The following is a 49,544-nucleotide window of genomic DNA, read 5'->3' as shown; positions in this document are numbered from 1 at the left end:
CAGCAAAGTGCGTCGTCCACATTGAAGGCTCGTCCGCGGAGCTCCATCATGCGGCGACTGATGTCGACCGCGAAGACAACCATGCACCCGGCAGCGTCGTCTCGACGCAATTACATGCTTGACGTCCCAGCGGCGATTAGACAACCCCATCACTATCGGTGTCTCCGCCTCCGAGCGTTACTGGCGCCCGTTCTCGATCACCTTCCAGCCGACCCGCATAGCCCTGGTTGGAGACGTCCAACTGGACGCCAATTTTGCCTTCTCGCTCCATGCAAACAAACACCTCTGTCAGAATCGGAGGGTTCTTCGCACGATTAGGTCAGGCCGGTCAGGAGGGGCTAAGTCGCTTACAGGAGGTGCCGGCTCAGCTCGTTCGAACGTTTCTAGATGTGGATCTGCGTGAGAGCGGAGGCCGTTGCGGCGCGGCGATCAAGGTGAGATCCGTCTTCTCTTCCAGATCGCCGCGCTAAGGCCGTCTACCACATCAGGTCAAACTCCAAAAAGGAGGCCGCGCATAGAACCCCGCCCTTGGCTTCAGACAACAGCCTGCGCTGGTTTTCTAGTTTCAGCACAATGGTCAAACGGTCGCCAGCGGCGTAACCGGCGAGCCCACAGCGCCAGGGAGGCAGAGCGGTGCTGCAGTCAGGAGGAAATATCGTCGTTGCCTTTGCCGCATCCACTTGGCGAGCTCCGAAAGATACCAGAGCTCCCCCAATGCGATCCCGACCTTGAAAAGGCAGAATTCGTGGAGTGGCAATGAGGCATGTTTTTCACCATCGGCTTCCCGTGCGGGAAGTGCCTCTATCCCGAAATTGTCCGAGATGAGCGCGGAAAGCCCAGTTCCATCAATCCACTTGAGCAGGCGTTGGTCGCGTCCATCCAATTCGGGGCAGTGGGCAAGTTGTACGGCAGAGCGGTCGAGCGTGCCAGCAGATGAGACGATAAGGTCACCAAAACCTGAGTAAAAGCACACTAGATCTCCCGGCTCGACTTCAATACGATCCGCCTCGATTATTCGCATGATATCGTCATAACCAACGACGCGTCGGCTGCGGCCGAGATGGTGACATAGATCAATCATTAGGCCGCGTCCCTGCAGGCCTGCTCGCGCCATTGTCTCTACACCGAGACGAGATGTCCGCGCGCTGCCCGTCGCAGGATCTGGCGCAATCACATCAATGCCGGCGCGCCAACCGTTGTAGTAGACTGGCTCAGCGACTCCATCCGCATCGGCATCGAAACTCTGCCCCACATGGGCAAAAGTATCCCAATGCGTCGAGTATTGAGTCGCCAATGTTACGAAATCGTCACTGACGATATCGGTTGCCCCGACCTTTTCCTTAGCCAGCGGATAGTTGTAGTTGAGGGTACCTTCTTGATCGCGTGATAGAGCGAACAATCGGGGCGGATGTCTCAGACGATGCACAACATTGCCTCCCGGCAAATTCAGTGGAAGGCTCAGGCAGAATGTCAGTCCTTCCTCGACATAGCCGGCCGCGCGCTTGCGGGCGTCCGGCGTAAGAAAATTGAGCCGCCCCAATTCGTCATCGTCACCAAAATCGCCCCAGTTGGACCCGTCGGGTCTTCGTTTCCAGCGGCTAGGCATAGCAGGCTCCAGATTTTTCAATGGATCGTAAGGTTTGCCGCACGGTCTTGCCACAGCTCGATCGGCACCTTGGGTTCAGCCAACTAAACCACTAGCCACGTCGCCTGGACACCTACCAACCCAGATAGGGCTCAAGCGTGAAAGTCGGGGTGAACAACGAGCGAGTACTGAGTCGGCGAGAATCCAGCGCTCTACAATCCGCAGAGCCGCCTCGGCCTACGCCTTATATAGCTTTCAGCTCCAGCCCGTGCGGGGTCGACCTGGCTGACGGTCTGCGTTGCGCATCCATTCCGCCTCTGAAGGGCAAGACGTTGGAGGCGATCAGCCGCGGCCGGCATTGAGGCGAGGATCGAATTCTCTATCGGGCCGCGGAGGGAACTTTCCCAACATGCTGCGGTCATGATGGACATGGGCCAACCGATGCATCGCGGCCGGGCAGGCGGCATTCCGGAACGCCGACCTGGTGCAGTTGATGGCGCTGCTTGACCGCTTTCTGCGCATCTGGAAATGGACAATGATCGTGTCCCGCGGCGTGGTGTAGTTGGCGGCATTGGTCGCCGTGCTCTCCGGTCTGCGCCCGGCTGATCAGCGCGCCAGGGCTGGCAGGTTGATCACGGGATCATCGCTCATCGGCGCGGAACAGCTTGATCAATCGATGGAGGTGCTTAGCCGGGGCGACGCAGGAAATCGCCAATTGCATGCGCGCGGCGGGCGCGCTTCATCCCACTCACTGATCCACCTCGTCAAGGAAGGATCGCTTATTCGGCTCAAGGTACAGAAATCTATGCCGAGCGCCTTGAGGCCTTTGAGCGCCGTGCGGGTTCGGCCATATATTCTCCCGTTTCGCGGATTTCCAGCTCATTGCGCTGGATGCGCGCTAATGCATCTGCGCCCAGTCTTGAGACCGTGAGCGCGACAAGAATGTTCGCGATAACATAAGCGCCGGCGACGGAGTCCGGAAAGGCGTAGCTTCGCGCCGTCATGAGGAAAAGATGATCCGAAAACCGTGCTATTGGCGCTTTCTCACTGTCGGTGATGGCAATAACCGTCGCTCTTTGGGCCCTCGCATTTTTCGCCACGTCAAAGGTGACCCGGCTATAGGGGTAGGAAGTAAACCCGATGACCACGTCATCTTGCGTGAGGTCATCGAGTTCCAATCCTGATCCCCCACCGGTGTCGAGGAGGTGAGTGTTTGGTTTGGCCTTCCGCAACGAATAGGAAAACGAATAGGCGGGGGCAAAGAAGGGTCGGCGGCCGATCACATAGACCCGTGAGGCTTCGACCAATGCCTGTACCGCTGCTTCAAGCTGCTTCTCGCTCAGCGCAGTAACCGCTGCTCTTTGCACCTCGATTTCGCGCTCTGCGAACTGTGCAGCAAAACCAACTGCACCTTCCTTCAGGCCAAGGGAAACGAGCTCCGCAGCGCGGCCCCTGTTGCTGCCCTGACCGTTGATCAATTCAGCAATATGGACCTCGCGGAATTCATCGAAACCCTTGAAGCCAAGATTCTGCGCCAACCGCACCAGCGTTACCGAAGGCACCCGGGCGCGCTTAGCAAGCTCGCGCATGGAGCGGAAGGGTATCTCGTCGCGGTGGGCAATAAGGAACTGGATCGCGGCAGCCGCAGGCCCGCGAGCCTCCGGCATGAGTTGCCGCAACTTCGCGTCTATGTCGGACGGTTTGGGATTCATGAACCTACGATCCGCATTGGTGATCATACGCTGCCACGATTCTCACGAGGAAGCAATTGATCCATATTGACGGATATTGAACTGTATGATCCAATGATTCTGCCGCAGTCCGAGAGCGTCTTCGAACGGCAAGATGGAGCGCCTCAAGCGCGCGGAAGCTCGGCGGACGCAGGAAGAGCTGCGGGGAACGAGTCTGGCAAAACATCGTGGGAGCAAAACATCGTGAAGCGGAGAATGCTGGGCTGATATGGATGCTGCTGCCGATCTTTATCCTGGCCGACGGCGCCGCGGCGGAGCGGTTCAAGTGGTGTATTCAGGGGCGCAGGGATATGTCGTGCTAGAGCGGTTCGCCACGATTGTCGATGAGATGATGATCGTATCAATCGGCTTCTTTTCTGTGATTCCTGACATGGTCCTTCCTTTGCCGACGGCATTTTTGATGAACCTTAAAATAATGCAGGATGTGGGAAGAAACATCTCAGATTTGGCGGAGACTAGCGGAGCTCGCGTGTCACCATCGCTCGAAGAAATCCATAGGAGAAAAGGAAGTGGCGAAAGAAACTTGGCGAGTTGGGATTGATGTCGGCGGCACCTTCACCGATGTTGTTGCCGTCGGTTCCCGTTCCGGCATTCGCATTCATAAGACCGCATCGACGCCAGACGATCCTTCCGTGGGTGTACTTGCGGGGGTTTCCGCGCTGGCGGAGAGCCGGGGTCTTACGATCCGGGAGTTCCTGTCGGCATGCACCCATTTCGTCCATGGCACCACCGTCGCCACCAACACACTGCTCGAAGGAAAGGGTGCCAGGACCGGTATGCTCGTAACTCGAGGCTTCCGCGATGCAATCGAAATCCGCCGCGGCTTTCGCGAGAACGTCTGGGACTATCGGACGCCTTGGCCCGATGTGCTAGTGCCACGTTGGCTGCGCAGGCCGGTAACTGAACGGGTGCTGAAGGACGGACGCATTGAAGCTGAAGTCGATCGGGCAGATCTCGATGACGCCATCGCACGGTTCAAGGCGGCCGGCGTTCAGGCGGTGGCCGTCTGCTTCATCAACAGCTACCTTAATGACGCCAATGAAGAACTTTGCGTTCGTTACCTTCGCGAGGCAATGGCGGATTGCTTTGTGTGCGGATCGGCGAAGCTCGCGCCGGTCATGGGCGAGTACGAACGTTCCTCGACGGCTGTCGTCAACGCCTATATTGGCCCAAGGGTCGTTCCCTATCTCCGACAGCTTGACGAACGCCTTAGTGAACTTGGGATGTCAAATAGACTTCTTCTCGTTCAGAGCAACGGAGGCGCGGCCTTTATTGACGATATAGAACAGCGCCCGGTTGCTTTGCTCCTCTCAGGACCGGCCGCTGGTGTCGGCGCGCTTGACTATTTCTCTGGGAAAGATGGTCTTTCCGGTCTCATCACTATGGAGATTGGCGGAACGAGTTGCGATGTCATGCTCTATGACCGGGGAAAGGTTGGTGAGACCACCCGGCTTGACATCGCCGGGTACCCGGCGATCGCGGCGAGCGTTGAAATCAATACCGTCGGCACCGGCGGCGGCACGATCGCCTATGTCGATGCTGGCGGCATGCTCCAAGTCGGACCGCAGGGGGCCGGCTCGCGCCCGGGTCCGGCCTGCTACGGGCTTGGGGGAACGATGGCCACGGTCACCGATGCCCACGTGGTTTTGGGGCGGCTGCGGCCCGGCGCCTACGCGGACGGATCGGTCAACATCCGCTCGGAACTCGCGCATGAAGCGATCGCCGAGCGCGTGGCACAACCGCTGGGTCTGACGGTGGAGGGGGCAGCGATCGGCATCATACGCCTCGCCGAACAGAACATGCTGCACGCAATGGAGCGGATGTCTAGCGAGCGCGGCGTCAACCCTCAAGCCCTGACGCTCGTTGCTTGCGGAGGCGCCGGAGCGCTCCACGGTGTGGCAGTCGCTCGGCTACTGGGATGCCGGTCGGTCTTCGTGCCCCGGCTTGCCGGCGTCTTCTGCGCGTTCGGAATGTGCAATTCCAACATTCGTCACGACATCATTCAATCCTGCATGGTCGAGCTCTCGGATAACATTCTTGCGCGGATTTCTGAGCAGGTTGCAGAGCGTGAGGACGAACAGCGCGCCCGACTGCTTGAAAGCTTCTCCAATGAGGCAATCGTCCTCGATTGTTTTCTGGAGTTGCGATACCGGGGGCAGCAATGGACCGTGCGCGTGCCGTTCTTTGGTCGTACGGACACGGTGCAAACGCTGCGGCATCGGTTCGAGGAAGAATTCTCAAGCATCTACGGTTATGTGCAGGAACGCAACGAGGTACAGATCGTCGCCTTTCATCTTGTTGGCAAGGGCCGGTTTCCTGCGGTTGCGCTGGAGCGCGCCGAAGCACGTACTGAAAGCCCCGAGAGAAGCGGCTCGCGCAACGTTTGGATCAGTCCTAGCACCGGCTTCGTTGATGCGCCTGTATTTTCTCCCTCAAATCTACATCCAGGGTCAAAGATAATAGGACCTGCTGTTGTTGAGGAACTGACGACGACCATTCTTCTTGGAGTGGCAGACGTGCTGTTGGTGGATGAGGGTGGAAACTATTCTATTCAACTTTCTATCTCGGAGTGATTAGCATGGCCGTCGACCCTATCACGATGACGCTGGTGCAGAAGCGCTTGGATCATATCTCTCGCTATATGGGATGGGCGATGACGCGGACCGCGCAGAGTCCGATCTTCAGCGAGAGCCACGACTTCTCCTGCTTTCTGAGCAATGCCCGAGGCGAGGCGCTATCTGTCGCCGATGGTCTTCCGATTCATACGGGGGGAGGTGATTTTGCCGTTCGCGCAGTACTTCGCGACTATGGCAATGATCTTCACGACGGCGATGTCTTCATCCTGAGCGACCCATACGAGGCGGGAGGAAACCATCTGCCGGATTGGACGATAATTCGCCCGATCATCGTTGAGGGCAGGTTTCTTGGGTTCGCGAGCAATAGGGCACACCAATCCGACATCGGTGGGGGTGCGGCGGGAACCTACAATGCCGCGGCGACCGAAATTTTCCATGAAGGCATCCGGCTTCCGGTCCTCCGCCTCTTCGAGCGCGGCCGAGTGCGCGAAGACCTTTGGCGCCTCCTTCTGCTCAACAGCCGCACCTCGGATCTTCTTGACGGTGATCTTGCCGCGATGGTTGGCTCGACGCGCACCGGGCGCGACAGGGTTGCGGCGCTTGCTCGCGAGTATGGTCTCTCTGAAACCAAGGGGGTTTTCAGCGCCATCCTTGATCATGCGCAGATACTGATGAAGGAGATGATCCGTACAGTTCCCGAGGGGGTCTATTATGGCGAGGATGTTTCCGACACCGACTGCTTTGAGTCGGTGGACGTGCCCGTTCGCGTCACCCTTACCGTAAAGAATAAGCATCTGCATTTCGACTTCTCTGGCAGCGCGCCGCAAATCCGCGGCTTCAAGAACAGCTCGCTTGCCAATACGAGTTCGGCGGTCTTCCTCGCGGTGATGTCGTTCTTCAATGGGCGCGTACCGCAGAACCAGGGCGCCATGAGGCAGATGACGATCGAAGCACCGCCCGGCACTGTCGTAAACGCCCTTCCGCCGGCGCCGATGACGATGAACACCGTGCATCCGACGAGCGAGATTGTCCACGCCGTCTGGCGGGCCCTTGCGGCCGCCATGCCTTTGGAAAGCTATGCCGGCTGGGGAAAGACTTGCTACTGCATTTCGTCGGGACGCAAAGACGACGGTAGAACCTACGTGATGTATCACTGGAATGGGTCGTCCGGGGCAGGAGCCCTCCGGGGGCGGGATGGCTTCCCTGCGGCCGGACAGCTCTGCACCCTAGGCGGAATGAACCTCCCCAATGTCGAAACCTACGAGCAAGTCTATCCCGTAAAAATTCATCGCTCCGAGATGCGAAAGGACAGCGGGGGGGCAGGCGAGTTTCGCGGCGGAACCGGCCTTGAATACTCCGCCTCGACATATCAGCCCGCCGAGTACTCGTTCCGCAGTGAAGGCAGCCGCAAACCAACCGGCTATGGCATCGTAGGCGGCGAGCCCGGGGTGAAGGGCACAATCGCTGTGACGCTGTTGGACAGCGACGAAGCGATTGCCGTTCCACAATATGGAATCATGCAACTAGGGCCAGCAAGGGTGGACGTCAGCTCCCCAGGTGGTGGTGGCTTCGGAGATCCTCTCAGGCGGGATCCCCTCGCAGTTCAGCGCGACGTGGTAGACGAGATCGTGAGCCCTGAGATGGCCAGGGACGTCTACGGCGTCGTCCTCAGCTCCAGTTCGGTTGCAGTCGATCTTTTGGCCACCGAAGCGCGAAGGGAAGAGCTTTTGCAGGCACGCCGCCCCACGCCTTAAGCGCCGGCCACGCAGCTCTTAAAAGTCGCGTTGCTCGGCCGTTAGTTTCCCGGGCAGCAGGGTTAGTTCCGAACGTAACCTCGGGGAGCTGAGTAAGGGAAATGCGTGGATGGAAGGTGAAGCAGTTGATCCGCATTGACATTCATTGGATCATGTGATCCAGTCGGCATCTCAACAAAGGTAGTCAATGAGTTCGGATATGCAGCGCATTTCAAGGCTAGGCCACAACTTTGGAGAGGTCGTTGGGCCGAGATCTCGCGACGAGTTTCAACGAGCACTAAGGATCACGCCAGGCGGAAGCATGCGCGCTGCCCCCTTTTTCGCCCCCCAGCCGCCTTATGCCGCGTCAGCAGCCGGCTGCTGGATCACCGACGCAGACGGCAGGAAGGTCTTCGACAGCGCAAACAACTTCTTCTCGCTCGTTCACGGCCATGCCTTTCCGCCGGTGATTGAGGCGCTGCACAAGGTCCTGGACGACGGCACCGCATTCGGGCTTCCGACCACGAGCGAGACCAGCCTTGCGGAAGCGATCAGCGCGCGCTCACCGAGGCTTGAGCAGGTCCGCTTCACGAGCTCCGGCACCGAGGCTGTCATGTACGCCGTCAAGGCCGCGCGCGCGATTACAGGGCGCCCGATGATCGCGAAGTTTGAGGGCGCATATCACGGCGCTTACGACTATGTGGAAGTCAGCCTTGATTCTGCTCCAATGAACTGGGGCGATTCGTTGCCCAAGAGTGTGCTCTATGCCAAGGGAACTCCCGTCTCCACCGCCGCGGAGGTTCTGGTCCTCCCCTACAACGAGCCCGAGACGTGCAGAGAGCTCATCCGTGCACACCATGAGCGTCTCGCCGCGATCCTCGTCGATCCGCTCGCCTCTCGCGTCGGCATGGTTCCGATGGACGCGGATGTGCGGGAGGTCATCCAGGATTGCTGTAACCGCTACGGCATCCTGCTTGTGATAGACGAGGTCGTTTCATACCGCATCGGTTATCATGGCGCCCATGCCACGTTCGGCTTTGAGCCGGATCTGGTGGCTTTGGGAAAGATCATCGGCGGTGGCTTGCCTGTTGGGGCCGTCGCAGGGCCGGCGTCACACATGGCGGTCTTCGATCACACCAAGGGCAAGCCAGCCGTCTCCCACGGCGGCACGTTCAGCGCCAACCCGCTCAGCATGACAGCTGGGCTGGCGGCGCTGAAATCATACACTATGGATGCCGTGGCACGTCTTAACCGGATGGGCGATATGCTTCGTAGCGAAATCGCTGAGCAACTAAGAAGGCGCGAACTCCCCGCGCAAGTTACGGGGATGAGCTCCCTCTTTCGGCTCCATCTGAAGACTGAAGTTATCCGAAACTACCGGACTTCGTTCCCGAGCCCCGTGCAGAAGACTGCGCTGGCAAAGGTTCACCTTGCAATGCTGGAACGGGGTTTTCTGATGACGCCGAATTGCTCCGGCGCGCTCTCGACACCGATGAGCAAGCCCGATGTCCAAGATTTAGCCTCCGCCCTCGTGGATGCCATTCATGAAACTTGGAAACAATCTCCATGGGAGTGATCGAGCAAACGGTGGAAAGCGCAGTCGCATCAGCGCTCGCATCGGCGGCCTTGCAGATATGGCACGAGGTGCGAGGGGGATATCAATGACTACGCAATCAAACGCAGAAGTTCGGCACGAAACGCCGGCCTTGACCCACTCGGAGGAAGCGTTCGCACGCGCGATGTCGGTATTTCCCGACGGTACGAGCCGGGTAACGATCGAACGCGATCCAATTCCGAAGTACATGGAGCGAGGCGAGGGCGCTTATCTCTTCGATGTCGATGGAAACCGCTATCTTGATTTGAACGGGAATTTTACGACCCTCATCCACGGACATGCGTTCAAACCTATCGTCGAGGCGGTCTATCGGCAGCTGGCGAGCGGCAGCTGCTTTGCCAATCCGACGAAGATGGAAATCGAGCTGGCGACTATCCTTTGCGAGAGGATTCCGAATGTCGATCGCGTTCGATTTGTAAACACCGGCACTGAAGCCGTAATGTTCGCTATCAAGGCGGCACGAGCTTTTACCGACAAGGCAGGAATCGCCAAGTTCGAGGGAGCCTACCACGGCGCCTATGATTGGGTTGAAGTGAGCCAGTCGGCAAGCCCGGAGAACTGGGGACCTGCCGACGATCCGGTCTCGGTGCCGTTGTACAAGGGTATGCCGGAAAGCGTTCTCCAAGAGACGCTTGTGCTGCGCTTCAATGACACTGAGCTGCTCGAGAAGAAGCTCCAGGCCCATGCGCATTGGATCGCGGCGGTCGTAATCGATCCGATGCCGAGCCGCGCTGGCCTGATAGCGCCGAACCCTGGCTTCCTGGAGGCGCTGCATCGGCTCTGCCGCCATCACGGTGTGCTCATTATCGCTGACGAAGTGTTGAACCTGCGCCAAGGCTACCACGGCGCATCGGCGCGATACGGGCTGAAGCCCGACCTGATCACCATGGGCAAGATAATCGGCGGTGGGCTGCCCATCGGTGCTATCGGCGGACGCGCGGAGGTTATGCAGGTCTTCAGCGCCAAGTCCGGGCGCCCCCTCCTGCCACAGGGCGGAACGTTCTCGGCCAATCCACTATCGATTGTAGCCGGCATCGCCGCAATGCGCGCTTTGGACAAAGCAGCGTTCGCTCGCCTCGACGGGCTGGGCGACCGGCTGCGTGCCAACCTCACCGAGATCATTGCCCAACGCGACGCTCCGTTTGCAGTTACCGGAGCCGGCTCCCTGTTTCGAATTCATCCGACGCGGCGGAAACCGCGTGAGTTCAGGGACACGGCAACCAATCCAGCCCAGAACGTCATCCTAAGGACGCTCTCCCGCTTCTTTTCCCGGCACGGTGTCATTTTGCCGAATGGGGCTGCCGCGTGCCTGTCAACACCGATGGGAGAGGCCGAGGTCGATACAATATCCGACCTGTTTCGTCTCTTCCTCCAAGAACACGCAGCAGACATCAACAATATGGAGAAGCCGGAGTAATGTCCGTAGAAACTGTAGCCGAACGGATTGCAGCAGCACTGCAACGCAACAGCGTCGAGATGATTTTTGCCCAGAGCCTACCCTCGGCGGTGGTTCTGGCATGCGAAAAGATCGGTATCCGGCAAATCGCCTACCGCCAGGAAAATATGGGTGGGGCCATGGCTGATGGTTACTCCCGCATATCGGGCAAAGTCGGCGTCGTGTGTGCCCAAAATGGGCCTGCCGCAACGTTGCTCGTACCGCCGCTATCCGAAGCGCTTAAGGCTAGCATTCCGGTGGTGGCCTTGGTGCAGGAGGTCGAGCGCCACCAGCTCGACCGGAACGCATTCCAAGAACTGGATCACATCGCCCTTTTCTCGGCCTGCTCCAAATGGACGCGACGGGTGATAACGGCTGATCGGATCGAGGACTATGTCGACTCCGCGTTCATCGCTGCAGCCAGTGGCCGGCCTGGCCCAGCCGTTCTCATACTTCCCGCCGACCTGCTCCGCGAGAATGTCCCGGCTGGCGTACGTGGTCGGACAGGGAACTACGGTACGTGGCCCCTTGACCCCATCCGCCCGAGCAACGAGGCGCTCGAGGCGGTGGCCAAGTTGATCGCTTGCGCCAAGTCGCCCGTCGTTTTAGCCGGAGGCGGCGCGGTTTCGCCAGCCGCGAGCAAAGCGCTCGCGGAGCTGCAGAGCACGGCGCATTTGCCCGTGTTTACAACGAATATGGGCAAAGGCGCTGTCGATGAGCGCGCGCCTCTGACTTGCGGCGTAAGTGGGGGGCTGAACGGCCCAAGATCTCTCGGCTATCGCACGCGCGCCATTATGGATGAGGCAGATCTCGTCTTTCTCGTCGGCACTAGGACCAACCAGAACGGAACCGATAGCTGGCGTTCGATCCCTTCTACGGCGACGGTCGTACACCTCGACATCGATCCTTGCGAAATCGGCAGGAACTACGAGTCTGTCCGCCTCGTCGGAGACATAGCGACTACAATTCAAGCCCTGAGTGCCGCGCTACTGTCGGAGGATCTCTCCAATCGCTCAGCCAAGAAGGCGTCCCTTGAACATCGCATCGCCGAAGCCTGGGAGCAATTCGAGCAGGATCGCAGCATCTTCAGCGGCAGCAACCAGACGCCGTTGAGGCCAGAACGCATAATGCGCGATCTGCAATCGCGCATGACACCGGAAACCATCGTCGTGGCGGACGCGAGTTATTCTTCAATGTGGATCGTCGGCCAGCTCCGCACACTTCGGGCAGGGCAGCGGTTCATCGCTCCGCGCGGCTTGGCAGGTCTGGGATGGGGCTTGCCACTGGGCATGGGCGCCAAGCTGGCAAGACCCGACAGTCCTGTTGTCGTACTCGTCGGAGACGGCGGGTTTGCCCATAGCTGGGGAGAACTCGAAACGCTCGCGCGGTCTGAAATCAACCTTACGGTAATCGTGCTCAACAACGGCGTGCTCGGCTTCCAAAAAGATGCCGAGACCGTGAAATTCGGCGGCTATACGACAGCCTGTCATTTCGCTCCCGTCGACCATGCTGCTCTCGCCAAGGCCTGCGGCTGTGAAGCGGTAACAGTCAAAAATCCGGGCGACATTGGGCCTGCCCTCGACCGCGCTCTGTCCTCGAAGACGCCGGTGCTCATCGAAGTCATCAGCGATCCTGATGCGCACCCGCCGATCTCGCTTTTCACGGGCACCCTTGGCGAACCATCGGAACTGGTATGACGACGGCGCCTTCCACGAAGGTTGCCGTTGTCTCAGGAGGCTCGTCGGGAATTGGTTTGGCCTGTGTTCGCCAACTGCGCATCGCCGGTTGGGACGTGGCTTTTTCAGCCAGAACGCGGACACCTTGCGAGCCACTGAGCAGGCGGTTCGCAAGGAAATACCGTCCGGGGGCCGCCTGCTAGCCAGCCCCGCCGACCTCCGGGATCATGCGTCTGTTCATGCCCTTTTCCATGCAGATCCATTCGTTGGAGCGATTATCGAGGTGAACGGAGAGGAGTTCGCTCCCCACATGAGCCCAGTCACTATCACCCGACCAAGGTTGGAATCACATGATTATGCCTGACATTGAACTTGCGAAGCGCGCTGCTGGCGAAATCGCTGAACGCACCAAGACAACCAAGAGGTCCGAAATGCGAGAGCGCTGGCCGACGCAATGCCTGGTGGATGGCGAATGGGTGGGGGTGCCTGAATTGCCGGTGCTCAATCCCTCCACCAACGAAGAAATTGCGAAGGTTCCCGATTTCGGCGCGGCAGAGACTGCCAAGGCCATCGCAGCGGCCAAGCGCGCGTTCCCGGCTTGGGCAGGGCTCCTTGCCAAGGAGCGATCGACGACTATGCGCCGATGGCACGATCTCATGGTGAAATATGCCGACGAGTTGGCTCGGATACTAACCAGCGAACAGGGCAAGCCGTTGTCTGAAGCCAAGGCCGAGATCTTCTACGCGGCCTCCTTTTTGGAATTCTACGCCGAAGAAGCAAAGCGGATCTACGGCGAGACAATTCCAAGCCACATCCAGGACGGCCGCATTGTGGTGATCCGTCAACCAGCGGGCGTCGTTGCCGCAATCACGCCCTGGAACTTTCCGGCAGCGATGATAACCCGCAAAGTTGGCCCGGCCCTTGCGGCTGGCTGCACGGCCATCGTCAAACCTGCGCTGGAAACACCGCTCACGGCATTCGCCATTGCTGCCATCGGGCAGAAGGCGGGTCTGCCGCCCGGCGTCCTCAATGTTGTCACAGGAAACGCTCACGCGATCGGAAAGGCACTCTGCGACAGCCCGGATGTCCGCGTGCTGAGTTTCACTGGTTCCACGGCGGTCGGGAAGCTCCTGATGGCGCAGTGCGCGATAACCGTGAAGAAACTCGCGCTCGAATTGGGTGGCAACGCTCCCTTCATCGTCTTTGATGACGCCGACATCGATGCGGCTGTCGCTGGGGCCATGGCGTCGAAATTCCGCAACATGGGCCAGACCTGCGTGTGTGCGAACCGGATCTATGTTCAAGATTCCATCTACGATGCGTTTGCCGAAAAGCTTGCGACCGCAGTTGCGCGGCTCAAGGTCGGCGACGGCATGGCCGAAGGCATTGGCCAGGGACCATTGATAAGCGCGGCCGCGGTTGCGAAGGTGGAGCAGCATATTGCCGACGCAGTGGCGAAGGGTGCGCGCATACTTACAGGGGGCACTCGTCATGAGCTAGGTGGCACCTTCTACAAGCCGACGGTGCTCTCCGACGTCACCCAGTCGATGAAGGTTGCCCGAGAAGAGACGTTCGGACCGCTTGCCCCGCTGTTCCGATTCAGCGGGGACGAGGACGTGATCGCGATGGCGAACGACACCGAATTCGGCCTCGCCGCCTACTTTTATGCGCGCGATATCGGCCGCATATGGCGTGTCGCAGAGGCGCTTGAGTACGGCATGGTCGCAGTCAACAGCGGGCGTCTCTCAACAGAGCTTGCTCCCTTCGGAGGCATCAAGGAGTCGGGTATCGGTCGCGAAGGATCCCGCCACGGCATCGAAGAGTACACGGAACTGAAGCTCATGCTCATGGCCGGCATCTAGTCAAACACCGTCTCTGCTCCTGGACGGATCTGGCTGACGCCAAATCCTCTGCTCGCCGGCCACAGCGCCGCACGCGACTGCGCGCTGCAATCGCGGTGCAATCAGCGCTGTATGACCACCTTAGACGTTATGACCGTGGTCTGAGCGGCGGCCCGCCCTTAGTCTTTGCAGCTGTTAAGCAAACGGGGGTTGCTCGGGAGTGCCGAGCCGAGCCCCAAGCGAAGAAAGGACGGGCCATGGAGCAAGATAACGTTTTTTACGTCGGTGTCGATGTGTCGAAAGCCAAGCACGCAATTGCGGTTGCCGAGGGTGGCCGCAATGGGGAGGTCCGGTATTTCGGCGAGATCGAGGCGAGGCCGGCGGCGGTCGAGCGCTTCGTGCGCAAGCTGGAGAAAAAGCATCCCCGCCTGCATTTCTGCTACGAAGCCGGCCCGACCGGCTACGGGCTTTACCGGCAGATCGTCGAGCTCGGTCAGCGCTGCGATGTCGTTGCGCCGTCGCTGATCCCCAAGCGCCCGGGCGAGCGCGTCAAGACGAACCGGCGCGATGCGGTCAGTCTGGCGCGGCTGCTGCGGGCTGGAGAACTGAAGGGAATCTGGGTTCCAGATACGGTGCATGAAGCGGTGCGCGACATGGTGCGGGTGCGGTCCGCGGCGAGCGAGGATCTGCGCAAGAAGCGCCAGATGCTGCTTTCGTTCCTGCTGCGCCATGGCCGGGTCTTTACCGGTTGCAAGAACTGGACCCGGGCCCATGCCCGCTGGCTGGCGGCGCAAAAGTTCGACCATCCGGCCCAGCAGATCGTGTTCCAGGACCAGGTCGACGTGATCACCGATGCGCAGGACCGGCTGGAGCGGCTGGATGCGCAGTTGGCTGAGCTGGTGCCGAGCTGGTCGATGGCGCCGGTGGTGGCGGCCTATCAGGCGCTGCGTGGTGTGTCCTTCATCGTCGCCGTCACCTTTGTCAGCGAAGTCGGCGATGTCCGCCGCTTCGACAATCCGCGGCAGTTGATGGCCTTTCTCGGCCTGGTGCCCTCGGAGCGCTCGACCGGCGACACAGTAAAGCGTGGCGGCCTGACGCTGGCCGGCAACCGGCGGGCGCGTCGCGTCCTGGTGGAGGGCGCCTGGAGCTATCGCTATCCGGCCAGGGTGACGGAGACCATTCGGGTCCGGCTCGAGGGCCTGCCGAAGGCCGTGCGCGAGATCGCCTGGAAGGCGCAGACACGGCTTTGCGCCCGCTACCGGCGCATGACGGCTGCCGGCAAGAAGAAACCCATCGTGATTGCGGCGGTCGCGCGCGAGATGGCGGCGTTCCTGTGGGCCATCGGCCACCAGATCGAACCGGTCAACTGAAATGCAGCGCGCTTCTTCACCGAAGATCAGGATCCCGGCAAGCGTCCCCTTGGCGCGGGCGCCGCCGGATTGAGGGGCTCTGCCCGCGCCCGGATCTTCCGGCAAAAAACCGGGCAGCACGGCGACGGGATGTAGCCACGGTGGGGAACTCCCGTGCTAACTATGTGGCTGGGCATCAGCCCAACGCCCGATATTAGACAGGGATAGCCCAGGACGAATTACGGAAGTGCGGTAACCAACCCGCGGATAAGAGCTGGATCAACCGTCGTCTCAAGGCCCATCCCGTCTCCGTGCTGCCCCATCAACGAAGGGCAAACCTGTGGCAAAAGGCATAGGGCGAAAAAGTTCATCCATCATTCTTGACCACGGTCATAAGCCAGGACTCATTGATCCAGAAGATGAAGGCTGCAGCGAATGCGATCGCCGACAGGAAGGTGTGAGCACATCGGTCGTATCTGGTGTGGATGCGTCGCCAGTCTTTGAGGCGTGCGAACATGTTCTCGATCCTGTGGCGTTGTCGGTATAGGACAGGATCGTAGCTGTGCTGAACACGATGCTTGGCATGGGGTGGGATGCATGGCGTGATACCGCGCTCGACGAGCGCCTGGCGGAAGGCCGCTGAACTGTAGGCCCGATCGGCGAGCAGGGATTTGGCGGCGGGCAAATCCTCGATCACTGCCGCAGCAGTCTTGTGATCATTGGCCTACCCTTCGCTCAGATGCAGCAGCCGCGGACGTCCCTTGCCGTCACAGACCACTTGCAGCTTGGTGGTCAGTCCGCCTCGGCTGCGTCCGATACATCGGGATAGAGCCCCTTATTAAAAAGGCTGGCGGCAGTGCGATGCGCTTTGAGATGGGTGGCATCGATCATCAGATTGTCCGTTTCGCCGCCCTGCGCGGCCAGTTCCGCCAGGATGCGGTTGAACACACCCAGCCGACTCCAGCGGATGAAGCGGTTGTAGATGGTCTTGTGCGGACCGTAGTCGGAAGGGACATCTCGCCAGCGAAGACCATTGCGGATCACGAACAGGATGCCGCTCAGCACCCGGCGGTCATCTACACGCGGCACACCATGCGACAAAGGAAAATAGAGCTCGATCCGGCGCATCTGCTCCGGCGTTAACATCAGCAAATCACTCAAGGCGGCACCTCCTGCCACCTTGAATCACCCAACAGAGATCAATTCAACAAATTAATGGGTCCTGACCCTAGCTGGAATCTGCGCCTCGAGTGCCCGGCGCAAATCGGGAGCAAGCTTACGACAGTGCTGCGGAATTTCGGTTGCGACCTTCCGGGCCTGCCAGTGCCGGGATTACGCCCGCGTCGGCCTCCGGATCGACCGCTGTGGCCAGCGCTTTGTTCTGGAAATCAACTCCATGCCAGCGATCGGTATGCCCAGCACTTATGTTCTGGCCGCGACGGCCGCCGGACACAGCTTCTCGAGCGTTCTCAATCGCATCCTCGATATCGCCCACACGCGGTATTTTGGAATCGGCACCTGCAAGGCCGAACACACTTTCCGGTAAGGTCTGGCTGTTGACGCCAACCTATTTCGGAAGGACCACCGATGACCGGCGATGATGAACCTGCGCACCCTCGTGGAGAAGACCCGGGTACCGATCTCCCTGCTGGAGATGATGGAGATGGAGGTGAGCGCGGCCACCGGAGTCGGCTATGGCGAGAAGAACCCGCTGCGGCTCGCCAGCGCAATGGCTACCGCGACCGGGACTGGAGACGCGGGCCGGCACGGTCGAGCTGCGTATCCCGAAGCTCAGGAAGCGAAACTACTTCCCGGGTTTCCTCGAACCGCGCCGCATGGCGGAGAAGGCGGCGACCGCCGTCATCCACGAAGCCTATTTGCAAGGGATCCCGATCCGATCGGTTGACGAGCTAGTCAAGGCCATGGGCATGATCTCCATAACATAAAGACCATTCGTGTTGCTGGCGAAAAAAAGCTGCAACACCCAACATGCGGTGCTGTATGTGGAAGCGCCTGCCACATGTGAACCGCAGCTGGCGCTAAGGTTTTGATGTTGGCAGGCGCGTCGTGCGCGATGAGCAGATGCGTCAACTACCAGATGCCGTAGTTTCGGTGCTTGCCCGAAAGCTCTAGAAACGAGTTCGTGTAAACGCAGTCACCTGTGCAGCATACGAAACGCAGCCCCTGGAGCCGACACAACCAATTTCCGCCCGGACTGTTCTGATCTTCCATGTGAAACTGAAGAACACCGCCCGCCAAAGGCATTTAAGCGCTCTCTCGTTGAACGCGACGCCTACGTGCAGAGGACCTTAAAATGAATACCGACGCTTTCACGGCCTATGAGTCTAATGTTCGTCGCTATGGGCGATCGTTTCCCGCAGTTTTTACGAAGGCCCTTGGTGCGACAATTTGGGACGAGACCGGTAAGCCTCATATCGATTTCCTCGTAGGCTCCGGGGCACTTAATTATGGACACAACAACCCCAATATTATTGCACCCGCCATCGAATATCTCGCTGGCGAGAACATTCTTCTGTCGCTTGATATGTATACGGCGGCAAAACGTGAATTCATTGAGGCGTTTGTCGATTCGATCCTGAAGCCTAGAGGCCTTTCCTACAAGATACAGTTTCCTGGGCCGACCGGCACCAATGCTAACGAAGCGGCGCTGGCCCTGGCGCGAAAATATACCGGCCGCTCGAGTGTCATGGCCTTCACCAATGCGTTTCACGGCATGTCGCTCGGCTCTCTAGCAGTGTCGGGTTCAGCGTCAACCAGGGAACTGGGCGGCGTTGCTCGCCACGATGTGATCCGTGTCCCCTATGACGGCTATCCGAACCAAGCTTTCGATTCCGCGAGTTACATCGACTGCGCTTTGGGCGACCCAGGGAGCGGCATAGAAAAGCCTGCTGCAATCATTCTGGAGACGGTTCAGGCAGAAGGAGGCATGAACACCGCATCTGCAGCTTGGCTCACAGAAATTCAGCGCATTTGCCGTAAGCACGGCATTGTTTTGATCGTCGACGACATTCAGGCAGGTTCGGGGCGAACGGGCGATTTCTTCTCATTCGAGTTCGCGAAAATCGAACCCGATATCGTGTGCCTTTCAAAATCCCTAAGCGGTTCAGGTAGTCCGTTCTCCATCGTTCTTATTCGCCCGGACATAGATGTATGGAATCCCGGAGAACATAGCGGGACTTTCCGAGGCAACAATTTCGCCTTCGTGACTGCGGGGGCCATGTGCAAAATGTGGTCCGACAGGGAGTTTACTGCGGGCGTCGACCGGACAGCCATCAAGCTGCAAGGACACCTTGACTGCCTCCTTGCGAAATTTCCCAGGTGCATTGAACAAAAGCGCGGCCGCGGTCTGATGGCTGGCCTCAAATGCCGTTCACAGGCCGTTGTCGGCCGTGTGCATGATGTTGCGTTCGAAAATGGCCTGCTGATCGAATCCTCAGGGCCAAATCGCGACGTTATCAAAGTCCTGCCGCCGATAACCATCACCGATGTCGAACTTGATCATGGCATCGCCATCCTTGATCACGCACTACAGGAGCAAGCCAATGCCTAACACGGTATCTCAAGCGCCAGCCATCTCGCCTGTTGCGATGAGAGAGCGAACCGGCTCGATCAGCACTGCAGAGATCATCTCAGTCCTAAAAGGTGAGATCACCGCTCTGCACATCAGGCAGGCTTTCAGCACCGAAATAGCCGAGGAGATCACCGCGAACTTCAGTGGCAGTCCCGGTCTCAAGGAGCGTAAGGATGGCGTCCCCGGACAATATGTCGGCGCATCCCACTACAGGAAGGATGCAGCCACCTATTTCGCAGAGGCGGAAACTGCGCGACCGTACGTCGACGCCCTTTTTGAGGATCTGGTTGATCCGGTCCGAGCATTGTTCGACGCGTTGAAGCGCGAGCTTCGCAAACAGGGCATTGAATTGCGGCTGGCCCGTTCGGAGCACGGTCAGGCTAATGTTTGTCGCGCTCTCAGTTGGTCTGGCAGCGGCACATTCTCCTTGGACCCCCACGACGACGTCGCTCAAGTGTTATGTGCTGGGAACGATTACGAGCTTTCTGCGGTGGCGCACAACACCGTCGCAGCACTCAACTTCTATCCCAGCATGCCCGAGGAAGGTGGCAATCTGCGACTCTGGAGCCACAAGCCGACAGTCACCGACCGAAAGTCTCAAGGTGTGGAGACTACGGGATATCCCTATTCGGCAGCCTATCTCGAGGGCGTTCCTTGTCGCGACTTCCAGCTCAGGGCGGGGGATATCGGCCTGATCGATGGCGGTTTCGTTCACGGGGTCACCGGTCAATCAGGCAACGGAAAGCGTCGCCTAGTGCTGAACAGCTTTTTTGGGTTTGCCCGGCCGGATCTTGTTCTCTGGTGGACCTAATGTTGGGTGGCCGAAAGTTTGATGCTTGTGCAACGGAATGTCACATTCAGTGAGGCTTGCGGCTCTTCGTGCCGCCCAATGATTAAGCAAAACGACCTGCGACCGCAATCAACAGAGTGGAACCTGCAAATGTCAAATGAACTCACAAGGTTGGATAAGCACGGCGACGTGAGCCTCTCCACTGCCACGCAAGCCAGCCGGCCGGAGGGGCGGAAAAAGGGCGCACCCGGTCGGATCTCCGTCGCGCTACCTCGCAGCGGGAGACCGAAGCTCACGCGTTTTGAGTTTTGGAGCGCATGGCGCAAGGACACGACCGCTCAGTCCTGGTTGATTACGCGCCGCTCAGTCGGTGAAAACGACCGTCTTCTTTCCGTTGAGCACCACGCGATTGTCAAGGTGATAGTGGACCGCCCGCGCAAGGACACGCCTTTCGATGTCGCGGCCTTTTCGCACAAGGTCGTCCGGTGTGTCGCGATGCGAGATGCGTTCGATATCCTGCTCGATGATCGGCCCCTCGTCGAGGTCGGAGGTAACGTAATGCGCGGTCGCCCCGATGACCTTGACGCCCCTCTCATGGGCTTGGTGATAGGGCTTGGCGCCCTTGAAGCCCGGCAGGAATGAGTGGTGAATGTTGATGCAGCGCCCTGACAGCTTGCTCGACAAATCGGTCGACAGGATTTGCATATAACGCGCGAGGACAACTAGGTCCGTTTTGGTTTCCTGCACCAGTTTCCAGATGCCCGCTTCCTGCTCCGTCTTCCTGTCTTTGGTGACAGGCAAGTGAAAAAATGGCAACTTGCCCAGATCGGTTGACGCCAGGCGCTCGCGACTGTGATTGGAAACCACCGCAGTTACCACCATGGGCAATTCGCCGGTGCGCCAGCGATAGAGCAGGTCCGTCAGACAATGGTCGAACTTCGAGACCAGTAGCATCACCCGTTTCACCGCGGAACTTGGCCGCAAGACGAACCTCATGGCAAGGCGCACAGACTGCTCTTGGATTAGGGAGACAATTGCCTCCTCGGATTTGGCTTGGGCAAGGCGGAGAAAGACAACCCGCATGAAGAATTGGCCCGTCTCCGTGTCATCGAATTGCTGAGCGTCGAGGATGTTACATCCAGCATGGTAAAGGAGCCCCGACACAGTCGACACAATGCCGGGCTGATCGGGACAGGATAGGGTGAGGACCATGGAGCGGTCGCCGTTGGCAGTCATTACTTGGGCCTCAGCAGCGTCAGGACTTGAAATGGTGTTAAAGGTCACGCTTTCGACATCGCAGCGCGCAGTTCAGGATGGATCAGATCTTCCGTCTTCAGCCATTCGCCCTTCACGCGAGTCCGTTTTGCATCGAACAGGGGGCGTAGCGTTGCCATCGCAGCGTGCCGTTCACCGGCAATTTCGATCTCAAAATCTCCTTTCGACAGCCATTCGGCACTCACTCCGGTATCTGAGTGGAGGTATCCCATGCCGACACCGCAACCGACGGTATGCCCGAAGCCCGCAGAGCGCAGGTAACCTACGAGTGCCCCGTTCCGCCAGACGGGCTCCGTGCCGAATATCAGCGGTGCAGATTGGGGAGCAGCCAGGTGGACAAGACGCCGACGCGGCGTTTGCCCCCGCTGGGCCTCCAAGGCCGATCGCCCGATGAAGTCCGACCCCTTGTCCCAGGCAATCGTGAAACCCAGGCCCGACTGGAGGGGCGTATCTTCGTCTCCGACGTCCGAGCCCCAGTCACGATAACCGGCTTCAAGTCGCAATGAGTTCAGTGCGACATAGCCCGCGTGACGCACACCGAGATCCTGCCCCGCCGCGACGAGCGCATCATAAATCCCGAGAGCCTGCTCGACCGGAATATGCAGCTCCCAACCAAGTTCCCCCACAAAGGTCATGCGGAAACCCATCGCCAGGCCATAGCCTATCTCGATTTCGCGGGATGTTGCGAACCGGAACGCGTCGTCGGAAAAGTCAGCCGGGCTCACGCGTTTCAGTAGATCCCTTGAGCGCGGTCCCATCACTGACAGCGTCGTGTACCCTGACGACACATCTGCAACGGAGACGTGGCCTGCGCCCTTTGCATGCATTTTCAGCCAAGCAAGATCGCGGATACGCTGCACGGCAGCCGTGACAACCAGAAACTCATCTTCGCCTGTTCGGGCGATCGTGACATCCGATTCCATGCCTCCGCGCTTATTAAGCCACGGGGTATAGACGATCCGGCCCAGCGGAACGTCCACGTCGTTGGTCGACAGCCGTTGGAGGAGTGCGAGGGCGTCTTTACCTTGAACCAGCAGGTGAGCAAAGGACGTCTGGTCGAACAGCGCCACCCCCGAACGGGTGGCCTCGTGTTCCTCGCCACTCAACCTGAACCAGTCGTCACGACCGAATGTGCCGTGCGAACTTGTCGGCGACCCTGGTGCGCCAAACCATTGCACTCGCTCCCACCCGGCGATCTCACCAAAGTTTGCACCAGCTTGGGCAAGTCGATGATGAAGCGGAGACAAACGAACGTTTCGCGCCGTTTTGGCAGATTTGTGCGGATAATGGAGCACCCAAAGATTGCCGACAGCTTCAATGGTCCGGTCATGCAGGTATTTGCGATTTCGCTGAAACGGCATGGCGCGGCGGACGTCCATCTCCCAAAAGTCATTTGAGGGGTCGCCCGTCGACATCCACTCGGCCATGACTTTCCCGGCGCCGCCAGATGACTCGATGCCGCAAGAATTAAAGCCTGTGGCCGTATATAGACCAGTGATCTCCGGCGCAGGTCCGAGCAAAAAACGGTTGTCCGGCGTGAAGCTCTCTGGACCATTAAAATTCAGTTGCAGCCCGACATTTGCCAGAGCCGGCATGCGCTCAATGGCGGCGGAGAGGTGGGGTTCGATGTGATCAAAGTCTTCAGGTAGTGAATCGAAGCTGAAATCATGCGCGATTCCCCCCATGCCCCACGGCTTGCCGTCGGGTTCAAAGAAGCCCACCAGCAACTTGCCCGCGTCTGCCTTCGCGTAAAAGCGCCCGTCCATGTCACGGATTGTGGGCAAGTTGTGAGGCAAATCCGGAATCGCCTCGGTAACGACGTAAAAATGCTCGGCAGCGTGGAGCGGAATGGTCCAGTTGAGGTCCGCACCAATCCCTCGGCTCCACATTCCGGTGCAGATCACTGCCTTTTCGGCGCGGATGACCCCGGATGCTGTTTCGACCCCAGTTAACCGGCCATTCTGCACGATAATGCGGGTGACCGGAGCGCGCTCGAGGATCGTCGCTCCACCCTGCCGTGCGCCGGCTGCGAATGCGCGCGCGGTATCGATGGGATTTGTCATGCCATCAGAGGCGATCCACGCGGCTCCGAGAACGTCGCTCACGTCCAGCAACGGGACGCGTCGCTGGGCTTCGGCTGCATCGATCATCTCGACTTCCAGTCCGAAGGACCGTCCCATCGACGCCCCACGCTTCAGCTCCTCCAGCCGTGCGGTTGTGGCTGCGACCGTGATCGAGCCACTCTGCCTGAAGCCCGTCGCCTGTCCGGTTAGCCTCTCAAGGTCCCGGAACAACTCGGCCGAATACTGGGCGAGCTTCGCCATGTTCTCGTTTGCCCGAAGCTGGGTAACTAGACCAGCGGCATGCCATGTAGTGCCGCTGGTAAGCTGGTCGCGTTCGAGCAGGAGGACATCCCGATGTCCAAGTTGTGTCAGGTGATAGGCAATTGAAAGGCCAATGATGCCACCGCCGATGATCACGTACTCCACATGGGAGGGAAGTTTTCGCATTTCGAACCTCAGGAAAAGCGCTCCGGTCTGCAGTGGAATTTAAAAGAGGTGTCCCGCGGACTCGGCGCACATACGGTCTTCATGTTCAGTGCTTGGGCCATAAAATGACCACAAGTCGTGAGAGGTTAAGGGCAGTGCCAAGTCGAAAGTCTCTGAAAGGCGCTCTAAGGGTGCTGAAATTATGCGTTTCGTGATGGTATGGGCGAGGAATTCATCACCTGTGCTAACCGCACCAACATGTCCGCAGAGCATCGACAGCACGGCGCACCCGACAACAGCGCTTTGAAGCGAACGCCTCAAGTGTACTATCGCGCTTGGCGAAACTTCCGGTATCTAGGTTGGATCGGTGCGCAGCCGTTGAGATCATTGGCATTCTGGTAGCCGCATGCGATCGTTATGCGGGCGCGCAGAATGTCGGCCATGGCGTGCCTCACCCGGCGCGGATGACGCGAATCGCAGCCGCAAGCCGGTTGGCCAGTCGTAAACGCTGCTCATCGGCGGTTAGGTCCACATGGAAATCGTTGGTGGCCGCTGGTACCGCGGCGCGGTGCCAATCACGACCTCCTCTGGGACGAGATTTACAATCCCATCCCCACCGGACCCCCGGACTTGCGCAAGCAATCGGTTTCCGATGCACTGAATCCCTAGCAGACGCTGTCTGGGTTAGCGCCATCGCGGCGCATTGCTGACCCTCTGCGTAGTCCAGGATGTTCGTTGAACGCTTTCTCGGCTGCTGCGCCGAACTCGCCTGAGTGGGCGTGTCCGTTGAGCACGGATCTTCGTCAATGCTATCAGTAGCCGTCGCAGAAAAATCGCGGTCCGGGCTCGATACTGCCCCTGGCGTAGATGCTATGGGGCGAGCGGCGAGGGTGTGGCATCTTTCGGCGCTGCTAGTTGATCGTCGGTGTTTGATGGCAGCAAATTCGCTGCGGAATCACTCGACATTGTGCGGCCGCTTCGTGGGTCGGCCATATATTGTTTGTGCGAAAATCATTTGGCTTCGAGATCACTGATGCGCGCAGATATCATTACGCCTGAGCTAGCTCATTCTCGTCAAATGAGAGTTGTGCATCCTGCCGAATCTCGATTCCAGATGATCGATATATGCAAACTGAATTGGAGAAGATGCCGCGGCAAAATGATATAGTATGGCTAACCCGCCGCTTGCCCGATCGAAACTGTCAGGGGAATATTTTGCAGAGCGTTGAACCTTTCCGAGAAAACCACGCGGAAGCAACTGCGTGGCGGCGTCATCTCCACCGGAATCCCGAACTTGGCTTCAGTCTGAAGAATACGGCGCAGTTCGTGGCCGAAAAGCTGGCATCGTTCGGGATCAAACATATTGAAACCGGCATCGCCGAGACCGGCATTGTCGCAGTGATCAAAGGGGAAGTCGGTGAAGGACCGACGATCGGGCTCAGAGCCGACATGGACGCACTACCGATACTCGAAGCCTCGGGAAAGGACTGGTCCTCGGAAGTTCCGGGCCATATGCACGGCTGCGGACACGACGGGCATAGCGCCATGCTGCTCGGCGCGGCAAGGCACCTTGCCCGCAACCGCACCTTCAAGGGCTCCGTTGCGCTGATCTTCCAGCCTGCCGAGGAAATCCTCCCCTCGGGCGCTCAGAAAATGGTTCATGAAGGCTTCCTAGATCGGTTTGGCATCTCCAAGGTATTCGGGCTGCACAACACGCCTGGCGTCGAGGTCGGCAAGTTCGCGACCTGCCACGGCCCCGCCCTGTCCTCGTTGGATGACTTCGACCTAATAGTGAAGGGGAAGAGCGGGCATGCCGCGAGGCCGCATGAGGCGGTTGATCCCATTGTCATCGCTGCCCAGGTGATCCTGGGCCTGCAGACGCTGGTGTCGCGACAAACCAATCCGATCGAGGCGCTAGTCGTCTCCGTGACCAAGATCAACGCCGGCTCTGCTTATAATGTAATCCCTGAGCAGGTTCATCTGGCCGGCACGGTCAGGACATTCTCCCCTGCGCTGAGTGCCTTCGCCGAGCAGAAGATCCAAGACTCGGCGCAAAGCATAGCTCGTGGATTCGGCGGGGATGCGGAGCTCGACTACCGGCGGGACACACCGGTCACATTCAATCACATGGCGGAGACGGATCTCGCGATCCAGGCGGCCCAGAGCCTTGTGGGCGTAGCCTCCGTCGATGCGAAGATGCCCCCACGCAGCTCGTCTGAAGACTTTGCCTACATGCTTCAAGAGAGGCCCGGAGCGATCATGTACCTCGGCAACGGACCGACTGCTGCCCTACACAACCCGGCGTACGATTTTGATGATGAGGCAATCCCCTACGGTATCGGATACTGGGTCAGGCTCGTCGAAACAGTGCTCACACCGCAATCCTAGACTGAGAGAAATACCGAAGCTTAGAGTCCGTTTTGGGAATCAGGGATGGGCATGTCGTCGGACAAGGTTTCCACCCATGGCGACGAGGATCATGGCGTGAGAGATGTCGATGCGCTGTTCATAATTGCGCACGAGGCGCCGCCAGCGCGTCATCCAGCCGAATGTGCGCTCGACAGCCCCCGTACGATGTTGCCAATGTGCCTTTGAGTGGTCGGTGTGCATGGAGCGTCCAAGCCGTAGGCGGCAGCTTGTTGAGGCCCGTCGTGGTCGGGATACGAGTCGATTTGTCGGGGCGAATCAGAGCCACCACGGGATTTTAATGCGCCATCGACGGCCCGGGTGCGGGCCGGCCTATGGAGGCGCACATGGTCCGGCGCATGGATCGCCCTGTGCTGCGCGTGCACGTGTCGTTCGGAGCGACAAGAACCGGGCCGCCAAAATCTGCTCGAGGCCTACGCCCGGCTTGTGCCGACCATCCGGCGCACGAGCCAACGGCCGGCACGTCGCACGGGCCTCTCATAGAAGGTGACGGGCGTGACAGCCAGATCGGGAGGTGAGCAATGACCAAGGCGCGATGTGCACTTTTATGCGCGGGTGTCCAGCCAGCCCAGACGCGCAACGACAACAGGATTGCCAGTCAGGCCACTCGAAGACGAAAACGCATTGCCGCCGACGGCTTCGTGCTTGAGCAGCTCACAGCTACCAGGATGACGTTTACAGCGGTTCAATCCTGCTTCGCCCAGCGCTGGCGGCTGAGGGATGCGTTGGCAGTGGCCACGTCGAGCGTCTCTCTTCCATGCTCCCGATCGGCTCGCCCGCCGCTTCGCCCATCAGGCGCTGCTGATGGACCGGCGCACATTGTTCGTCTGACCTTTGCATGGGTCGGGCTGGATCGAATGAGCTTGCGACAGGTGTGCCGGCAACTCGAGCAAATCGGCTCCAGACGAGGACAGGAGCCTCGCATTGGCACGCCTCCACGACCCGCGGCATGCTCGCCAGTCCGGGCTATTTCGGACCGCCGATTTCGGCCGGGCCCGCTACTTGCCACTAGGACCGAGGTTGCGCCCGATCAGCGGCCATCCGCAGCCCTCGCCGCCTGCCACTTGCCACGTCGCCGTTCCTTCTGAATAGTGGATCGAGGCCCGCGCCCTGGCACAATCATGCGCACTGGCTGGTATCGGCAGGTGCGTGTGAAGAGCCAGCAATGCCGGCTCTGGCGCTCTCTGCTTGTTGCCCGCCGAACCGTTCTCAACGAGATGCGCACGATCGAGAATGTGGTCATGGCGATCCTTCGGGAAGCCGGCATCAAGCTTTGGCATGCCGTCTCGGACCGCCTTTGCCGAGCGCGTGCGCGAGTCGGCCGGCGCCGACGCCATGGCGAAGCCGCTGGTCAAGCCGCTTCTGACGATCCTGGCGACAATGCTGAAAGAGTTCCCCCGCCTGACGAAGCAGGTTCTCGATATCGCCCGCAAGGAAGAGGTCTGCCGGCGGCTAATGAGTGCTCCCGGTGTTAGTCCCATCACCGCGCTCGCCTTCCGCGCCACGATTGATCGGCCGGAGCGGTTCGGTTCGTCGCGGGCTGTGGGGGGGCGCATCTGGGCTGACGGCTATCAATATCCAGGCAAGATCAGCCGCTGCGGCGAGGAACTCGCCCGAACGGCGCTTCCAGCGCGTTCGCTGCGCGTGCGGAGCAAGAAGTGGTCGAGCCTGCGCGCCTGGGGATTGACCATCGCGAGGCGCTGCGGCATGGCGCGGACCCGCATTGCGGTCACCCGCAAGCTTGCCGTCATCCTGCATCGCGTGTGGGTTGACGCGACCGTATTCCACTATGGAAAGGAGCCTGCTTCCGCCTCGACCTGAACCGAATGGACATCGAGAGAGCAAAGAACAGAGCTTTCGCCCGAAAGGGCGATGCCCGGATTGTTCCATAGGGATGATGGGCAAGACGACCTCGTTGAGTGTCCAGAGCCTCGAGGCCGAGTGCTTTTGGAGGTCGTGAAACAGATTGAGACGTCTTGCTCCCTGACCCCATCATGCGGCGGCCTGGCGCCGACCGCGAAGAGAAGCGAGTGACCCCGCCGACGACACGATCCGGAAAGAACAGCAGCAGCTTGACTTCAAAGTAAGCGGGCAGCTGAGGCCGTTCAGCTCTGGTAATTCCAGGGCATGAGGGCGTCGATATCGCTGTTTGGCCAGCCATTGGCGATGCGCTCGAGGGTCTGGGTGAGCCAGGCGTGCGGATCGACCTGGTTCATCTTGGCGGTGGCCAGCAGCGTGGCGATGGTGGCCCATGTCCGCCCGCCGCCGTCGCTGCCAGCGAAGAGGCTGTTCTTTCGGGTCATCGCGCAGATAGGTCCACAAATAGGCCGTCTTGGCCTTACCCGATCCCGGTGCCAGCGTTGGCAGCGTGGTCTCATCGGCAAAGACCCGCTCACCCTGCTTGATGCGGGTCAGTGCATAATCGGCCAGCGGCTCAAGCTCGAAGCCGACCTTGCCCATCCACTGCGCCATCTGTGACCGGTCGATCTCGACCTGATCGCGGGCATAGATCGCTTCCTGGCGGTAGAGCGGCAGGCCATCGGCGTATTTCGACACCGCGATCTGCGCCAGCAGCGCTTCGGTCGGAATGCCGCTTTCGATGATGCGGGCGGGCGCGGCTGCCTGGATGACGCCGTCCCAACCCTTGTAGGCATATTTGGGGCGACGCGTGACGATCACTCGGAACTTCGCCGGGGTGACATCGAGCCGTTCGGAGACGTCCTCGCCGATCAGGATCTTTTCCAGTCCTTCGCAGCCAGCAGGCGTCTCGGGCTCGATGACCACCTCGATCCGTTCGAGATGGGCCGCAAAGCCTTTGCGAGGGCGCGGGGCGCGCTTCGCTTTCGAGCCGCCCGCAGACTTCTCCATCTGCGCTTGGATGGCCGCCACGCCGGTTTCGATCTCGTCGAAGACCAGAGCGTACTGCTCCTCGCTCAGCGCACCGGCCCGCAACCTTTCGGAGCGGCTGCCGAAGCGCGACCGCTCCAGCATCTTCACCACCGCCGTCAGTCGTGCGATCCGCTCCTCGGCGCTCTTGTTGACCAACTCGAGATGCGTATTGTGGGCTTCGAGATCGGCATTACGCTCTTCCAGACCGGCGGCTTTTTCGGCCATGGCAACAACCATCGCCTTGAGCGCGTCAACGTCGTCCGGGAGCGCGAGATCGGGTGCCGACATGGCCAAAATCAGAGCATATTCGCGGGCAATTTTCCCGCGTTTTCAGCTTCCTGATTCATCATGCCGCAGGGTTTTACCCAACCGATTGCGGCCGCCTGACGGTCTCCGTTCGAACCCGTTTCCAGTCCATTCCGTCAACCAGAGCCATCAGCTGAGCATGATTGAGCTGGACCCGGTGGTGGCCGATCCGCGGCCAGCAGAACTTCGCCTCATCCAGCCGCTTGGCATAAAGACACACGCCGCTGCCGTCCCACCAAACGATCTTGATCCTGTCGGCTCTTTTCGCACGGAAGACGTAAAGCGCACCGTTGAACGGTTATGTGGCGCGCCACATAATGCAGAGCGTTTTTAGCTTGGCGTCGCGCTGCAAGGCGGGTGGCGAGAGTGCGCTGGGGTGGATCGCGGCGGTGAGCTAAAAACGTGTTGGACTAAGCCGTCGGCACGGGTGGCCGCTATGGGTTTTCAATTGGGGCCGCACCCATGAACAGGGATCGCGTGGCGGTGCGGATGCGTCGCGGACGCGGCGATTGAAGGCGTGGCGTGCGCCGAAAGCGGCACGGATATCGGTTCCGGCATGTGAGGATCGGCACCGCGCCCTGCCTGGGAGAGGTTGCCGGTGATGAGAGCGCACACTTTTGCGGGACCGGCTCAGTTTGGCTTCCAAGCGGGCCGGCGCGATGCTGGTGGCCATAGGAAGGCGACGTCCCTGCTTCATGACGTGTCCTGGTATGGCGGGTGTCCGGTGACGCAGTCGAATGTTTCGATGATGATCATCTGGCCTTGACGACAGGCGGGGCATTGCCTGAGGGAATGCCCGGTGAGGGCCTCGTAGCGGTCGCGGTAGTCCTTTGCGGATCGGCTGTCGGACGGCTCGGGAACCGGCATGCCGAGCAGGTCACGACAGCAGGCGAGCTTTTGCGCGCGATAGCGATTGCCGAGGAATCCGTAATAGCGGATGCGATGGAAGCCCTCGGGCAGGACGTGTAGCAGGAAGCGACGAATGAACTCATCGGCCGCCACGGTCATGACCTTCTGCCGACTGCCGTGCCGATAGTCCTTCCAGCGAAAGGCGACCGCGCCATCCTCGATGGCGACGAGGCGATTGTTGGAAATGGCGACGCGGTGCGTATAGCGGCCGACGTAGTCGAGGACCTGTTCGGGTCCGGCGAATGGCGGCTTGGCATAGATGACCCACTCGGCTTTTCGTAGCGGCGCCAAATAGCGCCGGAAGGCATCGCGCTTGCTCAAGGCCTGCAAGTCAGAGAAGAACTTCAACTGGCCGGCGTCGAAGGCTTTCTCCAGGTGCTCTAGAAACAATCGTCGGAACAGGCGCGAGAGCACCCGGACCGGCAAGAAGAAACCGGGCTTGCAGGCGACCCATCGATCGCCGTCGGCAGAAAGGCCGCCACCTGGGACGACGCAATGCAGATGCGGATGATGAAGCAGGTTCTGGCCCCAGGTGTGCAGCACGGCGAAGAAACCGATCTCGGCGCCGAGATGTCGGGGGTCGGCGGCGATCGTCCGCAACGTCTCCGCGGTGGCGCGAAAGAGCAGGCCGTAGGCGAGTGCCTTGTTCTGATAGGCAATGGCGGCAATGGGCTCCGGCAGCGTGAAGACGACGTGAAAGTATTGGGTGTCGAGAAGCTCGGCGCGACGATCCTCCAGCCATTGTGCTCGGGCCAGCGATTGGCAGCGGGGGCAATGCCTGTCGCGGCAGCTGTTGAAGGCGATGCGCCGGTGGCCGCATTGATCGCATGCTTCGACGTGCCCGCCGAGGGCGGCGGTCCGGCATAGTTCAATCGCCGTCATGACGCGACGCTGGGCGGTCGACAGCGACGCATCATGCTGCGTGCGATAGGCATCGCCGTAGCAGCGGAAAATATCCGCCACTTCCGGCCCCGAGCGGGCCATTGCCGCGACCGCTCAGAAGTATTGCGGCTTGGCAGGCGGCGGCACGGTGGGCGCCGGACGCGGTAAGAACTCGAAGGGGCTCGACGTGGCGCAGACCTTGTTGGTGGCAATCCGCAGGTAATGGGCGGTGGTCGCGAGGCTCCTGTGACCGAGCAGCAGTTGAATGGTGCGCACGTCGGCGCCGGCCTCCAATAGATGGATGGCGAAGGCGTGGCGCAAACTGTGCGGCGTGACCGGTTTGGACAATCCGGAGAGGTTGCGCGCTTTCGCGCAGGCTTGTCCCACCGCATCCCTGGTGATCGGCTGGCCGGCGCGATCGCCGGGGAAGAGCCACGCCTTTGGCCGGCGCACCTTCCAATAGTCGCGCAGGATCTCCGGCAGCTTGGGCGACAGCATCACATAGCGGTCCTTCTGGCCTTTGCCCTGCTCGACACGGATGACCATTCTCTGGCTGTCGATGTTCGTGGGCTTTAGCTGAACCGCTTCCGAGATGCGCAAGCCGGCGGCATAGCACGTGGTCAGGATGGCGTGGTGTTTGACGTGAAGGACACAGCCGAGGAACCGCTGAACTTCCTCGGGACTGAGGATGATCGGCAGCTTCTGCGGCTTCTTGGGAAGCGGCAGGACCTCTTCAAGCGCCCAATCCCTCTCGAGCGTCACCTTGTAGAGAAAGCGCAGCGCCGCAATGGCGGTATGAATCGAGCCGGGCGACAGCTTCTTCTCGTTGGCCAGATAGACCTGATAGGTCCGAATATCCTCTCGCCCGAGCAAGTCCGGAGACTTGCCGAAGTGGCGGGCAAATAGCGAGACCTGTTGCAGATATGACAGCTGGGTGTTGAGCGCGAAGTTGCGCACCGCCATGTCCTCGCTCATGCGCTGGCGAAGGTGAGTCATGACAAGCTCCTTTGTCCGATGGAATGGGCTGCAAGCAGCCACTCCATGCTGACGCAGTCCGAGCTTGTTGTGGACACATGACCACAGCGCGACAGACGACGCGATCAAGACCACGCCGGCGGCACACACCCTCCTTGCCGCTCCGCAATCGCGGAGCGGGTTAGTCCAACCGTTCTTATGCGTCGGGCGAGATTATGTGGCGGAGCCTTCCTGGTGCCAGCCTAGGCCCGCCGGTCCGGATTTTTCCGCCACATAATATTTAGATGCTGTTCAGCAGTTGCAGAACGGAGTCATTTGGTCGGAAACGCACGCCGTGAGCGCCGGTGACGCCCGCCTTCTCGAGTCCATTGCGCATCATCTCGACATCCGCTGCGGCATAGCGGTGGGTCGTGGCGACCTGTGCGTGCCCGAGCCAGGCTTGGATCGTCAAAACGTCCACGCCGGACTGGAGAAGCTTCATGGCGAGGGAGTGCCGGAAGATGTGCGGCGATATGGGCTTGTCGGCCAAGGCCGGCCTGGTAGGCACGGCCTCTGTGGCCGCACGCCGCACGATATGGGTCGCTCCGAAACGAGTCAGGCGTTCGTTGCGGGCGCCGACGAATATCGCTCGCGGCTCGTGATGGGCGATCCCGCGCTCGCTCAACAAGGATGTCAGCGCCCGCGCCAGGTCCTTAGCAATGGGGACGACGCGGTCTCTGCGCCCTTTGCCGCGCAGCAGCACTTGTGGGTGCGGCCGTTCCAACTGAAGGTCGTTTGCGTTGACGCCGGTGGCTTCGGAGACCCGGGCGCCGGTCCGTGCCAGAAACAGTAGAAACGTTCGGTCGCGCCGCCCACGGGACGTCCTCTGATCGGGGGCCGCAATAAGGGCGTCCACTTCGGCCTTGGTGAGGTGGTGCGTCACCTCAATGTGAGCCCGTTTTATGGGAATCGTCAGCACGCGTTGGGCGACACCGAAGGACGCCGGGTCAGCGGCTGCTACGTGATGGAAGAAGGATCGGATGGCCGCTAGTCGGGCGTTGCGCGTGGCGATGACGTTCTTGCGCTTCTCCTCGAGCTCGTCGAGGAAGGCGAGAACGAGGTCTCGATCGAGGTCTTCGAGTGCCAATGCGGCCGGCTTCTTCGCCAATCGGGTGGCGGCAAAGATGATCAGCATGCGCAAGGCATCGCGATAGCTGGCCACGGTCGCGGGAGTCGCGTTGCGTTGTTTGGTCAAGCGCCGGCGAAAGTAGGACTCCAGGAGCGGCGCCAGCAGCAGGTGTTCGCTCATGCTGCACCTCCGTCGAGGAAGGCGCGCTCCGCCGCAATGGCGAGAAGATCTGCCGAACCGGTGAGATAGTAGGCAGTGTCGCTGTAGCTGGCGTGACCGAGATATGTGGCGAGCAACGGGAGCAACGCCTGAACGTCTGCGCGCTGCTGATGCCAGAGGCCGAGACGGGTCACGGCGAACCGGTGCCTGAGATCGTGTGGCCTTAATGGCTTGCCGCCATCGAGACCAGCAAGCTTGCGGGCCTCGGCAAAGCCGTTTTGCAGGCCTGTCGCCGAGAGGCGATTGCCACGAGAGCTGAGGAAAAAGGCCTGGTCCTTGGGCATGGGAAAAGCGGCATCCCGTTCATGGACGTAGCTACGAAGGGCAGCCTGGGTCGTCGTGTGAACTGGAACGAGACGGTCCTTGCGGAACTTCGTCTTCCGAATGAGGAGAATCCCGTTGGCCAGATCAACGTCGGAACGATCAAGTCTGACCACTTCGCCTGATCGCAGCCCCGAGCTCGCCAATAATCCGATCAGCGTGGCCATTGTCCGCCCCTTGAGAAGGATTCCCGGCGAGATGCGGCGGCATGCGTCGATGAGTGATGCCAACTCGGCCTCGCTGAGGATTCGCGGAGGCGGAATCGCTCTGGATCTGGGGAAAGCTCTGCGCTCCAAGGCTTCGGTTCGCGCGTCATAGACGGCGAGATATTCGTAAAACCGGCGCAGCACGCCGTGACGACTGACACGGCTGTTGGCGGCGCCGCTGAACGACAGGGCAAAATCCAGCGCCAAAGTTCGAGTGGCAGGCCCATCGAACTGAGCGCGCTCAATGTACCTCACGAAAGCCCGCAACGTGCCGGCTTGCTTGCTGAAGGCATAGCCGAGGGAGTGGCGTAGCTCGATGTAACACTCGGCCTTCTCGCCGAGGAATCGGGCAAAGGCGGTCATGCCACGCCTCCCGGAAAGGGAAGTGCGACCTCGGCAAGTTGCGACGTCGCGACCTTTACGTACAGCGCCGTTGTGTTGATGCTGCGGTGTCCCAGGAGATCGGCGACCTCGTTGATCGGCCTTCGCTGCTTGACGAGCTGGGTGGCAAGACTGTGGCGCAGGAGATGCGCACCTGCGACCTGCCCGAGTTCAACCCCGCCATGTCGCAACCGCTTCCGCACGATCCTCGAAACAGGCGACGCGCATTTGAATGGTGCCACGGGCGGCGTGAAGGACAGGAACAGATACGGACTATCCACCTTCGGTCGAGCGCGCAGGACGTAGTCGGCGAGCGCGGCACCGGCTTCCTCGATGAGCGGGGCCACCCGATCACGCTTGCCCTTGGTGTGCCGGACAAAAACCTCGCCAGTTCGCCAGTGGATATCGTGCAGTTGAAGGGCGCGCAGCTCACCGTTGCGAATGCCCGTGGTGGCGAGCAGCAGCAGGACGGCTCGATCGCGGACGTCAACCGGTGCCGTTGCGCCGATCATATCAATTGCACGCCGAACGTCATCCCATGCAAGGCGCGGCGGCAGATGAGCCAAACGCCAGTGGGGCGTCCTGGGGACGACGCGCGCGAGATCCTGATCGTGGTGGCCAGCCCAATACAAAAACCGAAGAAATGTCCGGATGTGAGAAGTTGCTGCGGTGCGGGTACCGGAGGTCGCCGATAGTGACAGCCGATGTTCGACAGCGGCAAGGACATGCTCAGCCGTCAATGCGTCGAGGTCTTGGCCGGAATGGTGGCGATGGAACCAATCCAGAAAGCGGCGGCTGCCCAGGAGAACGCCTTCGCGAGACTTTGACTCCAGTCCGCACACCCTGCTCAGATAGTCCGAAAAGGAGCTCAGAAGCGGAGCATTCGGATCATTATCTACACTGGGAACAGCAGCAAGGAAGCGTTCTGGAGCCACTCGCCGCACGTGTCCCAGTGCCGACACTGCTCCAATGCGTGGAGTATCCGTAGTAAACGTGCACAAATAGCTGTCGACGACATCTTGAGAGATAGGCATCGGACCACAGCGCGTTGCGGCAAACTGGCTAAAGCGCGCAATCCGGCTCAGGTAAATCGTGGCAGACGCTCGCTTATAACCAAGGGTGAAAAAATGCTCCGCGAGGCGATCCATCTCGCCACCGAGTGCACCGCTACGCAGGCGCTTGAGCACCCCACAATAGGAAAAATAGAACTCGAGCATTCTGCCCCTCCGGCGTTGTGGCACAGGGGAATCCCGCGCCATGAGAGAGGCATGAAATATTATGTGGCGGAGGCAAGCTGGGTTTGGCCGACCCGAAAGGGGTCAGGGCGGCTCCGCCACATAATCTCGCCCGACGCATAAGAACGGATCCGAGCCGGCATCCCGCACCAGCGCAAGCAGGCCATCGATACCTTTTCGGAAGTCCACCGGGTGGCTGGCAAGATAAACCTTCACCCCTGCCGGGATCATGCTGAGCGCACCGCCCGCAAAACACGCCGCAGATGGTCCTCGCACACAGTCGCACCGGCCCGGACCGTCATGCCATTGACGTCAATCTCAATGGTTCGGGAATGGTGAGCCTGAAGCCTCCCAAGGCTGGCCTCCTCAGCCTTGCCGGCGCGTTCCACCTCATCCGTCTTGGGCGCCGCAGCCCGCCAGCCGAACAATTGCGATGGGCTGATCCCAATCTCCCGAGCCAGGGCCGAAATATTGGCGCCAGGTTCAGAGCTCCTTGCCACCATCTCGGTCTTGAACGCAGCCGACCATCGCCGCCTCCGCGCGACCGGGGCACCCTCGAAGCGATCCGCAACCGCCTCAATCAATTGAAAGCTTCTATCCGCAGGCATAGGCGCAGACATAGAAATTGACACTGAAAGCTCCTCGGCTACTTCAGTGTCATCATCGCCGCCGCATACTTGCTTCGCCAGATGGGGTGGCCTTCCCGCTTACACTTCAAAGACCCCAATCGGAGAAGAGAGGACTCTTAACGAACTTGCCTCCTGAGCAGGTTGGACCGTGATGCGTGGACGGCGATCATCGTGCAGTTCTGAGACTGGCTTCCTTTGGTAGGACTGTTCGGCCGAACACTGCCCGCCCACAACCATTCACAACTGCCTGAAACTGTGGTCCCGCCGGCAACTGTGGGTCTGCCGGAATTCAGTCGGCTGCTCGGTCAGTTGCTTCAGCTCGCGGAACAACCCGGCGGAGTACTGCGCCAGCTTAGCCATGTTTTCGCGGCCGCATGCCAGGCGGTCCGCGTGTGAGCTGGTCGCCTTCGAGAAGCAGGACATCGCGATGCCCGAGCCGGGTGAGGTGGAATGTATCAAAAGGCCGATGATGCCGCCAAGGATGACCGCGTATTCGGCCAGGGAGGTTGAAGCATTCATCGTGCCGGAGCCGAGGCCGCTTACTGCCGCAGAGGAGCAATCGCGGAGCGAGCGCGTGCAGCAGTCGTCATGAGATTACTCGCCGTAGCGTTATCACCGACTCTGCCCAAATCGCGCTTGCAACTGAGAGCAGAGATTTGTTAATAAATGCATCGCCATTTGCGCGTCTCAAGATGAATTTCTGCATCTTCGGGCTTTTTTGTGAGGTCTTCCGCAGTGGCTTATCGCTCCCCTGCCAAGCATTACGACCGTATCGACGCTCGTATTCTCGAACTTGTTCAGAAGAACAACCGACTGACCACCGAGGCCATCGGGGAACAGGTCGGCCTCTCGGCAACCGCCTGCCAGCGGCGGCTGAAGCGCCTGAGGAAAGAAGGTATTATAGAGGCGGATGTTTCAATCGTGTCCGCGAAGGCAATCGGCAGGCCGATCCAGATGCTGGTGCTAGTTACCCTTGAGCGGGAGCGTGTCGACATTATTGACAAGTTCAAGAGAGACATTAAATCTTCCTCCGAGATCGCCACAGGCTTTTACATTACAGGCGAGGCGGATTTCCTGCTCTACATCACCGCCCGCAGCATGGAAGATTACGAAGAGTATACGCGCCGGTTTTTTTATGAGAATCCCCATATCAAGAGCGTCAAGACCTTGGTTGTCGTGGACAGGGTGAAGGCTGGATTTGCCGTGCCGATAGACGATCCTGAGGACAACTGGGGTCTAGAAGGCTAGGCACGTCGCAAAAATCAGCGGGGCGTGCCGGGCGTCGGCACAACGCGGATTTCGCTAGTATTTAGAGTGATGCTCAGGGTTTCGCCGGGCTTAGGATGGCGACCGAACGGGAAGCGTTCGTGCATCATTAGATGCTCCCCGTTCACTTCGAGGATGACTCGGGTGGCACCCCCATAATAATGGGATTCAACGACCCTTGCATGCGCGGGAGTTCCAAATGTCCCTTCCGACGATATGCGGACCTGCTCGGGTCGAACTATGGCACTCGCCGAGCCAGGTTGCCAGGAACCCGACAGGTTTATGCCCGATTTCGACATGAAGTTACCAGTCGAATCGACAGTGCCTTCCACGACAGCGCACCAACCGATGAACTTTGCGACGAATGTGCTTTCGGGACTTTCGTATATGTCGCCAGGTGACCCGATCTGTTCGATCCTTCCCGCATTCATGACGACGATCCGGTCGGACATCGTCAGTGCTTCCTCCTGGTCGTGGGTCACGAACAAGGTCGTGACGTCGACCCCACGAATGACTTCTCGCAACTCCTCGCGCATGCGCACCCTGAGCTGAGCGTCAAGGTTGGAGAACGGCTCGTCGAGCAGCAGGACTGCTGGGCGCATCGCCAAAGCGCGAGCGAGTGCAATACGCTGCTGTTGTCCGCCGGAGAGCTGCGCCGGGAACCGCTCGGCGAGGTGGGGAAGCTCGACCAGTTTGAGCATCTGGCTTACCCGTTTATCCCGGTCGGCGCGTTTCCACTTCAGGTTCTCCAGACCGAAAGCGATGTTTTCCGCCACAGTCATGTGTGGGAAAAGCGCGTAGCTCTGGAACACCATTCCCGTATCGCGCCGGTACGGTGGCTGGTGCGTCATGTCCATGTTGTTGATGCGAACCGTGCCGGAGGTCGGCTCGACAAAGCCGGCCACCATGCGAAGTGTCGTCGTCTTGCCGCAGCCGGACGGACCGAGCAGACAGACCAGCTCCCCCCGTGTCATGCCTAGTGAGACGTCCGCAACAGCGATCGCATCTCCGTAGTGCCGCGACACGGATTGCAGTTCGACGACATAGTCGCCCGCGTCATTCGGTCGGTTTTCAAGATTGCTCGACACAGTCGCTACCCTTTGTTTTTCTTAGGCGAGTCGTTCGGCGCCGATCAAACGCTCGATTGTTAAAATGACTGCCAACGTGACAAAAATCATTATGCTCGACACTGATGCAACAAGCGGGTCGTAGCTGTTATCCACATAGGTGAACAGCTGAACGGGCAATGTTACGTTGCCGCCGTATGTGAGGAATACAGATACCGTCACGTTTCCGAACGAAGTCACGAACGCGAAGATCGCAGCCGACAGCAATCCCGGGAGAATGAGTGGCAGCGTAATCCGGCGGACCACCTGGAGCGGTGTCGCCCGCAAATTCATCGCGGCTTCCTCGAGCACCCGGTTATATAACGAGAGGCTCGCTAGAATAGTTCTGACAACGTATGGGATTGCGAGAACGAGATGGCCGACGAGAAGCGGCAGCATCGTCTGTGTCATACGCATGCAAGAAAAGAGATACAGGAGGCCGATGCCCAAGACTACTGCGGGAACGATCAACGGCGAGAATGCAAGCGCCTGCAGCAGTCCTTTTCCAGGGAAGGAAAACCGGTTGATGGCAAATGCGGCGGCAAATCCGATCGCCAGCGCAAGGAACGCGACGATGACCGCGACGTAGGTGCTGGTCCAAAGTGCCGTCATGAAAGGTTCGCTTTCAAACGCCCGCTGGTACCATCGCAGGGAGAAGCCGGGGGGAGGGAAATTCATCGTTTCCCCGCTGGTGAATGAAGAAATGACCACCAGGACCGCAGGCAGTGCGAGCATTGTATACACGAGTGCACGTATCACAGCTCCGGCCACCTTCATGACGTAATCTGTGAAATCATTATGCATGGCGACGGCCACCCATAACAAAGTGCGAAGCGGCTAACGCGTTGAAAGCCGCTGTGAAGCCGAGGCCGGCGACGAAGAGGATGAAGGCCATCGCTGCGCCAGAGGGCCAATTGAATTCCGACATAATGCGCTCGTAGATCAAGCTGCCCAGCATGGGGACACGGTTACCACCGATTAGACGAGGCGTAATGAACGCCGAAATCGATAGCACGAATACGAGATTTAATCCGACAAGGATGCCGGGCATCGCGAGCGGAATGATAACCCGCCGAAATGTAACAAGCCGATTGGCCCGCAAGTTGGACGCCGCCTGTTCCAGAATTGGATCAATCTGCGTGATAACGCTCATGACAGAAAGGATCATGAACGGCAGAAACTGCTGGACAAGTACTAGGATCACTGCGGGCCGCGTGAACAGCATCGTCTGCGGAGTCGAGATGACACCGAGACTCAGCAAGAGGGAGTTCAGAAGCCCGTTGCGCCCGAGAACGATGAGCCAACCGAACACGATAACAACCAGGCTCAGCGTCAAGGGCATGATGACGATGATTGTACGCCATCTTCGCGCCAAGGGTGGCAGCCGAGCAAGCGAATATCCCGTCGGAAAGCCGATCACCAAGCAGATCAGGCTCACCACGAAGCCGTCGACAAATGTCTCCCATAAAATAGACGAATAATAGGAATCCGAGAAGAAACGAAAATAGTGTATCAGTGTAAACCCACCACCTTCAAGAAGGTAGTCGCCATTGAGGAAGCTGGAGCGAAGTACACCGGTCACAGGCACTATCAAGAATCCGGCTAGAAGCAGGACCATTGGGGCCAGCAAAAGTGCCGCGGGGAGTTTTCGGCTTTGCTTTGAAGGTGGATACATTGCTTTTCCCTGGAAAGTTCTATTAGTCAGTGGGCATGCAGGGCTACTGCGGTCGCGCGAAACCCTGCATCTAAGGCAACGACCCTAGCCGCGGAGGATTTTGTTGATGCGCTCGATCCGCGCTCCGCGGTTGGCCATCCACTTCTCCCAGTCGACTTTCTTTTTCAGGGCGACCCGCTCCGGTGAGTTGAATGTCAGGTCTTTCGCGATGTCATCGGGAAGTTTTACGTCAGTCGTTACCCCAAGCCTCAGCGTTCGAGGTAGCCCAAGCATGCCTTCGTTGGAAAGCATTTGGTTCAGGAATGCGAATGCTGCCTCCGGATGCTGCGCATTTTTGACAACATTCATGTAGGACGTTGCCCCGTAGATACCCAGCGGCGGATACACGCTAACGATCGGTTTTCCCTTCGAGCGCAGTTCGTGCCCACGGGCATCTGAAATAACGCCGGCCGTAGCCTCTTCGTTTTCGAACATCTGGACCATCGCAACTGTACTCTGCGCCAAAGCAACAATGTTTGATTTCGCTTGCTCCAACAAAGTGTACGCTGGCTCCATATTGGAGATCGAACCACCATTCTCTTCTGTTAGCCCTAACAAGTATAGGTTCCACGTGTCGAAAGTCGCAGCGGGAAGAGCCAAGCGACCCTTAAGGTCGGGTCTGGTTATGTCGGTGTATGTAGTTAGTGGTTTTTCGACCAGCTGCGAGTTATATACGGGTATGTACGCGAAAATGCTGTATGGGACCCCATACTCACCGTACTCACGAAATCCGGGAAGGATGCGTTTGATGTTTGGTACCTCGGCTTCCGTTACTTTTTGGATCAGGTCAGCTTTCAGTGCCTCCACCATGTATGCGCTGTCGGCCTGGTACACATCGAAAGGAGGGTTCTCTTTATTCGCGACGAGCTTGACCAAGTCGGCAGATTGTGTGCCGGCGGTAATCTCGACTTTCAGCCCAGTCCGTTCCTCAAGCGGCGCAGCTACGGACTTCTGAATCGTTTCGTCGTACAATCCACCCCATCCGCCAAAACGGAGCGTGATACCCGCGAATTTTTTTTCTTGGGCATGGACGTAAGGCGCAGCCAGCGTGCTCATCGTGGTCGCGGTGGCGAGTTTCAGAAATGTGCGTCTTTTCATTTCCCATTCTCCTTATGGTTAGTGGTACCGCCCCACACGGTGAGCCGAGTCGGGCAATGATGTGTCGCTCGCGCGAATCGCGCAGAGAGCGGGCCGAAGCAAGTGGAACTCGAATTGCTGGTCTGGTATGAGTTCCAATTTCTCGACCAGCGCTCGCGCGCGGACCTAGTAGCCCGCTTCCAAATTTACCTCCCGTGTCAGCTGCTGCCCTGCGGCAAATTCGATAAGGTTCTGGATGCCTCATTCGATAGACCGCTCCAGCACATCATCCGCGTATGGGCTTCGCGGGCAGAGCAAATAGCGTTCGGGAGCCTCTGAATCTCTAGCCGAGAGCCCCATCCGATTGGAACGTTCTGCCGAACTCATACCGCCACCAAACATCCGTGCCGAAACCGCGCAACCGCCCTGAGGTAAGCGCTTCATAAAGCGTCTTTTCCTGAAGCGTTGCCGCGCGACCAACGTTGACCAAGAACGCGCTCGGCTTCATCGCTGCCAGTTCGGCTTTACCGAAGAGGCCGGTTGTTTCTCTGGTATTTGGAGCGGCAAGGACCACATAGTCGCACTGTGCCAGAACGTCGTGCGGCTCCTCCGGCCCGTACATTGTATCAACGCCTTCGGCTTTTTTGTTTCGACGTACTCCCAGGACGTGCATATCGAACGCCTTTGCGTGCTTTGCGACACGGCCGCCGATGCTGCCGACGCCGATCACCGGCTTTCATCCCCCAAACAGGAAACGAAGAACGACCGTCGACTGCTATCTGATGCTTGATGATGGCATTCTTCGCGAGGGCGAGCATCAGCATCATGTGCTCGGCGATTGCGATCGCATTCGCTTCAGCGATATTGGCGAGCTTCGTCTTGCGTTGGGCGAGCAGCGAAAAGGCACCTATCTGCCTCAGGTCATCAACGCCTACATGCAGCCATGACAGGATCTTCAGCTTCTCAGCAATTTCGAGGATGCCGGTGGGCGCCGTCCAACCGATGAAGGCGTCTGCCTCGCGGGCATCAGGCTCGAGATCGGCGTAAGTGGTCTCATAGCGGGACAGGTAGTCGGCGGGCGCTGGCACGACCACTTCGATTCCCGCCGGCAACGCCGTTTTGATCTCCCGACCTCCTGCTGTGTGGCATGCCACAAACATAGAACCTTCATCTCACCCGCGTTCATAATACGTTCATAATAGTTGACCGCCTTTGGGCGGTGCCCGGCTCTCGACTTGCGCCCAGCCGAACCGCATCGTCGAACAGTATTTCATCACCGGGTGCGGTTTCGACTGAAAGACGCCCCGCCGCAGCAGAAAGACTGCGCTGCCGGCATGGTTGTTGAAGGATTTCGTTGGGAACCGCGGCATGCGAGTCTTCGCGTCGCCGGAATCGCGCTAACTCTGATCGCCCGTTGCCATCGAATAGTGCTGCCTGCGGGTGGCGATTGGACTGCGGGCGTATCCAGGCCCGATGGGGGATTCCGCGCTTCGGATGCCACACCTTTCCAGCACCGCACTTGGCTAGGCTGCCACGGAACAGTCAGCCGCCCGGCTTGCCTGCATCCGGTCGCTGGGGATCGAGGGGAGCAAGCAATGAACCATCTGACTAAAACCCTTCTCTACACTGACGAAAGTGGACGGAGCCGCTGCCGCGAGGAAAGCTTGGACCTTTCCGAGGGAGTTCCGCAGATTCAAAAGACGCCCCTCGCTCCGTGCAAGGCTTCCTTGTTCCGCTACAGTCCGGTCGGCTTCACCCTCGATTTCCACTGTTTGGATCGCCCCTTTGGGTGGTGTGCTCCAAGGCCAGATGGAGATCCTGTTTCAGGATGGGAGTCTGCAACCTTCAAGCCTGGAGACTGCTTCTTCGCCGAGAATCTGCTCCCGGAGGGAGCGATTTGACTGCGCGATCCACGGTCCCAGATCGCGTCAGGTGGGACCAGACCCCCTCGTGACGTTGTTTGTCGACGTTTTGAAGAGAATCTGCTCGATCCTGGCGTTCGCACAATTGCTGCACGCCATCTCGCCAAATCGAGAAGCGCGGCTCTATCGGGGCCTCATACGCAGTTTTTATGCGAGCAGGCGCCTCTATCCTAGGCTTTGGCGGCCCGTCGCGAGGACTAGGACGGCAGAGACTGCCGCATGGTGCAGCCGGGCGCTCAACACAATCGCAACACCGCCGCGCCGGGCAGGCGGGAAGAAGCGGTTAGAGTAGGGGAACCGAAGATGGAAAGAATTCTTCACTTCGAACCGGCGGAATACGCCACGCGACTCGCCGCGGTTAAGGCCGAGATGTCGAAGCGCGGGCTCGATATCCTGCTCATTTCGGAGCCGCCAAATCAAAACTATCTCACCGGATACGACGCCTACTCATTCTATACCCCGCAGATGGCAATTGTGGCTCTGGACCGCGATGAGCCGATCATGATCACTCGCGGCATGGACGCAACCTCTTCGAAGATCACGACCTATCTTTCTGACGATAGCATTCGGGGCTTTCCTGATAGCTACGTGAACTCCACCGAGCGGTCTGCGTACGAGTATGTTGCAAAAATCGTCCAGGAACTCGGCGGAGAGACGGCCGTCATCGGCGTCGAGATGGGCGGCTACTATTATTCCGCACGTGCCCACGCGGACCTGGTCAAGGCGCTCCCACAGGCCCGGTTCGAAGACGCCGACCTCCTCGTCAACTGGATCCGCCTGGTGAAGAGTCCTGCCGAACTTGTGTTCATGCGCCAGGCTGGCCTCATCGGCGATGCCGTCATCAAGCGCGTCATCGAGACGGCTGAGCCGGGTGTACGGGAGTGCGATCTCGCCGCAGCCGCGTATCATCAAGAAATTTCCGGCACTCCCGAGTTCGGTGGAACCTATAACTCTTCTGTCGTGCATCTTTGCATAGGCGAGCGGGCCCTTGCGCCCCACTCTACCTGGACTGACAAGCCGCTGTCCAACAACACGGTTATCAACTTCGAGGTCCATGGTACACGCCGCCGCTACCAGATCAACGTGAGCCGTACCGTCTACCTCGGAAAGCCGTCAACAGACTATGTGAAGCTCGCGGACATCGCCATTGAGGCGTTGAATGCCGGACTTGACAGCGTGCGTTCCGGCCAGGCGTGTTCCGAAGTCTTTGGAGCGTTTCACAAGGTGCTGTCGCGGAACGGGATCGAGAAAGACCAGCGGATCGGCTATCCGCTCGGTATCGGGTATCCGCCGACAGTCGCCGAGCGCACCGCAAGCATACGCAGGGAAGACAACACGGTGCTCCAGCCGGGGATGTGCTTTCACATGATGACAGGCCTCTGGCTCGGTGATCAGTCCGTCACCATCACGCAGCCCTTTGCCGTCACCGAGACGAGGTACGAGCCCTTGACCCGCACGCCACGGACGCTAGTCGTCAAATAAACTGGGCGAGCCGGACAATGACGAATTCCGCGATACAACAGGCCAGCCGGACAGGCATCGCCCCAGAGACTGGCGGCGAGATGTGCGTTACCGTGGTACCTCGACGCGGTGTGTTGATGGATAGCAAAGGGGCCCATGCCACTATGACAGACAAGGTACTTGGCGTTCTTGAACTGGAGACAAAGCCCGTCGAGCTTCCCGGCTTCATGGCCGGACCAGGTACATTCCCGTTCCCGGTCAAACGCAGGCAGGTTCCGGGGGCGTTCACCCGGAACGTCATCGACGGGGACAAGTCCGTGGAAGCCGGTTACGCAGCCGCCGCGCGAGAGTTGGAGCGTCAGGGTGTGTCCGCAATCGTTTCCAACTGTGGCTTCACCGGCCTCTTTCAGGCGGCAGTGGCCGAGGCGGTCTCGATTCCAGTCGCGATGTCGAGCCTGCTGCTGGTGCCTTTCGTAGCACGGACGCTGAAGCCGGGGTCCAGGATAGGCCTTCTCACTTACGACGCACCCAAGCTGATGGAGAACCACTATGTCTGTGCAGGCTGGTCTTCGAAAGATATCAGCGTGGCTGTGGGTGGGATCGAGGGAAGCGAGCTGTGGTACGAGTTTGCTAAGCCCGCTCCGATCATCGACGTCTCGATCCTCGTTAGGGACGTGAGGGCTGCGGCCAGGAAGCTCCTCGACGCGAACCCGGACATCGGGGCGTTCGTATTCGAATGCACCGCCTTCCCGGTGGCGGCGGGTGCCGTGCGGAGCGATACTGGCCTTCCTGTTGCGGATGTCACGACGCTTGCCAACATGTTTCTGGGCATGAGTCCGGATCGTTCCGTCAAGCTGAGAAGCAGTCACCACGGCCTAACCGCGTGACCGCCGGCGGTACAAAGGGCTGTACATGTCACTGCCATTCCCTTTGTTGAGTACCACGACCGCCTGAAGAAAGCAGACGGCGTATCGCTGCTTGTTGTCGTGGACCACGCGCACCTCAACTACATTTCCGGCTATGATGTCTGGAGTTACCAGAACACCCGGGCGCTCCCGGGGCCACAAGAGGCCGTGGAGCCGGTATGGATCGGGCCGGGGCCCGATGCAGCTGGCGCACATACATCAACCTGGATGTCGAGTGACAATGTTGTCGCCTATGCCGCTCCTATTCAAATCCCACCTCTCACCAGCGGGAGGACAAGAGAATCAGGAAGCGCGGGTGGCCAGGGCAGATTGGCGGATAACTATTAATTCGGTCCACGTGCGCTTTTCGCGTAGCAGCACGAACTTCCAGTTTTGGAGTGGTTCGATGGCGGTCTTCTCATCAACAAGCTGAAGCCCGTCAGGTCGCCTTCGCTTGATGACGTCCTGCAGGATCTCCTCGTCCAGCATCAGGTCCGCCACGATCTTCTTCAGGGGCGTGTTCTTCTCCTCGCTCGGCTCTTGAGGATGACAGCGTGAAGCGGCTGATGACCATTCCCGGTGCCGACATGACCGTCGCGTTGGCGATGAAGGCCGCGATTCGCCACGTGACCCGCTTCGAGGAGCCGCAAAAGCTCGTCAGCTATCTCGGGCTGAATCCGAGCGTCAGGCAATCGGGACCGGGGCCTGCCTATCATGGACGCATTACCAAGCAGGGACGCGGACATGCTCGCGGCCAGCACGTCGCCGCCGTCGCGATCGCGCGCAAGCTCGCCGTTGTGATGGTATCTGCTGATGAAGGGGGCTGTCAGGATTTCCGTGTGCGGGGCGGGCATAATGGGTAGAAAGGGATCCCACTATGATCTGGCGCAGAACCTGTCGAATGATCTTCTCGACTTGCTGGCAGAAGGCGCAGCCAGTGCTGCCTTCGGACAGGGCGGCCTGTTGGAATACGCTCCAAGAAGGCTCTGACAAAGCGCGCTGAACGCGGAGATGGACCATCATCTGGCGAGCGGCGACGACGCTGGCAATACGCGTAACGGCTATGGCCGCAAGACGGTGACGACCGAGACCGGCAAGCTGGAGATCGATGTTCCGCGCGACCGCCGGTCGAGTTTCGATCCGGAGCTGATCGCCAAGTACCAGCGCCGTTTTCCTGGCTTTGATGACAAGATCGTATCGATGTATGCGCGCGGCATGAGCACCCGGGAGATCACCGGGCACCTGCCTGATCTGTACGGCATCGATGTGTCAGCGGACCTGATCTCAAGGGTGACGGACGCCGTGCTCGACGAAAGTCGCCGCTTGGCAGCAAAGGCCTCTCGATCCGATTTACCCGCTGGTCTTCTTCGATGCGATCCGGGTCAAGATCCGCGATGAAGGGATGGTCCGCAACAAGGCCATCCACATCGCGCTGGGCGTGCGCGCCGATCGTGCCCAGGAGGTGCTGGGCCCCTGGCTCGAGCAGAATGAAGGCGCCAAGTTCTGCCTGCGGGTGATGAACGAGCTCAAGAGCCGTGGCCCGGAGGATATCCTTCTGGCTGTCGTCGATGGCCTGAAAGGTATCCCGGACGCGATCACCGCTGTGTTCCCGGAGGCGATCGTCCAGACATGCATCGTCCACCTGCTGCGCAACTCGATGCAACTTCGTGTCCTGGAAAGACCGCAAGAGCCTCTCCAGCTCACTCAAGGAAATTTACCGCTGCCGATGCCGCCGAAAGGCGCTGGCGGCGTTCGAGGCCGGCCCCTGGGCCCAGCGCTATCCAGCCATCGGCCAGAGCTGGCGGCATGGATTCTTCGCTGAAAGCGACGCCGAGCAGCCTCATTCAAGCCTTGTCGGATTGAGGCGTAGGGCCTGACCACCTGCAGCCACGTTCCGCTCCCGAGACGCATCAGCTATTCGCTGGCATAGCCAACCGCATACCGGACGATTTGAACGATCGGCGACCGTCACCTCTTACCTAGCGCCACCTCCGCTGGCGGGGGGCGAGGTGTGATTTGCTCCTGTTCGCCAAGGGACGAAAATGGTGTGATCGACCAACTGATTAAGTCGAGGGCGCGCTGAAGTATCTTCTTGGTCTGGGCACGGCTGGTTGAAGCGGCCATGACATGCCCGATACAGTCCCGGTAGTCGCCCGTCCTGACGATCGGCGTCTTGGGTTCAACATACAACTTGACCTCGGCGACACCTGATATAGCCGCTGCCCGATTGCCGCCATCGATCCTATCGAGGAAGCCATCGCGATCAGGAATTAGTTTCCGCGCGGCCGCGATGTGCAAATGCCTTCTGCGCAAATCGCATTTATCGCCGATGACAAGCCTGATGTGCTCGGTGACGAGATCGACACCATAAGCCAACTGAACCAGGTGCGGAACGGTCCCACCCGCAAGACGCGGATTGACTTCAATGACGACGGGGCCACGCTTTGTCCACCGGAATTCAATGTTCGTTGGGCCCCAGCCAAGGCCGAGGGCTCGCAAACAGCTCAGCGAAGCGTCGATGATAAGCCTATGCTCGTCATCTGTCAGCAAAGCCGGATAAGTGCACTCGCGAGCGACGAAATGCGGTGGGCGGCCCCAGTCAATGGCAGCAATCCCAATGACCTCGCTTCCCATTATCTCAGCGCTATAATGGGGTCCTTGTGCGAATTCTTCGACTAGTATCCGCGGCGAAGACCGCCATATGTAGTTCCCGCTCAACAGATAGCTCATATGTTCGGCTAACTCGTCGACATTGTGGCACAATCGGACACCGCTGCTGCCGCTGCCTACGGCTGGCTTGAGAATCACCGGCAGGCCGATCTCCGCAGCAAAGCTTTCTACCTCCGTCGCAGTCGTTGCCACACGAAAAGCCGGTATTGGAACGCCGCCTTCCGCGAGGAGCTGACGTTGAACGAATTTGTCGCAACACCGTTCAACGGATTCAGGGTTCGGCCCCGGTAGATCGAAATGCCGGCAGAGCTGGCCAACTGTCGCATAGACCTCCTCCTCAGCTGCCGTAATGCCGGCAATCTCATAGGTCGCACGCAGCTGGGAACATTCGTGGATCAGCGCATCAAGGTTGTCTGTATCGACACGGATCGCTTCAATCCTTTCCGGCGCATGATAGTCGTAGCGAGCTGGATCAACCGAGAGAGTAATTGGGTGAAGGCCAAGACGTTGGGCCGCTTTGACGTAAAGCGGACCATTCACTCTTGTGCCTTCAATCAGGATAAGCGCTCGTCTTGCCATCGTGGGCAACCTCCTTTGCTTGCTGTGCGGTGGTCCGAGCATAAAACAGGCATCAGGTTTTCTTTCGTGTCTAACTCAGGAGTTGCGGTGGATGTACCATTTGTCAGCGGGCTATGGTTGCGAAGATTGTGCGAATTTAGTTGAAGGATCTGTTGTAGCGATTTGACAATCGGCTGTGTGGCATGCGGAACAGCTTCACGGCGGTCGTGATCGCGCCTCAAGCTGCTCCTGGGCGTTAGCGCCAGAGGATAATGTAAACCTTCGATCTCGACGTGATAACAAGGCAGCCGCGCCTTATGCGCCATTCGGCAAAGACGTAATGCTTGGCTGGCGAGGGCTTGAGCGCAGGACGCTCGATCTCCTCGGACATTTGATGCGAAGTGCAGCCGACCGGCGCAACACCCGGCGCTCGTTAAGATCGGCTAGAGCCCGGCGATCGCAGCCTCGTCTCGGCTAGGCTGTAGAGAAAGCGATGGTCAGCCGGTCGAGCAGCCAGCGCTCAAAGATGGGATCCAGGAGGCGGGGCTGGACGGCTTCTGGATCGACCGGGTGCTGAACCGCGAGGACTGGATCGAAAGTCACATCGTCGATGCGGCATCGATCGCGGTGTCGCGCCGCCACCGTCGTGCCAAGATGGATCGGCTTGATGG

Annotated in this window: 35 protein-coding genes and 10 pseudogenes; 20 read left to right on the top strand and 25 right to left on the bottom strand. The window is 59.4% G+C overall.

All coding sequences use genetic code 11. From position 1 onward, the window contains the following. Positions 1–577: 577 nt before the first annotated feature. Together NKH30_RS28585 and NKH30_RS28580 are read right to left on the bottom strand one after the other, a co-directional pair. Positions 578–1,606, bottom strand: a complete 1,029-nt coding sequence (locus tag NKH30_RS28585; RefSeq protein ID WP_352997626.1) for a cyclase family protein — start codon at positions 1,604–1,606, stop codon at positions 578–580. Positions 1,607–2,388: 782 nt separating this feature from the next. After that, on the bottom strand, positions 2,389–3,297 hold the full coding sequence (locus tag NKH30_RS28580) for a MurR/RpiR family transcriptional regulator (RefSeq protein WP_352997625.1): 909 nt from the start codon (positions 3,295–3,297) through the stop codon (positions 2,389–2,391). 247 nt (positions 3,298–3,544) lie between these two features. Here NKH30_RS28580 and NKH30_RS28575 point away from each other — a divergent pair, with 247 nt between their 5' ends. The 8 genes from NKH30_RS28575 to NKH30_RS28540 all read left to right on the top strand — a co-directional run bounded on the left by NKH30_RS28575 (position 3,545) and on the right by NKH30_RS28540 (position 15,582). After that, the gene (locus tag NKH30_RS28575; protein ID WP_352997624.1) at positions 3,545–3,877 is read left to right on the top strand and encodes a hypothetical protein; all 333 of its coding nucleotides are present in this window, start codon (positions 3,545–3,547) and stop codon (positions 3,875–3,877) included. Then, a complete protein-coding gene (locus NKH30_RS28570) occupies positions 3,846–5,909 on the top strand; it encodes a hydantoinase/oxoprolinase family protein (RefSeq protein WP_352997623.1) in 2,064 nt (687 codons plus the stop codon). The genes NKH30_RS28575 and NKH30_RS28570 overlap by 32 nt, the downstream gene beginning before the upstream one ends. Positions 5,910–5,914: 5 nt before the next feature. Then, a complete protein-coding gene (locus tag NKH30_RS28565; protein WP_352997622.1) occupies positions 5,915–7,666 on the top strand; it encodes a hydantoinase B/oxoprolinase family protein in 1,752 nt (583 codons plus the stop codon). Positions 7,667–7,967: 301 nt separating this feature from the next. Continuing rightward, positions 7,968–9,221 (top strand): aspartate aminotransferase family protein, encoded by a 1,254-nt coding sequence (locus NKH30_RS28560; protein ID WP_352997621.1) that lies wholly within the window; start codon positions 7,968–7,970, stop codon positions 9,219–9,221. Positions 9,222–9,306: 85 nt separating this feature from the next. Next, positions 9,307–10,677 carry an aspartate aminotransferase family protein gene (locus NKH30_RS28555; RefSeq protein ID WP_352997620.1) on the top strand — a complete coding sequence of 457 codons (1,371 nt, stop codon included), beginning with the start codon at positions 9,307–9,309 and terminating at the stop codon, positions 10,675–10,677. Next, positions 10,677–12,392, top strand: coding sequence for an acetolactate synthase catalytic subunit (locus NKH30_RS28550; RefSeq protein ID WP_352997619.1), 1,716 nt, complete (start codon positions 10,677–10,679; stop codon positions 12,390–12,392). The genes NKH30_RS28555 and NKH30_RS28550 overlap by 1 nt, the downstream gene beginning before the upstream one ends. Before the next feature lie 410 nt (positions 12,393–12,802). Beyond that, positions 12,803–14,233, top strand: a complete 1,431-nt coding sequence (locus NKH30_RS28545) for an NAD-dependent succinate-semialdehyde dehydrogenase (protein WP_352997628.1) — start codon at positions 12,803–12,805, stop codon at positions 14,231–14,233. Between the two features lie 236 nt (positions 14,234–14,469). After that, on the top strand, positions 14,470–15,582 hold the full coding sequence (locus tag NKH30_RS28540) for an IS110 family RNA-guided transposase (protein ID WP_352997618.1): 1,113 nt from the start codon (positions 14,470–14,472) through the stop codon (positions 15,580–15,582). A 346-nt stretch (positions 15,583–15,928) separates the two neighbouring features. Here the strand turns inward: NKH30_RS28540 and NKH30_RS28535 are convergent. Beyond that, positions 15,929–16,722, bottom strand: a pseudogene (locus NKH30_RS28535) (IS5 family transposase). 61 nt (positions 16,723–16,783) lie between these two features. On the opposite strand from NKH30_RS28535, the gene NKH30_RS28530 reads away from it, so the two are divergent. The 4 genes and pseudogenes from NKH30_RS28530 (at position 16,784) to NKH30_RS28515 (ending at position 19,964) form a co-directional block, all read left to right on the top strand. Beyond that, complete coding sequence (locus NKH30_RS28530; protein WP_352997627.1) at positions 16,784–17,107, top strand: D-alanine--D-alanine ligase family protein; 324 nt, start codon at positions 16,784–16,786, stop codon at positions 17,105–17,107. 51 nt (positions 17,108–17,158) lie between these two features. After that, positions 17,159–17,489 (top strand): annotated as a pseudogene (locus NKH30_RS28525) (transposase); the annotation flags it as partial. 386 nt (positions 17,490–17,875) lie between these two features. Then, positions 17,876–19,132, top strand: a complete 1,257-nt coding sequence (gene ectB, locus NKH30_RS28520) for a diaminobutyrate--2-oxoglutarate transaminase (protein ID WP_352997617.1) — start codon at positions 17,876–17,878, stop codon at positions 19,130–19,132. Further along, positions 19,125–19,964 carry a 2OG-Fe(II)-dependent halogenase WelO5 family protein gene (locus NKH30_RS28515; protein ID WP_352997616.1) on the top strand — a complete coding sequence of 280 codons (840 nt, stop codon included), beginning with the start codon at positions 19,125–19,127 and terminating at the stop codon, positions 19,962–19,964. Before ectB ends, NKH30_RS28515 begins: the two co-directional genes overlap by 8 nt. Before the next feature lie 342 nt (positions 19,965–20,306). On the opposite strand, the gene purU is transcribed toward NKH30_RS28515, so the two are convergent. The 3 genes and pseudogenes from purU to NKH30_RS28500 all read right to left on the bottom strand — a co-directional run. Beyond that, complete coding sequence (gene purU / locus NKH30_RS28510; RefSeq protein ID WP_352997615.1) at positions 20,307–21,179, bottom strand: formyltetrahydrofolate deformylase; 873 nt, start codon at positions 21,177–21,179, stop codon at positions 20,307–20,309. A gap of 44 nt (positions 21,180–21,223) precedes the next feature. Continuing rightward, on the bottom strand, positions 21,224–23,728 hold the full coding sequence (locus NKH30_RS28505) for a GcvT family protein (RefSeq protein ID WP_352997614.1): 2,505 nt from the start codon (positions 23,726–23,728) through the stop codon (positions 21,224–21,226). A 339-nt stretch (positions 23,729–24,067) separates the two neighbouring features. Then, positions 24,068–24,233, bottom strand: a pseudogene (locus NKH30_RS28500) (IS1380 family transposase); the annotation flags it as partial. A 689-nt stretch (positions 24,234–24,922) separates the two neighbouring features. Between NKH30_RS28500 and NKH30_RS28495 the strand changes: the two are divergent. Further along, positions 24,923–26,095, top strand: a complete 1,173-nt coding sequence (locus NKH30_RS28495; protein WP_352997613.1) for a M20 aminoacylase family protein — start codon at positions 24,923–24,925, stop codon at positions 26,093–26,095. A 39-nt stretch (positions 26,096–26,134) separates the two neighbouring features. Here the strand turns inward: NKH30_RS28495 and NKH30_RS28490 are convergent. Continuing rightward, a pseudogene (locus tag NKH30_RS28490) lies at positions 26,135–26,281 on the bottom strand (IS5/IS1182 family transposase); the annotation flags it as partial. A gap of 951 nt (positions 26,282–27,232) precedes the next feature. On the opposite strand from NKH30_RS28490, the pseudogene NKH30_RS28485 reads away from it, so the two are divergent. Next, a pseudogene (locus NKH30_RS28485) lies at positions 27,233–27,955 on the top strand (transposase); the annotation flags it as partial. Between the two features lie 477 nt (positions 27,956–28,432). Here NKH30_RS28485 and NKH30_RS28480 read toward each other — a convergent pair. The 10 genes and pseudogenes from NKH30_RS28480 to NKH30_RS28435 all read right to left on the bottom strand — a co-directional run. Continuing rightward, positions 28,433–29,311, bottom strand: a pseudogene (locus NKH30_RS28480) (IS66 family transposase); the annotation flags it as partial. Positions 29,312–29,384: 73 nt separating this feature from the next. Beyond that, a pseudogene (tnpB, locus tag NKH30_RS28475) lies at positions 29,385–29,615 on the bottom strand (IS66 family insertion sequence element accessory protein TnpB); the annotation flags it as partial. A gap of 407 nt (positions 29,616–30,022) precedes the next feature. Further along, entirely contained in the window at positions 30,023–31,222 is a 1,200-nt protein-coding gene (locus tag NKH30_RS28470) for an IS91 family transposase (protein ID WP_352997612.1), read from the bottom strand. A 12-nt stretch (positions 31,223–31,234) separates the two neighbouring features. Then, positions 31,235–32,116, bottom strand: coding sequence for a tyrosine-type recombinase/integrase (locus NKH30_RS28465; protein WP_352997611.1), 882 nt, complete (start codon positions 32,114–32,116; stop codon positions 31,235–31,237). Positions 32,117–32,375: 259 nt separating this feature from the next. Continuing rightward, the gene (locus tag NKH30_RS28460; protein ID WP_352997610.1) at positions 32,376–33,383 is read right to left on the bottom strand and encodes a tyrosine-type recombinase/integrase; all 1,008 of its coding nucleotides are present in this window, start codon (positions 33,381–33,383) and stop codon (positions 32,376–32,378) included. Then, the gene (locus tag NKH30_RS28455; RefSeq protein ID WP_023699564.1) at positions 33,380–34,312 is read right to left on the bottom strand and encodes a tyrosine-type recombinase/integrase; all 933 of its coding nucleotides are present in this window, start codon (positions 34,310–34,312) and stop codon (positions 33,380–33,382) included. Before NKH30_RS28455 ends, NKH30_RS28460 begins: the two co-directional genes overlap by 4 nt. Beyond that, positions 34,309–35,547 carry a site-specific integrase gene (locus NKH30_RS28450; RefSeq protein ID WP_352997609.1) on the bottom strand — a complete coding sequence of 413 codons (1,239 nt, stop codon included), beginning with the start codon at positions 35,545–35,547 and terminating at the stop codon, positions 34,309–34,311. Before NKH30_RS28450 ends, NKH30_RS28455 begins: the two co-directional genes overlap by 4 nt. A 102-nt stretch (positions 35,548–35,649) precedes the next feature. After that, positions 35,650–35,796, bottom strand: a complete 147-nt coding sequence (tnpB, locus tag NKH30_RS28445) for an IS66 family insertion sequence element accessory protein TnpB (protein ID WP_352997608.1) — start codon at positions 35,794–35,796, stop codon at positions 35,650–35,652. After that, the gene (locus tag NKH30_RS28440; protein WP_352707305.1) at positions 35,793–36,149 is read right to left on the bottom strand and encodes a transposase; all 357 of its coding nucleotides are present in this window, start codon (positions 36,147–36,149) and stop codon (positions 35,793–35,795) included. Before NKH30_RS28440 ends, tnpB (NKH30_RS28445) begins: the two co-directional genes overlap by 4 nt. Before the next feature lie 282 nt (positions 36,150–36,431). After that, a complete protein-coding gene (locus NKH30_RS28435) occupies positions 36,432–36,713 on the bottom strand; it encodes a hypothetical protein (protein WP_352997607.1) in 282 nt (93 codons plus the stop codon). Between the two features lie 216 nt (positions 36,714–36,929). Here NKH30_RS28435 and NKH30_RS28430 point away from each other — a divergent pair, with 216 nt between their 5' ends. Next, positions 36,930–37,442, top strand: a complete 513-nt coding sequence (locus NKH30_RS28430; RefSeq protein ID WP_352997606.1) for an Lrp/AsnC family transcriptional regulator — start codon at positions 36,930–36,932, stop codon at positions 37,440–37,442. A gap of 14 nt (positions 37,443–37,456) precedes the next feature. On the opposite strand, the gene NKH30_RS28425 is transcribed toward NKH30_RS28430, so the two are convergent. The 6 genes from NKH30_RS28425 to NKH30_RS28400 form a co-directional block, all read right to left on the bottom strand. Further along, positions 37,457–38,548, bottom strand: coding sequence for an ABC transporter ATP-binding protein (locus NKH30_RS28425; RefSeq protein WP_352997605.1), 1,092 nt, complete (start codon positions 38,546–38,548; stop codon positions 37,457–37,459). Positions 38,549–38,569: 21 nt separating this feature from the next. Then, a complete protein-coding gene (locus tag NKH30_RS28420; RefSeq protein ID WP_352997604.1) occupies positions 38,570–39,370 on the bottom strand; it encodes an ABC transporter permease in 801 nt (266 codons plus the stop codon). Further along, positions 39,363–40,148 carry an ABC transporter permease gene (locus NKH30_RS28415; RefSeq protein ID WP_352997603.1) on the bottom strand — a complete coding sequence of 262 codons (786 nt, stop codon included), beginning with the start codon at positions 40,146–40,148 and terminating at the stop codon, positions 39,363–39,365. Before NKH30_RS28415 ends, NKH30_RS28420 begins: the two co-directional genes overlap by 8 nt. 177 nt (positions 40,149–40,325) lie before the next feature. Next, entirely contained in the window at positions 40,326–41,378 is a 1,053-nt protein-coding gene (locus NKH30_RS28410; RefSeq protein ID WP_352997602.1) for an ABC transporter substrate-binding protein, read from the bottom strand. A 322-nt stretch (positions 41,379–41,700) separates the two neighbouring features. Further along, positions 41,701–42,030, bottom strand: a complete 330-nt coding sequence (locus tag NKH30_RS28405) for an NAD(P)-dependent oxidoreductase (RefSeq protein ID WP_352997601.1) — start codon at positions 42,028–42,030, stop codon at positions 41,701–41,703. After that, positions 41,984–42,469, bottom strand: a complete 486-nt coding sequence (locus NKH30_RS28400) for a hypothetical protein (protein ID WP_352997600.1) — start codon at positions 42,467–42,469, stop codon at positions 41,984–41,986. Before NKH30_RS28400 ends, NKH30_RS28405 begins: the two co-directional genes overlap by 47 nt. Before the next feature lie 1,029 nt (positions 42,470–43,498). Between NKH30_RS28400 and NKH30_RS28395 the strand changes: the two genes are divergently transcribed. Both NKH30_RS28395 and NKH30_RS28390 read left to right on the top strand, forming a co-directional pair. Then, positions 43,499–44,761: a M24 family metallopeptidase gene (locus tag NKH30_RS28395; RefSeq protein ID WP_352997599.1), complete on the top strand. Its 1,263-nt coding sequence runs from the start codon at positions 43,499–43,501 to the stop codon at positions 44,759–44,761. A gap of 143 nt (positions 44,762–44,904) precedes the next feature. Continuing rightward, positions 44,905–45,627, top strand: a complete 723-nt coding sequence (locus NKH30_RS28390) for an aspartate/glutamate racemase family protein (protein ID WP_352997598.1) — start codon at positions 44,905–44,907, stop codon at positions 45,625–45,627. 321 nt (positions 45,628–45,948) lie between these two features. Here the strand turns inward: NKH30_RS28390 and NKH30_RS28385 are convergent, their stop codons facing one another. Beyond that, the gene (locus NKH30_RS28385) at positions 45,949–46,146 is read right to left on the bottom strand and encodes a hypothetical protein (RefSeq protein ID WP_352997597.1); all 198 of its coding nucleotides are present in this window, start codon (positions 46,144–46,146) and stop codon (positions 45,949–45,951) included. Positions 46,147–46,175: 29 nt separating this feature from the next. Between NKH30_RS28385 and NKH30_RS28380 the strand changes: the two are divergent. Further along, positions 46,176–46,467, top strand: a pseudogene (locus NKH30_RS28380) (transposase); the annotation flags it as partial. 33 nt (positions 46,468–46,500) lie between these two features. After that, a pseudogene (locus tag NKH30_RS28375) lies at positions 46,501–47,459 on the top strand (IS256 family transposase); the annotation flags it as partial. A 154-nt stretch (positions 47,460–47,613) separates the two neighbouring features. Here the strand turns inward: NKH30_RS28375 and NKH30_RS28370 are convergent. Beyond that, positions 47,614–48,894 carry an ATP-grasp domain-containing protein gene (locus NKH30_RS28370; RefSeq protein ID WP_352997596.1) on the bottom strand — a complete coding sequence of 427 codons (1,281 nt, stop codon included), beginning with the start codon at positions 48,892–48,894 and terminating at the stop codon, positions 47,614–47,616. 510 nt (positions 48,895–49,404) lie between these two features. On the opposite strand from NKH30_RS28370, the pseudogene NKH30_RS28365 reads away from it, so the two are divergent. After that, positions 49,405–49,544 (top strand): annotated as a pseudogene (locus NKH30_RS28365) (IS110 family transposase); the annotation flags it as partial.

The organism is Mesorhizobium sp. M1273 (assembly GCF_040318195.1).
Taxonomy (GTDB): domain Bacteria; phylum Pseudomonadota; class Alphaproteobacteria; order Rhizobiales; family Rhizobiaceae; genus Mesorhizobium.
Note: the sequence above shows the minus strand (reverse complement) of the source record. Positions and strands in the feature narration are given on the sequence as shown.

Excerpts from the sequence above, each read along its gene's own strand:
- NKH30_RS28550 (WP_352997619.1), top strand. The coding sequence starts at position 10,677 with ATGTCCGTAGAAACTGTAGCCGAACGGATTGCAGCAGCACTGCAACGC.
- NKH30_RS28545 (WP_352997628.1), top strand. The coding sequence starts at position 12,803 with ATGCGAGAGCGCTGGCCGACGCAATGCCTGGTGGATGGCGAATGGGTG.
- NKH30_RS28395 (WP_352997599.1), top strand. The coding sequence starts at position 43,499 with ATGGTGCAGCCGGGCGCTCAACACAATCGCAACACCGCCGCGCCGGGC.
- NKH30_RS28565 (WP_352997622.1), top strand. The coding sequence starts at position 5,915 with ATGGCCGTCGACCCTATCACGATGACGCTGGTGCAGAAGCGCTTGGAT.
- NKH30_RS28435 (WP_352997607.1), bottom strand. The coding sequence starts at position 36,713 with ATGAATGCTTCAACCTCCCTGGCCGAATACGCGGTCATCCTTGGCGGC.
- NKH30_RS28420 (WP_352997604.1), bottom strand. The coding sequence starts at position 39,370 with ATGCATAATGATTTCACAGATTACGTCATGAAGGTGGCCGGAGCTGTG.
- ectB (WP_352997617.1), top strand. The coding sequence starts at position 17,876 with ATGAATACCGACGCTTTCACGGCCTATGAGTCTAATGTTCGTCGCTAT.
- NKH30_RS28505 (WP_352997614.1), bottom strand. The coding sequence starts at position 23,728 with ATGCGAAAACTTCCCTCCCATGTGGAGTACGTGATCATCGGCGGTGGC.
- tnpB (WP_352997608.1), bottom strand. The coding sequence starts at position 35,796 with ATGATCCCGGCAGGGGTGAAGGTTTATCTTGCCAGCCACCCGGTGGAC.
- NKH30_RS28560 (WP_352997621.1), top strand. The coding sequence starts at position 7,968 with ATGCGCGCTGCCCCCTTTTTCGCCCCCCAGCCGCCTTATGCCGCGTCA.
- NKH30_RS28410 (WP_352997602.1), bottom strand. The coding sequence starts at position 41,378 with ATGAAAAGACGCACATTTCTGAAACTCGCCACCGCGACCACGATGAGC.
- NKH30_RS28540 (WP_352997618.1), top strand. The coding sequence starts at position 14,470 with ATGGAGCAAGATAACGTTTTTTACGTCGGTGTCGATGTGTCGAAAGCC.
- NKH30_RS28575 (WP_352997624.1), top strand. The coding sequence starts at position 3,545 with ATGGATGCTGCTGCCGATCTTTATCCTGGCCGACGGCGCCGCGGCGGA.
- NKH30_RS28370 (WP_352997596.1), bottom strand. The coding sequence starts at position 48,894 with ATGGCAAGACGAGCGCTTATCCTGATTGAAGGCACAAGAGTGAATGGT.
- NKH30_RS28450 (WP_352997609.1), bottom strand. The coding sequence starts at position 35,547 with ATGCTCGAGTTCTATTTTTCCTATTGTGGGGTGCTCAAGCGCCTGCGT.
- NKH30_RS28390 (WP_352997598.1), top strand. The coding sequence starts at position 44,905 with ATGACAGACAAGGTACTTGGCGTTCTTGAACTGGAGACAAAGCCCGTC.
- NKH30_RS28455 (WP_023699564.1), bottom strand. The coding sequence starts at position 34,312 with ATGACCGCCTTTGCCCGATTCCTCGGCGAGAAGGCCGAGTGTTACATC.
- NKH30_RS28460 (WP_352997610.1), bottom strand. The coding sequence starts at position 33,383 with ATGAGCGAACACCTGCTGCTGGCGCCGCTCCTGGAGTCCTACTTTCGC.
- NKH30_RS28555 (WP_352997620.1), top strand. The coding sequence starts at position 9,307 with ATGACTACGCAATCAAACGCAGAAGTTCGGCACGAAACGCCGGCCTTG.
- NKH30_RS28515 (WP_352997616.1), top strand. The coding sequence starts at position 19,125 with ATGCCTAACACGGTATCTCAAGCGCCAGCCATCTCGCCTGTTGCGATG.
- NKH30_RS28580 (WP_352997625.1), bottom strand. The coding sequence starts at position 3,297 with ATGAATCCCAAACCGTCCGACATAGACGCGAAGTTGCGGCAACTCATG.
- NKH30_RS28405 (WP_352997601.1), bottom strand. The coding sequence starts at position 42,030 with ATGCACGTCCTGGGAGTACGTCGAAACAAAAAAGCCGAAGGCGTTGAT.
- NKH30_RS28465 (WP_352997611.1), bottom strand. The coding sequence starts at position 32,116 with ATGACTCACCTTCGCCAGCGCATGAGCGAGGACATGGCGGTGCGCAAC.
- NKH30_RS28470 (WP_352997612.1), bottom strand. The coding sequence starts at position 31,222 with ATGGCCCGCTCGGGGCCGGAAGTGGCGGATATTTTCCGCTGCTACGGC.
- purU (WP_352997615.1), bottom strand. The coding sequence starts at position 21,179 with ATGACTGCCAACGGCGACCGCTCCATGGTCCTCACCCTATCCTGTCCC.
- NKH30_RS28585 (WP_352997626.1), bottom strand. The coding sequence starts at position 1,606 with ATGCCTAGCCGCTGGAAACGAAGACCCGACGGGTCCAACTGGGGCGAT.